This window comes from Aeromonas sp. (assembly GCF_051657805.1).
Lineage (GTDB): Bacteria > Pseudomonadota > Gammaproteobacteria > Enterobacterales > Aeromonadaceae > Aeromonas.
Genome location: NZ_JBOFLJ010000021.1, coordinates 115344 through 173014 on the forward strand (window position 1 = coordinate 115344; position 57671 = coordinate 173014).

Sequence of the window (57671 nt, forward strand, 5' to 3'; positions counted from 1 at the left end):
CAGCACCTATTCCCACAGACTCTGTGTCATCATGAGCTGAATCGCAGATGAACAGACTGTGTCCATGATGAGCCTATTCCTTCTATCAAGTTAATGTCCCTTCCAAGCACCTTGAATACCCTCCCGAACGACTGTCGGTGAACGTCCGATAGCGCGGGGCCCCTGCGCTGGCAGCTGCCAGCGACACTCTGACAAGACAATTTTATGAACTGCACTAACAAACCCGCCCTCTCCGGCGTGACGCTTGCGGCGATCGGCGTGGTCTATGGCGATATCGGCACCAGTCCGCTCTATACCCTGCGCGAGTGCCTCTCCGGCCAGTTTGGCTTCGGGGTCGAGCCCGCCTCCATCCTGGGCTTTCTCTCCCTGATCTTCTGGCTGTTGATCCTGGTGGTCTCACTCAAGTACCTCTCCTTCGTGATGCGAGCCGACAACGCAGGGGAAGGGGGCATCCTGACCCTGATGTCGCTGGCGACCCGCAACAGCTCGGAGAAATGGGCCCCGGCGCTCATCATCCTCGGGCTCATTGGCGGCAGCTTCTTCTACGGCGAGGTGGTGATCACCCCCGCCATGTCGGTGATGTCGGCCATCGAGGGGCTGAAAATTGTGGCGCCCTCCCTCGACGCCTACATAGTGCCGCTCTCGGTGCTGGTATTGACCCTGCTGTTTGCCATTCAAAAGCACGGCACCGCCACCGTGGGCAAGCTGTTTGCCCCCATCATGCTGCTCTGGTTTTTGACTCTGGCGGCGCTCGGCCTTCGCAGCATCTTCCAGAACCCGGAGGTGCTGGGGGCGCTCAACCCCATCTGGGCGCTGCGCTTCTTTATGGAGTATCAGCTCACCTCCTTCTTTGCCCTCGGCGCCGTGGTACTGGCCATCACAGGGGTGGAGGCGCTCTACGCCGACATGGGCCACTTTGGCAAGCTCCCCATCCAGCGCGCCTGGTTTATGGTGGTGCTGCCATCGCTCGTGCTCAACTACTTCGGCCAGGGCGCCCTGCTGCTGCGCGACCCCGAGGCCATCGCCAACCCCTTCTTCCTGCTCGCCCCCCAATGGGCTCTACTGCCGCTCTTGCTGCTGGCGACCCTGGCCACAGTCATTGCCTCCCAGGCGGTGATCTCCGGGGTCTTCTCCCTGACTCGCCAGGCGGTGCGCCTCGGTTATCTCTCACCCATCCGCATCGTGCACACCTCGGAGCAGGAGTCCGGCCAGATCTACATTCCGGTCATCAACTGGATGCTCTATGTGTCCGTGGTGATCGTGATTGTGAGCTTCGAGCACTCCAGCAATCTGGCGGCCGCCTATGGCATCGCCGTGACCGGCACCATGGTGCTGACCACCATCCTCTCGTGCTCGGTGGCCAGGAACAGCTGGCACTGGAACAAGTACCTGGTGGCCGGCCTGCTCGCCCTGCTGCTCGCCATCGACGTGCCGCTGTTTGCTGCTAACCTCGCCAAAATAGTCTCCGGCGGCTGGCTGCCGCTGACCCTGGGGGCCGTGATGTTCACCATCATGACCAGCTGGAAGAGCGAGCGTTTCCAGCTTATTCGGCGCCTCAACGAGCACGGCAACTCGCTGGATCCCATGATCGCATCCTTGGAAAAATCCCCGCCGACCCGGGTGGCGGGCACCGCCGTCTATATGTCGCGGGTGATCAATGTGATCCCCCATGCGCTTTTGCATAACCTCAAGCACAACAAGGTGCTGCACGAGCGCATCATACTGCTGACCCTGAAGGTGGAAGATGCGCCCTACGTCCACAACGTGCGCCGGGTCTGCATCGAGCAGCTCTCCCCCACCTTCTGGCGGGTGGTGGCGAGTTACGGCTGGCGCGAGACCCCGAACGTGGAGGAGATCTTCCATCGCTGCAACGCAGAAGGCCTGAGTTGCCGCATGATGGAGACCTCCTTCTTCATGGCCCACGAGTCCCTCATCATGCGAGAACGCCCCTGGTACCTATATCTGCGCGGCAAGCTGTTTATGCTGCTGCAGCGCAACGCCCTGCGCGCGCCGGATCAGTTCGAGATCCCGCCCAACCGGGTGATCGAGCTCGGCTCGCAAGTGGATATCTGATGGCGTGAATACCGCCAGATAGAAAGAGGGAGGCATAGGCCTCCCTCTTTTTTTTGCCGTTAACCATGGGCGAGGTCGATGCCGCCCCCTCATCCCCAACCTTTCTCCCGCGAGGGGAGAAGGGAGTAGAGCGCTGATGCTCGCAGCTCCGCTAGATCTAATAAGTGCAACGCATTACATGCAGATATTGTGTGCGCAGATATTGCATAAGTGGCGCAATTCACTGCGTATATTGCACCCGACCAATCCCCCGCCCCACACCGCTTTTCCTAGGTGACGAACTCTCTCCCGCCCCTCGTCACAAGTGACGAACGTCACGGTTCGACACCCAAGGGCGCCGTCGTCATCTCTTGCCACTCAAATTTAAACTCATTTAAAACAGCCACTTGAACGCATTCCCATAGCCCAACTCGATTTGGCCCACATTTTGCCAACCTGCCCCTACTTTCTCCGTTCGCGACACGACAAGGTAGGCTATGAACCGCTTCGTTATCGCTGATCCCAAACTTTGTATCGGTTGTGGCACCTGTATGGCCGCCTGCAGCACGGTTCACAAGGCCAAGGGTTTGCAACAGGCCCCCCGATTAACCGTCATGCGACACGAGCAGGCGACCATGCCGGTTCAGTGCCGTCACTGTGAAGACGCCCCCTGCATCAAGGTCTGCCCGGTCGAGGCCATCGCCCAGACCGAGGATACGGTGCAACTGAACGAATCCCTGTGCATTGGCTGCAACCTGTGCGCCGTGGCCTGCCCGTTTGGCGCAATCCAGAGCGGCGGCAGCCGGCCTGTGGCCATGTCCAACAGCTACGACACCTATATCCCCTGCACCATTCGCTCCAGCAACCCGTCCACCTCGGCGGGGCTCAGCACCTTTGGCTCGGATCTGCTGAGCTGGGAGCCCGGCGTGCGTGCCATCGCGGTCAAATGCGATCTCTGCGCCTTTCGCGAGGATGGCCCTGCCTGCATCGAGGCCTGCCCCTCCCAGGCGCTGACCCTGGTCAATGACAATGTCTGCGCGAGCGCCGCCCGCGAGCGCCGCCTGCAAGCGGCCAGCGCCCATCCCGAGCTGGCCTCAAGTTTTGCCACCTCTTGTTCGGCCAAGGCCGCCACGACCCGACAGGGAGAATGCTGATGTTGCCTTCATGGATCCCGGGCATCTTGCTGCTCTTCTTGCTGGGGGCCGCCGCCGGCCTCTTGCTGCACAAACAGGCGCCCCTCGCCAATCGCCTCAATAGCGGCTTCGCCCTGCTGGGATCGCTCGCCGGTGTCGTGGTCGCCGTGCAGGCCCTCGCCTCCGGTGAGACGCTTTACGGCCAGCTCTGGCTGCTGGGCTCGATGCACCTCGATATGCTGGCCGCCCTGATGCTCTTGGTGATAACCCTGGTTGGCACCGCCGTGTCCCTCTACTCCTTTGCCTATATCCGCGAATACCAAGGCAAGGGAGACGTTTCTATCGGCGTATTAATGAACCTCTTCCTGTTCGCCATGGTGGGCATGGTGCTGGCCGACAATGCGCTGGGCTTTTTGCTCTGCTACGAGCTGGTGACCCTCACCAGTTACTGGCTGGTCAAACGCAATCCTGACGCAGCCAAACAGAGCCGGCTGTATCTGGTCATGAACCATATCGGCATGGCGCTGGTGCTCGTTGCCTTCTGGCTGCTCTGCCGTGAGAGTGGCAGCCTGGAGTTCAGCGCTCTGCGTGAACAGCATCTGGCCGGGGCGCTGGCCTCCCTGGTGTTCCTGCTCTGCTTCTGCGGTTTTGGCCTGCGCGCCGGGTTCGTGCCCCTGCACGGCTGGTTGCCGGTGGCCGAGCCCGTCGCCCCCTCCCATATCTCGGCGCTGATGTCTGGCGTCATGGTGAAGCTCGGTCTATTCGGTATTCTGCGGGTCGCCATCGACTTTCTCGGTGCCAGCCAGCTCTGGTGGGGCTACATGGTGCTGATCTTCGGCGCCTGCTCGGCGGTACTCGGGGTGCTGTTTGCGCTCGCCGAGCACGATCTCAAGCGGCTGCTCGCCTACCACACGGTGGAGAACATCGGCATCATATTGATGGGGATGGGGATCGGCATGATAGGCCTTGCCAACCAGCAACCCACCCTGGTGGAGCTGGGGCTGCTCGGCGCCCTCTATCACCTGCTCAATCACGCCATCTTCAAGAGCCTGCTGTTTATGGGCACGGGCTCTGTGATGTTCCGCCTGCATACCCGCGACATGGACAAGATGGGGGGCCTCGCCAAGCTGATGCCCTGGACGGCGCTGGCGTTTCTCATCGGCGCCATGGCCATCTCGGCGCTGCCGCCGCTCAACGGCTTCGTCAGCGAATGGTTCATCTATCAGGCCCTGCTCAGCATGACCAGGCTCGGCACCTCGGTCGTCGCGCCGCTCGCCGTGGTGATGCTGGCGGTGACCGGCGCCATGGCGGTGATGTGCTTCGTCAAGGTCTACGGCATCTGCTTCTGCGGCGCCCCGCGCAGCGAGAAGGCGAGTCAGGCCCGCGAAGTGCCACACACCATGGTGGCAGGTACCCTACTGCTGGCCGCCGTCTGTCTGGTGCTGGGGCTCGGCGCCCCCTGGATTGCCCCCCTGGTCAACGGCTACGGTCAGGCCCTTGTCGCCGCTCACTTGGCAAGTTCCGTGACCAGCACAGTGGCAACCGGCGCAACCCTGCTGCCGCTCGATAGCAGCCAGGCAGTGCTCTCTCCGCCTGTGATTGCCATTACTTTGATTGGCCTCTTCCTGATCCCATTGCTCTTGCTCGCCCTGTTCAAGGGACCCAAGCTCGGTCGCCGCCACGCCGGCACCCCCTGGGCCTGCGGCTACGCCTATGAGGAGCGCATGAGCCTCACCTCAGGCGGCGTCACCCATACCTTGCGCCGGCTGTGCGCGCCGCTCTATCGGCAGCAACCGCGCCTCGACCTGGCAACCCCGCTGCACGGGGTGAGTGAGTCGCCGTCCATCGCTGGCTGGCTGCTTCACGGCCTGGTGCTGGCGCTCTTTATCCTGATGGCCGTAGGAGTCTGACCATGCCTGTTCTCGAAATGCCAAGCTGGGGCATGGTGGCCCTCGCCCTCACCCAGGCCCTCGCCATGCTGGCGCTGGCACCGCTCGCCACCGGTTTTAACCGTGTGCTGCGAGCCAAGATGCACTCACGCCAGGGGCCGGGCCTGCTGCAGGATTACCGGGATATCGGCAAACTGCTGCGCCGCCAGGAAGTGACGCCAGAGCCCGCTGGCATCTTCTTCAACCTGACGCCCTCCCTGCTCATCGCCACTCTGCTGTTGGTGGCCATGGCGCTGCCGACCCTGACTCACGAGTCCCCCTTCCCCATTGCCGGAGATCTCATCACCGACATCTATCTGTTCGCCATCTTCCGCTTCTTCTTCGCCCTCACCGGGCTCGACAGCGGCAGCATGTTTGCAGGCATAGGTGCTCGCCGGGAGCTCACCCTCGGCATCCTGGTCGAACCCATTCTGGTGCTGGCCTGCTTCATCATGGCGATGATGGTGGGCAGCTCGGATCTCGGCAACATCAGCACCTATGTGGCGACCCAGCCGCTGGCCGCCCCCGTCGCCACCCTGCTGGCGGGGGCCGCCTGCGCCTTCGCGGTCTTCGTGGAGATGGGCAAGCTGCCCTTTGACTGCGCCGAGGCAGAACAAGAGTTGCAGGAGGGGCCGCTCACCGAATACTCGGGCGCCGGCCTCGCCCTGTTCAAACTCGGCATCGGTCTCAAGCAGCTTGTTGTGGTGCAGCTGTTCCTCGTGATCTTCCTGCCCTTTGGCAAGGCGGCAAACTGGAGCCTGCCGGCGCTCGCCATGGCCGCGCTCATCCTGCTGTGCAAGCTGGTGGTGGCCTTTGCCCTGGCCGGCATCATCGAAAACGCCATGGCCCGCACCCAGTTCGTGCGCACCCACAGGCTGACCCGCTATGGCCTGGGGCTCGCCCTCTTGGCCCTGCTCGCCTATCTGGTCGGGGTATGAGTCATGCCCGCCTTCATCTTTCATTTTTCCGCTTTTAACGAGACCACAGCATGACCATCGCCATCTCAGATCGCATCGGCTGCGACTACATCCAGCAATTGCGACAGCAACTGCCCCACGCCATCACGGACGAGCAGTGGCAGACCGCCGATCAGGCCACCCTCACCGTCAAACCTACTGATCTGGTGGCTCTCACCAGCATCTTGTTCCACAAGCTCGGCGGCTGGCTGTCGGTCTCCTTTGCCAATGACGAGCGCAGCCTCAATGGCCACTTCGCCGTCTACCACGTCTTCTCCATGGAGGCCGAGACCAAGAGCTGGATCACAGTCCGGGTGCTGGTCAATGCCATAGAGCAGGAGTACCCCTCCATCACCCCCTCCATACCGGCGGCGGTCTGGGGAGAGCGGGAGATCCGCGACATGTATGGCCTCACAGCGGTCGGCCTGCCGGATGAGCGGCGGCTGGTGCTGCCGGACGACTGGCCCGAGGACCTTCACCCCCTTCGCAAGGACGCCATGGATTACCGCCAGCGTCCCGTGCCTACCACGGAGACCGAGACCTACCCCTTCGTCAATGAGCTGGGAAGCGATGCCAATCGCATCGTGCCGGTGGGCCCGCTGCACATCACCTCGGACGAGCCGGGCCACTTTCGGCTGTTCGTGGATGGCGAAGACATCATAGATGCCGACTACCGGCTGTTTTATGTCCACCGCGGCATGGAGAAGCTGGCCGAGACCCGCATGGGTTACAACGAGGTGGCCTTCCTGACCGATCGGGTGTGCGGCATCTGCGGCTTCACCCACAGCGTCGCCTACACCACCTCGGTGGAGAACGCCATGAGCATTCAGGTGCCGGAGCGGGCCAAGATGATCCGCGCCGTGCTGCTGGAGGTGGAGCGCCTGCACAGCCACATCCTCAACATCGGGCTGTCGAGCCACTTCACCGGTTTCGACACAGGCTTCATGCAGTTCTTCCGGGTGCGGGAGAAATCCATGACCCTGGCCGAGCTGCTCACCGGCGCCCGCAAGACCTACGGCCTCAACCTGATTGGCGGGGTGCGTCGGGACATCTTCAAGGAAGACCGCATCAAGGGCGCCCAGCTGGTGCGGGAACTGCGCGATGAGCTCAAGCCCCTGGTGGCCATGCTGCTCGATACCGCCAACATCTCCTCCCGCCTGGTGGGGATAGGTCGACTGGATCCGCAAATCGCCCGGGATTTCAGCTGCGTCGGCCCCATGGTGCGAGCGAGCGGCTTCAAGCGCGACGTACGCCGGGTGCACGACTTCGCCGCCTACCGCGAGCTCCCCATGGAGATCCAGAGCCTCGCCGGTTGCGATGTGCAATCCCGGGTGCTGGTGCGCATCCACGAGCTCTACGACTCCCTCGACATGATTGAGTTCGGCCTGGAGCACCTGCCCGAAGGCCCTTTGCTCACCGAAGGCTTCACCTATCAGCCGGGCAAGTTTGCCCTGGGCTTCACCGAGGCCCCCCGCGGCGAGAACGTGCACTGGAGCATGACAGGGGACAACCAGAAGCTGTTTCGCTGGCGCTGCCGCGCCGCCACCTACGCCAACTGGCCCGCCCTGCGCTACATGCTGCGGGGCAATACGGTGGCGGATGCGCCCCTCATCATCGGCAGCCTGGATCCCTGCTACTCCTGCACCGACCGGGTCACCCTGGTCGACCCCAAGAAGGGCAAGTCCACCGTGGTCTCCTACAAGGAGATCGAGCGCTACGGCATCGATCGCAAGCACTCTCCGCTCAAATAAGGGGCCATCATGATCAAGTTGTTCAAAACCATCCTGAAGGCCGGTACGCCAGCGGCCAGGTACCCCTTCGCCCCCTTCGAGGTGAACCGGGACTTTCGTGGCAAGCCCGAATACCAGGCTAGCCAGTGCATCGCCTGCGCCGCCTGCACCAAGGCCTGCCCGGCCAACGCCCTCATCATGGAAGTTGACATGGAAAGCGGCGAGCGGCGCTGGGAGCTCTCCATGGCGCGCTGCATCTTCTGCGGCCGCTGCGAGGAGGTGTGCCCGACCCACGCCATCTCGCTTTCCCCGAACTTCGAACTGGCGGTGACCAACAAGGCGGATCTCTACGAGGAGGCCCGCTTCCCGCTCGCCCCTTGCGAGCTCTGCGGCTGCTACTTCGCCCCCGCCAGACTGGTGGCACTGGTGGAAGACACGCTAGCGCAGGCGGCCAAGCCGCTGGCCCACCCGGAGCGGTTGCACCACTGCCCCGACTGCAAACGCAAACAGAGCATGTTGCACCAGCCCGCTCGGTCAACTGCCCAACAGGAGTGGATCTGATGAGCCAAATCAAAGGCATAGAACCCATTGTCGGCGATGCCCATAGCCGCGCCGTACCGCTGGCACAGGATCCGGAGATCAGCCGTCTGAAGAAGACACTGCTCAAGGACATTCGCCGCTCGGCCTATGTCTATCGAGTGGATTGCGGTGGCTGCAACGCCTGCGAGATCGAGATCTTCGCCACCATCACACCTGTATTCGACGCCGAGCGCTTCGGCATCAAGGTGGTCGCCTCTCCGCGCCACGCCGACATCCTGCTGTTCACCGGCGCCGTGACCCGGGCCATGCGGGTACCGGCCCTGCGCGCCTACGAGGCGGCCCCGGACCCCAAGATCTGCATCGCCTACGGCGCCTGTGGCTGCGACGGCGGCATCTTCCACGATCTCTACTGCGTCTGGGGCGGCACCGACAAGATAGTGCCGGTGGATGTCTATATCCCCGGCTGTCCCCCCACCCCGGCGGCCACCATCTACGGCTTCGCGGTGGCACTGGGTCTGCTGGAGCAAAAACTGAAGGCCACCAGCCACGAGGTGACTGCGGGCGAGCGGGTCGAGCTGCGCCACACCGGCATCCCGAATGAAATCCGGGTGATGATAGAGCGCGAAGCGCGCCGCATGGCGGGCTACCGCCAGGGTCGCATCATAGCGGACGAGTTTATGGCGCTGCTCGAGGGGGCAACTCAGCAGGACGTGGATTTGCGCATCCAGGGCTATCTGCAACAGCACGACGATCCGCGCCTTAGCGAAATCGTCAACAACCTGGCCAGCGCCTGCCTCAACCGGGGCGCAGGCAAGAAAGAGGTCACCCATGGCTGACCAGGTCTTCTTCTATCGCCTCTCCCGCAAGTTCGTGGACGAGCAGTTCGACGTGCCCGAAGAGGCCAAAGAGGTGATGTACTACAGCCTCGCCATCGGTCACCACCTCGGCATCGTCGATTGCCTGAGTGCGGATCTGGTCTGCCCCTTGGCAGGCTATCGGGACTGGGTGGAGAAGCTCCCGGCCGGCAGCGAGGCGCGCCGCAAGATGGAGGGCTTTCTCACCTTCGGCGAGATCACCGTCTATCGCGAGCACTGCCACATGCTGGCCTGCGCCTTCGACCGGCTGCGCAAGGCCGAGGGGCTACTCAGCGGATCGGAGCTGGGCTGGACCGACACCTTCATGGACCAGCTCACTGCGCTGTATAACGATCCCCATATGTACCTGATGATAAGGAGCCGCTGATGAGCCGCAATCTCGTGTTGACCGTGGGCAATGCCATGATGGGGGATGACGGTGCCGGCCCTTATCTCGCGGAAAAGTTGCAGGCGAGCCCCCTGCCCGATTGGCTACACATCGACGGCGGCATAGCGCCGGAGAATATGGTGTACAAGGTGCGGGAGCTGCAACCGGAGCGGGTGGTGCTGGTGGACGCCGCCGAGATCGGCGAGAAGGCGGGGACCCTCCAGCTGATCCCCCCTGAGACCATCGCCGAGATGTTTATCTTCTCGACCCACAACATGCCGCTCAATTTTCTCATCGACGAGCTCAAGACCTTCGTGCCCGAGGTGCTCTTCGTCGGGGTGCAGCCGGCCATAGTCGCGTTTTCCTTCCCCATGACGGAGATGGTGAGCGGCGCCATGGATTATCTGCACCAGCATCTGGCGGCGACCCAGGATACAGAACTGTTAATAGAGCGATTCGCCCAGTGGAATAATGCAAACAGCGCGAGATAAATATCCTGCGCACTATCAAAAACAATTCTCACTACATTCCAGCCAGGCCCGTTGCGGTAATAAAAACTTCGGGCTAACTGCGCCGTTTTTGATATAAAACAACGCTTGTGGAGATACGTGGAAAAATGGCTGGATAACGGGTTTTTATGACCAAAAAAGCGTTGCCAGTCACAAAAAAGTGCCACAAAATGGCGGTCTCAGTGGAAGTTGATGGGGTCTGGTGGCCCTCCCGGTCTTCAAAACCGACGTGAGCCGAGAAGGCTTTGGCAGGTTCGATTCCTGCCTCTTCCGCCACTTTTTATATATTGGATGAATAGACACCATACCGCTTGCCAATATAATCCGATGAATGAACACCTCAACCCGAGTCAATTATCCAGACTGGATTAATTATTGATTTTCGGCAAGAAGATTCATCGCGGAAATAACCGACTCATTCGGTCAAGTTATCGGTCAACCGGTGTGCCTCCGTCAGCACAATCCGGGTAACTCCATGCCGAACCAGTCTCAAGCATCAGCCACCGACCACCAGCCAGCTCAGCCCAATTTTCGCCTGCCCCAGGTGGAGCTGCTGCTGCAACAAGCCTTTCTCGCGCCTTATATCGACTCCTTGAGTCGCCCCCTGGTGACCCAGGCGGTGCGCGACACCCTGAGCGATCTGCGCCAGAGCGAGGGCTTTCGCACAACGGGCATAGACCCGGCCAGCCTGGAGGCGCAGATAGTCGCCCGCTGCCAGCGCCTGGTGCGCCAGCGCCAGACCCGGATCATCAACGCCACCGGCACGCTCGTTCATACCAATTTGGGACGCTCCCCCTTGAATGCCGAGCTGTGGGACGAGGTGCGGGAACTCAACACGGGTTACAACAACCTGGAGCTGGATCTCGCCACCGGCAAGCGCGGCGGGCGCAAGGGGCTGATTTCCCCCCTGCTCGCCAGCCTGACCCAGGCCGAAGACTCCCTGGTGGTGAACAACAACGCCGCCTCCCTCTTCCTGCTGCTGCAAGAGATTGCCAAGGGGCGCGAGGTGATCGTTTCCCGCGGCGAGCAGATCCAGATCGGCGGCGGCTTTCGCATCCCGGACATTTTGGCGCTCTCCGGCGCCACCCTGGTGGAGGTGGGCACCACCAACATCACCACGGCCAAGGATTACCTCGATGCCATCACCGACCGGACTGCCCTGGTGCTGATGGTGCACAGATCGAACTTCGCCATTCGTGGCTTCACCGAATCCCCCGACATCGGCGAGGTCGCCCGCGCCCTGCCGGATCACATAGTGCTGGCGGTGGATCAGGGCTCCGGTCTCACCACCGAGACCTTCGCACCGGATGAAACCTCGGTGCGCCAATACCTCAAGGCGGGGGCGGATCTGGTCTGCTACTCAGGCGACAAGCTGCTGGGGGGCCCCCAGTGCGGCATCATCAGCGGCCGCGCCGATCTCATCAAACGGCTGGAAAAGCACCCCATGATGCGCACCTTCCGCCCGAGCCGCATCGTCTACTCCTTGCTCGAACGCCTGCTCATCCACAAGCTCAACAAGTCTCCGGTCGGGGAAGGAATTGCCCAGCGCACCCTCTCGGATCCTGCCGCCATACAAGGAAGGGCCGAGCGGCTGATGCGCGCCCTGCCCGGCTGCTTCGTGCTGGTACCGGCCCAACTGGTGGTCGGCGGCGGCACCCTGCCGGACGAGTTCTACCCCGCCCCGGCGCTGGCCTGCCTGGACCCGCGCCCTGCTCAGCAGCTGCTCGATGCCCTGCGGGAACTGCCGGTGCCGGTGATAGCGACCGTGCGCCAGCAGCAGGTGCTGCTCAATATGGCCTCAGTGCTGGAGGAGGATATGCAAACCCTCATCTTGCAGTTGAAAACACTGCTCGTCCCGGACCAGGCACAGGGGTCAGCGGCTCCCCACGGCCACCACAAGGATTGCTGAGCCCATGATTGCCTCCTATCGCGCCGTTATCGGCCTCGCCGGTCACGTGGATCACGGCAAGACCCTGCTGATCCAGGCCCTCACCGGCATCATCACGGCCCGCGCCCACGAGCAGGCCATCGGCATGACCCAGGATCTCGGCTTCGCCCACTTCGACGACGGACAGGGCAATACCATAGGCGTCATCGACGTGCCCGGCCACGAGCGCTATGTGCGCAACATGGTGGCCGGGCTCTGGAGCCTGGATCTGGTGCTCTTGGTGATCGCCGCCGACGAGGGTTGGATGCCCATGACCGGCGATCACCTGCGCCTGCTCAAGGCCATGGGGGTGCCGCGCCTCTTGGTCTGCATCAACAAGTGCGATCTGGTGAGCCAGGAGGAACTGGCGCTGCTGGAAGAAGCCTTGCTGGAGCGGGTGATGGACGAGAGCGGCATGGTGCCGGACATCGTCAGCGTCAGCGCCAAGACGGGCGAGAACATCGACACGCTGCATGCTGCCATCGTCCACCAGCTGGCGGATGTGGCGGACGAGCAAGCCACTCGCGAGCAGCAGACCCCCCGCCTCTATGTGGACAGGGTCTTTACCGCCAGCGGTACCGGCACTGTGCTCACCGGCACATTGCAGCAGGGGCAACTACGGGTAGGGGACAAGCTGCGCCTCTACCCCGCCGACCGTGAGGTGCAGATACGCTCCCTGCAGGCCTATCATCGACAAGTCGATGAGATTGACGCCATCTGCCGGGTGGCGGTGGGGCTTAAAAAGGTGCCCCACAAGGAGGTGGCTCGCGGTCATTGTCTCGCCAGCGCCGCGGGGGACTGTCAGGCGATCAGCCACCTGATAGTGCGGTTGGAACCCACCAACCCGGCGCTGAACAACCAAGCCAGTCCGAGTCTTCGCAACCAGGAAGTGGAAGTGGCGCTCGGCAGCTGGCACGGCCGGGCCCGCTTTGTGCCTATCAAGGAGACCCGGTTGGCCCGGCTTATCTTCGCCAACCCCGTTCCCTGCTTCTTCGGCCAGCCGCTCGCCATCATTCGCCACGGCAGCAGCGAGCTGTTGCACGGCGCCCGCATCCTCTGGTGCGGCGACATCCATCCCGCCAAGCGCAAGGCGCTGCACGCCCTGCTCGAGGCTCTGCCGGGCGATCTCGCCGGCTTCAACCCCGCGACCCTACAGCTGGGACTCGATGGCTATGCCCCCGCCAACACCTTTACCGAGCCGCCGCCGGCCACGGTGCAAGATGGGGACTGGCTTTTGAACTCTACCTGGCTCGCAGATAGCCACGCCGCGCTGCTAACCGCGCTAACGCAGCAGCCACAGAGCGCTGCAGAGCTCGCCGACAGGCTGCGTATCCCGCCAACCCTCACCCAACGCTTGCTGCTGCGACTCAAAGAAGAGCAGCAGATCCGCCTGCACCACGACAAGTGGCAGCCGGGCAGTGGCGAGTCGGAAGATGAGCTGGGAGAAGAGGCGCGTCTGGTACTCAAACTAGTGCGAGATCAAGGCAAGGAGGGATATGAGCCCGGTAAACTGGGCCCCGGCGGCGTGGCCATAGACCCTGTGCTCCAGCTCACCTTGCCGCCAGGGTTGCGGCCAAAAGGGGCGCTGCAAAAGCAGCTGCGCATCCTGGCGAGGCTCAAGTACCTGGTACTGCTGGATGGGCCCATCTACTACGATGCCGAACTCTATGACCATATGGTACAGGCCGTGCTGGCGGGCCAGCAGGTGGGGGATCTGATCGACATGAGTGCATTCAAAGAGATCACCGGTCTGTCGCGCAAATACGCGATTCCGTTTTGCCTTCGCATGGAGATGGACGGCTGGCTGCGGCGAGAAGAGAACGACAGACGGGTGCTGCGCCTGCCTCCCCCGCAGCTGGCAGACAAACAGTTCGCAGAGAGCGAGGCGGTATGACAGCACAAGCGGCCCCGATGACGCACTCATCCCCAACCAACTCCGAGCCTGCCTCGCTGCGCCGCGAGTTTCACCTCGACGGCATAGTACAGGGGGTCGGCTTTCGCCCCTTCGTCTATGGGCTGGCGCTCTCCCATCGCCTCACCGGCTATGTGCTCAACGATGCCAACGGCGTCACCATAGGGGTGCAGGGCAGCGCGGCCCAGTTGGCAGACTTTGCCCGTGAGCTACGGGAGCTGGCGCCACCACTGAGTCGTGTCGACAGCTTTAGTGAATGGACGATCCCCCTTGATGACGACCCCGACTTCGATGGCGCCTTCCATATCAGGGCAAGTCAGCAGCAGAGCGCGGCCACGGTCGCCATCTCGCCGGATCAGGGGATGTGCGAGGCCTGCGCCCGGGACATAACCAACCCGGCGGATCGCCACCACAACTACCCCTTCACCAACTGCACCCACTGCGGCCCGCGCTACACCATCATCCGCCGCCTCCCCTACGACAGGCCCCACACCGCCATGGCGGGCTTTGCCATGTGCCCGCGCTGCGCTCGCGCCTATGAGGATCCGCTGGACAGGCGCTACCACGCCCAGCCGGTAAGCTGCCCGGATTGTGGGCCTCAGCTGACCTGGCGTTCAGGCAGTGGTGATGCTCAGGCCGAGCGAAAGGAGGCTCTGCAGGCCGCCGCCCGCGCCCTGCAGACTGGCGCACTTATCGCGGTCAAGGGGATGGGGGGCTATCACCTGATATGTGATGCTCGCAATGAGGAGACGGTTGCCCGGCTGCGCGTGCTCAAGCGCCGCGCCCGCAAGCCGCTGGCGGTGATGATGGGATCCTTTGAGGAGGCAAGGCTGCATGTGGAGGGCGGCGAGGCCGAGTGGGAACTGCTGCGCTCCCAGCCCAGACCCATCACTCTGCTTCGCAAGAAATCATCGGCCGAGCTGTCGGCCGAAACGGCGACCCTGGCCGAGGGCATAGCCCCCGGCATCCCCTATCTCGGCGTCATGCTGCCCTATACCCCGCTCCATCAACTGCTGCTGGAGGCCTGTACCATCCCTCTGGTGGCCACCAGCGCCAATGGCCGTGGCAGCCCCATTTTGATCGCGTGCGAGGCCGTAGTTGCCGAGCTGGGTGCCCAGATAGACGGCATCCTGGATCACGATCGCCCCATCTTGCACCCCTGCGACGACAGCCTGGTGCAGTGGGCGGGCAGACGGCGCCAGATCCTGCGCCTCGCCCGCGGCTATGCCCCCTGCACGCCCAGCCTGAAGAAAGCGGTCACGCAATCCGTGCTGGCGGTGGGCGCCCAGCAGAAGAATCAGCTGGCGCTCGCCTTCGGTCGCCAGCGGATCTACAGCCCCTATATCGGGGACCTGCACAGCCTGCCGATGCAGCAGCACTTCGAGCAGACCCTGGAGACTTTCCGTGGCCTCTACGATCTCAAGCCCGAGACGCTGGTGTCTGACCGCCATCCCGGTTATCTCAGCCATCGCTGGGCCAGGGAATACTGCACCGCAGAGGGGGCGACCCACCTCGAGGTGCAGCACCACCACGCCCATCTGCTAGGGGTGATGGCCGAACACGACATCACTGGCCCCGTGCTGGGATTTGCCTTCGATGGCACCGGCCTCGGCGATGACGGCACCCTCTGGGGCGGCGAGCTGCTGATCGCCGACGTACGGGGCTTCGAGCGGGTGGCGCACCTCAAGCCATTTCGTCTGATCGGCGGCGAGGCCGCCATCCGCGAGCCGGTGCGCCAGCTGCTGGGTCTGCTGTTTGAATCCCAGTCACCCGATGAGATAGGTGCCCTCGGCATTCCGGCGATCAATCAGCTGCCCATCGATCGTATCCACAACCTGCATCAACTGTGGCGCCTAGGTCGCAACGCCCCCCATACCAGCTCCATGGGCCGGCTGTTCGATGCGGTCGCCGCCTTGCTGGGCCTGGTCGACGAGCCCGACTACGAGGGGGAAGCCGGGCTCTTGCTGGAGGCGGCAGCCCTGCGACTCGCCCCCGGCAGCGATCCCTGGCCCCTGCATTTTGCAATCACAGAACCAGCCGGCGGCCCCCTGCTGATCGACTGGTCGCCGCTCATCGAGGAACTGCTGGCGCAGCAGGGGAAGGTCGAGATTTCTCACCTCGCCGCCGGCTTTATTCGCGCCATCTGTGAACTGATTGTCACCCTTGCCAAACGCTTTCCCGCCTATCCGGTGGCGCTGGGGGGCGGCGTCTTCCAAAACCGCGTGCTGATGGACCAGCTTATTCCCCGCCTCGAGAGTGCCGGGCGCGAAGTCTTGACCAGCGAGATCTTGCCGCTCAACGACGGCGGCATAGCCGCAGGCCAGCTCTGGTTTGCCATCCATCATCTTGCGGAGCCGGGGTATACCTCCCCACCCGCCGTGTCGGAGTCCTGATATGTGCCTTTCCATTCCCTCCCAGGTGGTGCAACTGCACCCCGAAGATAACTGTGTCACCGTCGATACCCTGGGGGTGCAGCGTCGTGTCAGCTGCATGCTGCTCGAAGAGCCGCTGGCGCTGGGGGACTATGTGCTGCTCCACATCGGCTTTGTGATGAGCAAGATTGACGAAGAAGAGGCCCAGGCGAGCCTGGAAAGCTTCCGCCAGATGGTGGCCCTGATGCCTGAGCAGGACATCTTGCCATGCTGAACCTGAGCGATCTGTTTCAGGGTTTTCGTGAGCCCCAGGTGATCCGCGCCCTCGCCGCCCAAATTCACGCACTGGCCGAACGTCTGCCCGAGCCCCTGCGAGTGATGGAGGTGTGCGGCGGCCATACCCACACCATCATGAAGTACGGCCTGCCCCAGCTGCTGCCGGACAGCATCGAATTCGTCCACGGCCCCGGCTGCCCGGTCTGCGTGATGCCGAAAGAACGCATCGATCAGGCCATGGAGCTGGCTCGCCAGCCAAGCGTCATCTTGGTGACCCTGGGTGACATGATACGGGTGCCTGGCTCCAAGGGCTCCCTGGCCCAGCAGCGGGCCAAGGGCAGCGACATTCGCCCCGTCTATGACCCCCTCGATGCCCTGCGCATCGCGAAGGAGAACCCCGATAAGACAGTGGTGTTCTTCGCCATCGGATTTGAGACCTCCACCCCCATGACGGCAGCGCTGCTGGCGGCCGCAGACGCCGTGGGTGTGAACAACCTGCTGTTTCATATCAACCATGTGCTGGTGCCCCCCGCCATTCACGCCGTGATGGCCGACGGGGTCGCCAAGGTTAACGCCTTTATCGGCCCCTCCCACGTCAGCGTCATCACAGGGGCTGACATCTATCTGCCGATCGTCGAGCGCTATCGGGTGCCGGTGGTGGTGAGCGGCTTCGAGCCGGTGGACGTGATGGAGGCGCTGCTGATGATGGTGCGCCAGAAGGTGGAGGGGCGCTGCGCGTTGGAGGTGCAATACAGCCGCGCCGTGACCGCCCACGGCAATCGCGCGGCCCAGCGCCTGGTCGACCAATATTTTGAGACCCGCGAGCACTTTCGCTGGCGCGGGCTCGGCGACATCAACGCCTCCGCCCTTCGCCTGCGAGACGCCTTTGCCGCGCGGGATGCGGAGCGCCATTTTTCGCTCAACCAGACCCCCATCGACGATCACAAGGCCTGCCAGTGCGCCGACATATTGCGCGGGCTCGCCAAGCCAAACCAGTGCAAGGTCTTTGGTCGGGGCTGCACCCCGACCCAGCCTATGGGCAGCTGCATGGTGAGCTCCGAGGGGGCCTGCAACGCCTACTACCGCTATATGGGGATCCAGGAGCAATGAGAGAAATTCAGTTAAGCCACGGCGGCGGCGGTGTCGAGATGAACCAGCTGATCAACCAGCTGTTCTTCCATCATTTTGGCAACGAGATCCTGCTGCGCGGTGAAGATGCCGCCCTGCTGCCGGTCACAAGCCCCATCGCCTTCACCACCGACAGCTTTACCGTCTCGCCGCTCTTCTTCGCCGGCGGTGACATCGGCAAGCTCGCCATCGCCGGCACCGTCAACGATCTCGCCATGATGGGGGCCAGGCCCGAGTATTTGAGCTGCAGCTTTATCATCGAGGAGGGTTTCCCCTACGCCGATCTCGTCCGCATCGTCGAGTCCATGGCCGCTGAATTGACCAAGAGCGGCGCCCACATCGTCTGTGGCGACACCAAGGTGGTACCGAGGGGCGCGGCAGACAAGATCTTCATCAACACCAGCGGGGTCGGCAGCTTCCCCCTGCCCGAGCAGAGCCGGGGCATCTCGGTGCGAAACCTCCAGGCCGGCGACGCCATCCTGGTGTCGCGGGATATCGGCAGTCACGGCGCCTGCATCCTGATGGCACGAGACGCCCTGCAGCTCGGCTCGGACCTCAAGAGCGACTGCACCACCCTCTGGCCCCAGGTGGAGGCCCTGCTTGGGGCAGACATTCACCCCCACGCCCTGCGCGATGCCACCCGGGGCGGGCTCGCCGCCGTGCTCAACGAATGGAGCACGGCCTCCGGCGTTGCCATCGAGCTGGAGGAGTCCGCCATCCCGGTGTGCGACCCGGTGCGCGGCCTGTGCGAGCTCTACGGCTTCGAGCCTTATGATCTCGCCAACGAGGGCACCATGGTGCTGGCCCTACCCGCGACGCAAGCGCAATCCGCACTGGAGCTGCTGCGAGCTTTCAACCCGACCGCCTGCCAGATCGGCGTGGTCAAAGAGAGCGCCCAACACAAGGTGGTCCTCAACAACCCCTGGGGCAGCCGTCGCTATCTGGAGCTGCCCCAGGGTGAACTGCTGCCCCGGATCTGCTGAGCCATGACCCATCACATAAAGGAGTGCTGAACATGCACGAAATGTCTCTGGCCATGGCGGCCATCGATCTGGCCGCCGAGCAGGCCAGCCAGCGCGGCTTTAGCAAGGTCACCGCCATCTGGTTGGAGGTCGGCAGCTTCTCCTGCGTCGACCCGGACACCATAGCGTTCTGTTTCGAGGCCGCCGCCAAGGGCACCGCCGTCGAGGGCGCCAGCCTGCATTTTCAGCACCAGAGTGCCGAGGGCTGGTGTTACGACTGCGGCAAGACGGTGGCCCTCACCGAGCGCGGCCAGGCCTGCCCCGAGTGTGGCGGATACAAATTACGAGTCGCGCAGGGGGATAGCCTGCGCATCACCGACATCGAGGTAAGTTGATATGTGTAGCGTATGCGGATGCGGCCAGGCGCGCGTCGCCGGCCAGGATCATCACCACGAGCATGATCACCATCACGATCATCTCCATAAACATGGGCATGACCCTCATCATGAGCATGAACACGGCCACCATCATGGTCATCATCACTCCCATGGCCCTGCACAGGAGCAGGGGGCTCCCAGGACGGTGATCATCCATCATCACCATCACTACCACCATCAGGGGGATGTGCATCACCACTACCACGGCATGGTTCCTGACGCCCAGGCCGCTCGGCCAGATGCCCACGGGCATGCTCATTCCCACGGCCACGAACATGGTCACCAGCATGACCATCAGCACGAGCATCATCACGCCACCGATCATGGCCATCATCATGCCCATTCCCATAACCACAGCCATGAGCATGAGCATGAGCATGAGCATGAGCATGAGCATGAGCAGGGTGATCTGCACTACGGCAAGGGGGAAGCTGGGCTGTCGGTGCCGGGCCTGGGTCAGCGTCAACTGATCGCCATCGAGATGGACGTGCTGGCCAAGAACAATGCGCTGGCCGTCCATAACCGCGATCACTTCGAGGCCACCTGCCAGCTGGTGTTGAACCTGGTGTCGAGCCCGGGCTCGGGCAAGACCACCCTGCTGTGCGAGACCCTGCGCCGACTCGAAGGCCAGCGCCCCTGCGCCGTCATCGAGGGGGATCAGCAGACAAGCAGCGATGCGGATCGCATCCGTGCCACCGGGGTGCCCGCCATCCAGATCAACACCGGCAAGGGCTGCCACCTGGATGCCAAGATGGTGCACGACGCCTACCACCAGCTGCCCGTGCAGGAAGGGGGCATCCTCTTTATCGAGAACGTGGGCAACCTGGTCTGCCCCGCCAGCTTCGATCTTGGCGAGAAGTACAAGGTCGCCATCCTCTCGGTCACCGAGGGGGAGGAGAAACCCCTGAAATACCCGGACATGTTCGCCGCCGCCCAGTTGATGATCATCAACAAGACGGACCTACTGCCCCATGTGCGCTTCGACGTCGAGCGCTGCATCGAGAACGCCAAGCGGGTCAATCCCTATATTCAGGTGATCCAGCTGAGCGCCACCACGGGAGAAGGGATGGACGCCTGGCTGAACTGGCTGGCGAGCGCCTGAGCATCAAGGCCCAATTTGACTGCACTAATCGAACCTACCCCACTCAAGGTGTTGGGTAGCTTGATGAAATAAGAGAGGGAGGCATCAGCCTCCCTCTTTTTTGTCTTCGCAGCCTTAGCAGTGCCATAAGCCCCAGAGCCAACCGCCATGATCCCCTCACCCTGGCCCTCTCCCCAGGGAGAGGGAACCAATTCGTGGATGCTGGCGACAATGGCACATTTCGCTCCCTTCTCCCCTCGCGGGAGAAGGGTTGAGGATGAGGGGGCAAGCCCCTGCCCTCAGGCCGCGCTGCTGGCCATCTGCTCCTGCTCCCCCTCGCCGAAGCGGATCACACGGTGACACACCTGATGCAGCAGCGCCTGCTGGTGACTGAATACCAATATGCCTAGCCCGCGGCTCTCGCATTCGCGCATCAGCTCCTGCCAGAGCTGGCGCTGGATGCGAGGATCGAGCTGGGCTGTCACCTCGTCGGCAATCAGCAATCGGGTTCTGGGATCCAGCGCCCGTAGCAGGGCGATGCGGGCCAGCTCGCCGCCGGAGAGCTGGCCCGGCTTGCGGCTGAGCCACTCCGGGTTCACCAGAAAGCGTGCCAGCATGGCCTCGTCCGGGCGCCAGACATCCCAGAGCGCCTGCCCCGTGCTGCGGCGTGGGTTGAAGCAGAGCTCAGGGTGCTGGGGGATCAGCTGCACCGGGTTATAGCCAGAGGTTGGCAGAGGCTTATCATCCAGCAGCACCTTGCCGCCATCAGACAATGGCCGCCAGCCCGCCAGTACCCGCCCCAGAGTGGTCTTGCCATAACCGCTCGGCGCCGAGAGGCCGAGCCGCTCCCCCGCCTTGATCTTCAGGCTCAAGCCCTGCCAGAGGGGCCGCTCTCCCTGATGGATGCTCAGATCCCTAACCTCGAACATCAGCACACCTCCGGCTTGGCAGGGAACAACGAGTGAAACTCCGGCAACGCCTGCCAGTGGGCTCTCAGGATCTCGCTGCCCTGCCCCGCCCTCAGCTGCTGGCAGCTCAAACTGTCGCTCACCCGACCCTGATGAAGCGCGACGATGCGATCGGCAAAGCGGGCCGCCAGCGCCAGATCGTGGGTGACCCAGAGGATGCCGCTGCCCTCGGCGGCCAGTTCCCGCAGCTGGGCCAACAGCTGGCAGGCCAGGCCTTCATCGAGCCAGGCGGTGATCTCGTCCGCTAGGATGAAGCGCGCCCCGCTGAGCGCCGCGGCGCAGGCCAGAATGCGTTTCGCCATGCCGCCGGAGAGTTGGCGCGGGTAGTGAGCCAGGGTGTGCACCGGCAGCTGGTATCTCAGCAATTGCCGGCTGAGCTGCTCGCGCGAACTGCTCTGGCCGCAGAGGCGGGCGGCGCGACCGAGCTGGCGCTCCACCGTCAACAAGGGATTCAGCGCACTGACCCCCTGGGGCACATGGCAGAGGGTATGACCACGCAGCCGGGCCCGGCTCTCGTCACAGAGCGGCGCGCCGTCGAGGCTGATGGTGCCGCCCATGCGCAGGTTGCCTGGCAGCAGGCTGAGGGCGCTTTGCAGCAGCAGGCTCTTGCCCTCACCGCTGCCCCCCACCAGCGCGACTATCTCGCCGGGAGCCAGTTGCAGATCGATGTCGCGAAGCAGAGGCTGCCAGCGACGGCGGCCCAGCCAGTTGTAGCGGGCGGCCTCTATGGTGACCTTATCGAAGCTCAGCATGGCTCCCCCCCAAACCAGAGCCGTTGCAGGGCTCGGGTGGCCAGATCGAACAGCAATACCAGCAACAGCAGCATCAGCCCGGGGAAAAGGGCCAACCACCAGCCGCCCCCCGCCAGATAGCGCAGGGCATCGGCCAGCAAGAGCCCGAGCGACGCCTCGTGAGCCGCGAGACCAAAGCCCAGAAAACTCAAGGCGGCGCTGTGCAGCACCGCATGGGGAAACATCAGGAGCGTGCCGATAAACCATTGGGGCAAGAGTCCGGGCAGCAGATGGATGCGCCAACGCCCTAGTCCCCCCATCCCCTGACAACGGGCCAGCACCACATAGTCGCTGCTGGCGATGCGTCTGGCCTCGGCGCGCAGGATCAGCGCGAGTTTCGGCCAGTGGGTGAGCGCCACCGCCAGGATCACCCCGTGCAGGCCCCCGCCCACCGTGAAGCAGATGAGGATCAGCAGCAGCATGTGGGGCAGCGCCAGCATGGCGTCGATCACCAGACGCACGGCGGCGTCACATCTGGGGTGCACCAGACAGAGGCTGGCGGCCAGCATGGCCAGCAGGCCGCTGCACAGGGCCGTGCTGATGCCGAGCTCCAGACTGGTGAGGGTGCCCTGGAAGGCGCGCAGCCAGAGATCCCGCCCCATCTGATCGGTACCAAACCAGTGGGCCATCGACGGCCTCTGCTGGCGAGCCAGCAAGTCCATGGGCACCTCCTGCCCCGCCAGGTGCCAGCCATAACCGGCAAGAAGCAGCAGGCAGCTCAGGGCAAAGGCGAGGCGCAGCAGTGAGGGCAGCGGATTAAACAGCATGGCGTTCTCCCCAGCCCAGGTTGATGCGAGCGAGCAGCAGACGCGCCACAGTGTTGCCGAGAAACACCAGCAGGGTGCAAAACAGCACGATTCCCATCAGCAGGGGAATGTCACCCCGCAGCCCCGCATCCACGGTCGCCTGACCGAGTCCCGGGTAGGAGAACACCTTCTCTGCCAGGAGCGACCCACCGATCAACTCGCCAAGGGAGGCAAACTGCAGGCAGAGGGCCGGGGTCAGGGCGTGGCGCAGCACGTGAAAACGCAACATGGGCCAGCCGCCGTCCCCCTGGGCGCGGGCGTAGCGGATGAAGTCGCTCTCCAGCACCTCGGCCACCCGCCCCCGGGTATGCAGGGCAATGTTGCCCATCCCGAGCAGCGCCAGGGTCGTCACCGGCAACACCAGATGGCGCGCCCGCATGGCCCAATCCACCTGGTCAGCACCCAGGCCCGGCTCCCAGGCGCAGCAGACCGGCAGCAAGGGCCAGTGCACCGCAAACAGGGCCAGCAACAAGAGGCCTACCCAGAAGGTGGGCAGGGAGGCGAGCAGGTAAGCGAGGCGGCAGATGAGCCGGTCCGGCCAGCGGTTGAGATAGCGACCGGCGCAGAGCCCCAGCAAGACACCTAGGGTGCCGGAGAGCAGCCAGGCCCCCGCCAGCAGCGCAAAGGAGGCAGCAAAGCGCTGCCCTATCACCTGGGCTACGGGTGCGTTGTAGAGCATGGAGTAGCCGAGATCCCCCTGCAGCACCCGGCCGAACCAGTGCCAGTAGCGTAGCCACAGGGGCTGATCCAGCCCCCAGCGGGCGGCAATCTTGGCGTATTGCGCGGGCGGCACGTGCAGCAGATCGTTGCCGATATAGGCCTTGATGGGATCGATAGGAGAGTGACTCAGCAGCACGAAACAGGCGAGCGACACCAGCACGAGCAGCCCGGCCAGTCGCAGCAGGGTCTTGCCCGTCCTCTTGGCAAGCACCCAGCGGTTGGAGCTTAACGGCACGTCCACCGCCATTCCTGCAGGTTGTTCAGCAGAGACCAGCTACCGTGGATCTCGGGCGCCCCCTTGCCAAGATCGACGCAAGCGTTGGCCAGGTAGGTGTGCTGCACATTGAGCAGCCAGGCCCAGGCGGCATCCCCCAGTACCCCGGCCCCTGTCTTGCCGTCCCACTCCACCTGTTGCCAGAAGGGCAGGGCCGCCTGCCAGTTCGGGGCATCCAGCGCCTGCTTGAGGTGAGCATCCACGGCGGCATTGCGGTAGTAACCCGGGTTGTAGAACTCCACCCCGGCGGCGCCGCTCTGATAGTGGTGATAGAGCTCCATGGGATCCAGGCTCCCCCACCCCATCATCACAGGGTTGGCGTGCATGGCCCGCTCCACCTGCTCCCAGCTGCCAGATTTGAGGCTCACGTCCAGGCCAATGGGTTTGAGCATGGCGCGCACCGCTTCGGCCAGATCCCGCCGGGTGCTGTCCCCGCTGGTGTACCAGAGGGTGAAGGCGGCGCGCAGATCGCCCTTGTGGCGCACCCCGTCGCTGTCCCTCTTCCAGCCCGCCTCATCGAGCAAGGCATTGGCATGGGCCAGATCCCCATCCTTGAAGGCGATATCCTTGCCCTGCCACGGCAGCCCCTGCACCGCGCTGTAGGCGGGAATGGCATGGCCTTCGAGCAGTTGATCCGCCAGCAGCTTGCGGTCGATGGCGTAGTTGATGGCCCGGCGCACCGCCACATCCGAGGTGACATCATTGCCGATGGGGTTGCCCTTGGCATCATCTTTGCCCGCCGTGGGAATGGGGAAGACGATGCCCCGGTTCTCCACGCTCGGGCGTACCCAGAGTTTCACCGACGCAGGCACGGTAGGCGCCAGGGAGGGGGGAATGCGCACCACGTCGAGCTGGCCGCTTTGGGCGGCGGCATAGGCGCTCTCCTCGTCGATAAAGACGAACACCAGCCGCTTGAAGTCGTTGCTGCCACCGGCGTAATAGGGGTTAGCTTCCACCACCAGCTGCTGCCCCGGCAGATAGCTCACCAGCCGATAGGGACCGGCGCCGATAGGCTGCTGGGCATAGCGCTTGGGATCGTAATCCCGCGCCGAGACTACACCTAAGGAGCCCAGCACATTGACGAAGGTGCTCTGGGGGGCGCTTAACGTGATGGCCACCTGCAGCGGGGAGTTCACCTTGGCCGCTACGAAGTTGCCCATGTCTATCTTGCCCCCCTCCTTGGCCGCGCGATTGTAGGTAAAGGCCACATCTTCGGCGGTGAGCGGCGCGCCGTTTGAGAACTTCAGGTTTGGCTTGAGGGTGATGAGCCAGCCCTTGCCATCCTTGCTCGGCACCACGGACTCGGCCAGCAGGTTCTGCCAGCCGAGATCGGCACCCTCGCCAGCAATCTGCTTGAGCAGCGGGCTGTGCAGCAGCAGGTAACTGCCGTGACTCCAGCCGAGCAGAGGGTCAAACCCCTCGGCGGGTTCGGCGCCGATGGCGAGCTTGAGCTCGGCGGGGACGGGCTGGGCCGAGGCGCTCTGCACGCCAGCGCCCAGCGACAGGGCCAGCCACACGGCAGCCCCCGGGGGTCGGATCATCATCTTGCCTATCCTTTTGCGTCTCTCACCCCTTGGCAAGAAACGCCGCCTGATTAAACCAAACAAGGGGCCGATAGGCCCCATTCCTGATATGACGGTACCGGCGGGCTAGCCCTGCCGGGCACCCAGCAGTCGTCTGCGCCCCAGATCCACGGTCCCGGCCCCGTCCTGCTGCACGGGCAGGGATAGCAGCATCTTGTGCACGCTGCCCACCAGGGCCGCCCCTTCCTTCGCACTCAGGTGCGGGTCCAGCGGCGACATCAGGGAGCAGGAGAGCAGTTGTCCCAGCTCGGGCAGCTCCCCCACCATAAAGGTCAGGTTGCCACAGGGCAGTTGCAGGGCGATGCGGGACGCCAGTGGGCGCACGGGCCAGCACTGATCCGGTCCCGGCAGCACCACCACGCTCAGCATCCAGGGGGTGAGCACCACCCCGAGCCACTGCCCCTCATAGAGGGCACACTCCGCCAGGATGGGCATGGCCGGGTGATAGAAGGGCAGTGCCTGCATCTCTTCCCGGGCGATGCGCTCATATTGGGCCATCAGGATTGGCGAGGGATCGACGGCAAAGCCGACGCACTCCTCCACCGTCTCCTGCACGTCGGTCAGATAGGATTGCGCCATGCGACCTCCCGCTCCGTTTCGGTGAGGGGAATGGCCGGACAGCCGAGCTCGGCCAGCAGGGCCAGGATCCGCGCCTTGGCCTCCATCATCCCTGCGGCCACCACGGGGGTGAGGCCGATGCGGGGCTCGAGGGACAGGGGCTCGACCCCGACCAGGGTGAGCCGTCTTGGGGATTCCCCGGTCAGTTGCAAAGCCGAGAGCACGTCCGCCAGCCCGAGCTGATGGGGAGAGATCTTGCGACCAAACAGCGCCGGGATCTCCTCGTCCTCCAAGGTCACGACGGTGCCGGGCGGATTGGAACTCAGCACCGCATCCGCCACTATGATGTGATCGCGGCTCGCCATGGCTTCGAGCAGCTCCATGCCGGCGGTGCCGCCGTCCAGCAGCTCGATGCCGGGGGCGAAGCGGTATTCGCGCTCCAGCGCCTCGACGATACGCACGCCGACCGCCTCGTCGCTCAGCAACAGGTTGCCGACCCCCAGGATCAGGGTGTTCATCACAGCACCTTCACCTGGGTCACATCGCCGCTTTGGGTATCCACCACGTGGACCGCGCAGGACATGCAGGGGTCGAACGAGTGGATGGTGCGCACCACTTCCAGGGGCTTGGCCGGGTCGGCCACCGGGGTACCCACCAGCGACTGCTCGTAGGGGCCGGGCTCGTCGTTGAAGTTGCGCGGACCCGAGTTCCAAGTCGAAGGCACCACCGCCTGGTAGTTCTCAATCTTGCCGCCCTTGATGACCACCCAGTGGGAGAGCATGCCCCGCGGCGCCTCCTCGAAGCCCACCCCGCGAAATTCCTTGTCAGCCGGGATCTCGGCCTTGATGTAGGCGGTCACGTCCCCCTTGCCGATGTTGTCGATGAGCGCCTGCCACTGGTGGGAAAGCGTATCCTTGAGCACACAGCAGCGCACCGAGCGACCTATGATTCGGCCCAGGGTGGAGTGCAGCTGTTCCGTCTTGATGGCCGAACCCGTCAGGGTCTGATAGATGCCGTTCAACTGATCGAAGTGCGCCACCGTGCCCGGGTGCTTGGCCGCGAGCTTCACCAGCAGGTCGGCGAGCGGGCCTACTTCCACCACCTTGCCGTAGAAGGTGGGAGATTTGACCCAGGAGTACTTGCCGTCATCCTGCCAGCCGGTGTAGTTCGGCTCTGTCTTGCCTTCCCAGGGTTTGAGTGGCTCATCGTCCTTGTACCAGGCGTGCTTGTTGCTCTCGGCGATGCCGTCCATCAGCCAGGCATCCTGATGACTGTCGATGGGGCGATAATTCGCCAGATCCCCGTTCTCGATATAGCCCCCCGGCAGCAGGAAGCTGCCGCCCTCCCCGTCGGTGGGGAGCTCGGGAGCGCAGAGGTAGTGCTTGGCCCCCTGCCCCAGGCTCAGCCACTCGGGGTAGTGGGCGGCTATGATGGCGGCATCCACCTTGTAGACCTGCTCGATGAACTCGCCGAGCCGGTCGATGAAGCTCTTCACGTAGAGCAGGCGCTCCAGGTTCAGCACGCTCGGGGCGTCCAGGTTGATGGGGTTCGCCACCCCGCCCACCGCCAGGTTCTGGATATGCGGCGACTTGCCCCCCAGGATGGCGACGATGCGGTTTGCATCCCGCTGGCACTCCAGGGCCTGCAGGTAGTGGGCCACGGCGATGAGATTCACCTCTGGGCTCAGCTTCATGGCCTTGTGGCCCCAGTAGCCGTTGGCGAAGATGCCGAGCTGGCCGCTCGCCACCAGGGCGCGGATCTTCTCCTGCACCTTGGTCAGCTCGGCGGCGCTGTTGAGGGACCAGGTCGATACCCCCTTGAGCATGTCTGACGCCTTTTGCGGGTTGGCCTCGAGGGCCGCCGTGATGTCCACCCAGTCCAGCGCCGAGAGCTGGTAGAAGTGGACGATGTGATCGTGGATGTTGTGGGCCGCGACGATGAGGTTGCGGATGTATTGGGCATTGACCGGCACCTTGGCGCCGATGGCGTTCTCCACCGCCCGCACCGAGGCGATGGCGTGGATGGAGGTGCAGACCCCGCAGATGCGCTGCACTATCATCCAGGCATCGCGCGGGTCGTTGCCCTTGACGATCTCCTCCATGCCGCGCCACATGGTGCCGGATGACCAGGCCTTGGTGACGACGCCGCCTTCGATCTCACAGTCGATACGCAGGTGCCCCTCGATGCGGGTGATGGGGTCTATGGTGATACGTTGGCTCATACGTTGGCTTTCCCTCGGGCCTGATAATCTTGGTGAACACGTTCAAGCGATGGCAACACCGGCAGCAGCCGGATCAGCAGCAGATAGGCGCAGACCTCGATGGCGACGAAGCCAAGGGAGATGAGCACCTCTTCGGTACTGGGGAAGTAGTGGTAGCCATTGCCGGGGTTGAAGGCGAGCAGGGAGTAATCCAGTCGCCAGAGGGCGGCGCCCAGCAGCATGCTGAGGGCCCCCAGGAACAACATGCGGGAATCCCGGCGGCTCTTGTCCCAGTGGAACACCAGCAGCGGGAATATCATCAGCGCTATCTCGCTCCAGAACATGATGGCGTAGCGGTTGAAGTCCGACAGGTATTCCGACTTGTCGTTGATGACGATCTCCGCGAAGCGCAGGGCCACGAACAGGATCAGGAAGATGTCGATCACCTGGGTCAACTTGTAGAACAGCGGCTTCTCGTTGGGGCCGCGCCCCGCGAGCCCCGCCTGCACGAGCGACCCTTCAAACACCACTATGGAGAAACCCATGATGAAGGCGGTCAGCAGGGAGAAGACAGGCAGCAGCTCGTAGCTCTGCCAGAGCGGATGTATCTTCTCTCCCGCCACTATCATCAGGGATCCCATGGAGGACTGGTGCATGGTGGGCAACAGGGCGCCGAGGGCCAGGATGAAGAACATGATCTTGTTGAGCCGCGCCATGGTGGTCTTCCAGCCGAATTTCTCCAGCAGCACGGGGGCGAACTCCAGCACCATGACCCCGATGTAGATGGTCATGCAGACCGCCGTCTCGAACAGTACGGATGAGGTGTTGAAGTGACCCGGCAGGTAGAAGTAAGGCAGGTTCCAGTAGCGCCCCACGTCTATGGTGATGGAGAGGCCGCCCAGCGAATAGCCAAACAGGCTGGCCAAGAGCGCCGGTCGTACCAGGGGGTGATACTCACCCCGGTTGAAGACGTAGACGGCCCAGGCCAGGGCCCAGCCACCGCAGGCGAAACCGGTGCCGATCAAGAGATCAAAGGAGATCCAGAGCCCCCAGGGGTAGCCCCCGTTCAAGTCCGTGACCGACCCCAGGCCGAAGATGAGGCGCTTGAGAATAAGCATGCCGCACAACACGGCGAAGGGGGCCAGCACCAGCACGGGCCAACTGACCAGCTTACCGCCCAGCGGACGGGCCTTGTGTTCACTCATGATCCTTGCCTCCCGTCTGTTTGCCCTGATCCTGCGGCTTGCCCTGGTCGTGCTCATCCCCCCGATCGTGGCGCTTGGCATTGCGACGAATCAGCACGGACAGACCAGTCAGCACCACCATGGGCAGCACCATCCCCTTGTAGAGGGTGTGCTGGATATGTTCCGAGCGGGCGCCGGAGGAGAGCTCGGGCAGGTCAGGCATGTCCAGCTTGGTGTAAGGCACACCGGCCAGCACCAGCACCTGGGTGCCGCCCCCCTCCTTCTCGCCATAGACGTAAGGCTGGTAGTTGGGCACTTCATGCAGATAGGGATCGTTGGCTCTGAGGGTCTGGCGCGGGTAGGCGTATTCGCTGCCCGGGGTCGCCAGCAGGCGACGTTTCGCCTCGGCCATCAGATCCTCGCGGGTGCCGAAGATGACGGCACCTGTGGGGCACACCTCGACACAGCCGGGCAGCTTGCCCTGATCGATGCGTTCAAGCCCCTTCTGGTTGCACAGCTCGCACTTGTGGATGGCTCCTAGCGGGTTGTCGTACTCGTATTTGGGCACGTCGAACGGACAACCCACCATGCAGTAACGGCAACCGGTGCAGACGTCCGGGTTGTAGTGGACTATGCCGGTCTTGGGATCCTTGCGCAGGGCCTGCACCGGGCAGACGGAGACACAGTTGGGATCCACGCAGTGCATGCACTGCTTCTTGATGTAGGCGTAGCCATCCACCAGCTGGTCCTTGTGTTCGCCGCTGCCGCTTCGCCACACCTGGATGATATTGTTGGTGTAGGGGGTCAGCTTGTCGTTGTTGGACCAGGTCCGGGCGCCGGCCGGGTTGGCCGGATTGCCGTTGAGGCGCTGACACTCCGCCACGCAGGCCTGGCAGCCGACGCAGAGGGTGGAGTCGTAGAGCATGCCGAGCGCCCCGGGGATGGGCGGCTTGTTCTTGGCCGCCGCCATGGCGCTGCCAGGCATGACCGCCCCCGCCGCCATGGCACCCACTGAGGCGAATTTGAGGAAGTTGCGTCTGTTCACGGTCATTCCCCCCGTGAGGTGTGCTGCTCGGCTTCGTGGCGCTTCTGCTGGCGACCGAGTTCACGCACCGTCATCAGGCTCACCCCGACCAGCACCCCGAGGGCACCACCGATGAGGCCGGTGGCCGTGGGCGACATGTGCCCCCCCTCCTGGATGGCCACATCGGGTTTTTCGACCCGCGGGGTGGGATTCTCCACCTTGGCGAGCTGGAAGATCCCCTTGCTGAAACCGATCCCCTGTTCGTTGCAGCCATAGCAGGGGTGACCTATGCCCACGGGCCAGATGCCACCGCCTATATCGCAGAACTCCAGGGTCGAGCAGTTGCCGTAGGTCTCGGGCCCCTTGCAGCCGAGGTGATAGAGGCACCAGCCCTGGCGGTGGCCCTCGTCACCGAACTCCTTGGCGAAGCGGCCGGCATCGAAGTGCGGGCGGCGCTCGCAGTTCTCGTGGATGAGGCGCTCATAGGCGAACAGCGGCCGCTTCTTGGCATCGAGCACCGGCAGCTTGCCGTAGGTGATGTAGTAGGCGACCGTGGTGAGAAAGTTGTGGGGGTTGGGCGGACAGCCCGGGATATTGATGATGGGGGTGCCGATATTGCCGAGGGCCGCTTCCAGGCTGACGGCGCCGGTGGGGTTGCCACCACTGGCGGGCACCCCGCCCCAGGCGGAGCAGGATCCGATGGCGATGACGGCGGCCGCATCGCTGGCGGCGCGGCGAATATGGTCGACGATGGGTTCCCCCGCCACCATGCAGTAGACGCCTCCGTCCTTGAGGGGGATGGAGCCATCCACCACCAGCACATACTTGCCCTTATAGCGTTCCATGGCGTTGTGCTTGTTCTCTTCCGCCTGATGGCCGAAGGCCGCCGAGAGCACCTCGTGATACTCCAGCGAAATGGTGTTGAGGATCAGGTTCTCTATGGTGGGGTGGGTGGCACGCAGCAGCGACTCGGTACAACCGGTACACTCCTGCGCCCCTATCCAGATCACCGGAGGCCGCTGTGGGCTGGTGAGCGCTGTAGCCATCTTGGCCACTGCATTCTGGCTTAACCCCAGGGTTGCGGCCATCCCGGCGCACAATTTCATAAAATCACGGCGATTAATTCCATGAGCCGATAAAAAATTATCCGCGACCATTCGTCTTATTCCCGTCAGTGAGCATTCTTTGACAAATGCTTAATTGCGGAAATGCTATGCCTCCTCCCCCACCCTTATGTTGATCTCCATCAAGTCAGGGGACATTAGTCGACTAGAAAACTCATCACGAAAAATAAAAAATCCATATACAGCAATGAGTTATCGAAAATCATTCTCAACTAACCAATACCCATTATGGGTTATTTATTGATCGCTTGGAATTAAAAACATTTAAACTTCGAGTTATTCGAAGGATCCATTGCTCAAAATGAAAGCGTTGTCACAGAATCATTCTCCCGCGGCTGATATTGGACATTCTCGAGACTGGGGCCGCAATTTCGTTAAGTGGAGCACGCAAAGAAAGCTTGGAAAAAGCAGTACAATACCGATTAATTAATCAAGCCTGGGTTGCTCGTCATCAGTCGTAGGCCATCGCTCTGACAACCCCACTTCCTAACCCCCTACCCAGCATAGGCCTCAAACAATCCTCTACTCGTAAGTCCTCTACAAACACGAAACAGCCGAGGACGGCTCCCTGACTCAGAGAGAAAAACCAAGTAAGAGAGTGATACCGCCGCTGTTGCATGATCTTGGATATAAAAACACCGGCTAAAAGCCGGTGTCGGGAATTTTATAGGGAAGTAAGGCATCACCAATGAATTTAAATGGGTGTATTATATGGGGCATTAATTTCAATCTGGAAAACTATTTATTTCTATATTGACTATATTACCATTTTCTTTAAAGCTAACTTGTGTTCCCCCCCCTTCCATGGAACTAAGCAATTTAATATAGTTCTTTGTCAGTACTGTATATGTAATAGATATTTCACCCGATTTACCAGTATCTTTTGAAGACAGAATGGTAAACTCATTCGATTTTTCACTCTGACTACGAGAAAGCACATCTTTATAGTTAGGAAGAAGAGAACTCCACCCATTATTATTTCCTGAACTATTTACATAAAATTGTTCGTATGCAGAATATATTGCCCCATTATATACACAGTGATCATTTCTTTCATAATCCCCCCCCCTAACAACAGTACAAACTATATCACCAATATTGTATTTTTCTTTATCAGAGCCAGCTGTGGATGAGTGTTTATTACTGGATGTATAAATAACACTCCATCCATTATTATAAAAAATAAGATCGGTCCCTATTTTTATGGCAAAGTGATATAAGAAATCACACTCACTCTCGCCACTGGAGAGTGAGTCAGCTCGTGTAATAAAATCAATCTCGCTATCCTTTATTTTTTTATATTCTCCATCATCTCCTGTATTTTCTTTTACATGGTGAATACTATCTAAATCAGACTGTCCTCTTTTCTTAGGAAGATCAGAGCGCACATTAACTTTGCATACACCAGGAATAGAAAGAACACCATCATCCAGCATGATCTTGCTATGTAGCATAGCTTCCTTTAAAGCAATATCTTTACTATCAGATAGAGTCAAGTTACCGGTTTCTTCTGGCGTAATATTTTTATCTGCAACCTTCTTAAAAAAATATTCATCTGCATGACCAGCAGATGAAAGAAACATTAATAATGAGACCACGCCTATATAAAAGCGCATTAAACATCCCTCTTAAATACTACAGTGTGCAGGATTAAATACATCATTTTAAATATGATGTTATTATATCTTAGATCGCTTTACTATCAACAATTTATTTAGCAATTACTTTGTGTAGCCTACGAATAGCTTGAAACTCTTACTAAGAGTAGAGAGGCAATGCTATCAACAGTATTGTTTGTAACCATGTAAAATAAATAAAACAAGCAGTCTTACACATTTCCATTACATACGCTTTCATTAAGGTGTTTACGAAAAGAGCTTTCCAAAATGCAAAAATGAACCATTAGACAATGGTTCATTTTAAAAAATATATTAAATCAGCGCACCTCTTTCTGTGCATATGTATTACATATGAATGGCGCTATATTTATATATCTTAATCCTACTATATTCATGTTAAAAATGACTATAAGGGTTTTATTTCAACTTCTATTGTATTTACGGCATCAGAACCAGTAAACCTAATAGATTTATTATAATACATATATGAATATACCCCAACCTCATTACCAACAGGTTTACCATATATACTTAAAACATCAGACATTTTACTTCCTATATATATCCCTCGACTACTGAATCCATTGTGCTTATTTAGTATAATTTTACTAATTCGATAATCATCAAAGTCTCTCTTAGTCTTATCATAGTTAAGGTTTGATGATTCCATATATATGGAGCTAAAATCATGTATAAAAAATTTATAGTCAACACCATTTATAGTTCTGAATACATTCATGAACTTTATTACATCACCAGCTTCAGTATTATTCTTAAGTTCTGGATATAGTTTCTCATAATTAGTATCAATATTTACCTCGAAGCCATCATAGTATATAAAAAAATCATTTTTATTTACATCAATGTTTTTAATTTTTATATCGCTAACGTCAATGCGTGATGACTTTACCCATCCCGCATGTACTGCGCCATTTTTATCCACGTAATTTATATATTGGAATCCATTGTATGATGCATATGATACAGCTTTATCACCCTTTATAATAAATACATTCTTTGATTCACACTCATCTAGCGGATAGATGTAGAATGATGTTCTACCCTGTGACGTCACAGTAACATCGAATGTATCATATTCTACATGCTTATTTTCAAATTTCTTCCAAAGTGAAATTATATTTTCACACGCTGCATACGAGCTAGAAGCAAAGAATAAAAAGACAATAACAATTTTATTTATCATTTCCATCCCTTATAAAGGAGTCTATCCATACAAGACGACATCATGAAATATATCAAACTTTTTGTATTCGGGGTCAATACTTACCCCATAACGCATGACTACAATACGGATATTCTGCAGCTGGCGCCAGATTCTACACGTCATATATTATGTATTTTTGGTGGTTGACAACATTATTATAGATCTTGTTGGATATCAATAATAAATGGTTTTATCAAAATATTACATGACCAAAAATAATGACGAGCAGAAGACTTCCAATGCCACTTACTGGGGTGTCTGACGATGAGCTTGTTTAGGTGTGCTCTTTTCGTTGCTTAGCTCACAACACTTGTCGGTATCGACACTGGTAACTAGGTCGCTGAAGTGCATAAACGGAATATTTCACCTAGATAGTCATCAGCGCTGGCGCAATAATTATCGCCCTGCTTTATTGGATAAAGCATCCTCTACATCTGGTTCCTAAGTAAATACCGCAGATAAATTTGATTTTTCTCTGCATGCCACCAACTAGAGAATCAGTATTTCTGCTAGTTCGAGATAGCCAATGCTTTCACCAGTATTGAATTGTCCCCGTGTTGGCGCTGGCAACAGATAAAGCTTAGCTTGTCCAACGGAAAGTAACTTTACTTGCAGCATCCTCACCGATTACCTAGACCATAACTATTTCCTTTTATACTTTCAGATTTCACCCACCCTTCGGTTGTCACCCCATTCTTCCCCAAATGCATTATATAATGAAATCTATTATACTCCATATAAGCATCAAGTTGATCTTTAAATATAATGAACTTATTAGTTTTACATTTATCATATGGGGCTGAATAAAAATAACTTCTTCCCTTTACTGAAACAATATAACCAGACTCTGCACTGCTTATCCTTTCTGCTTTCACTTTACCATTAGTGTCCTTTTCTGCACAAAACATATCTATTTCATTAGACGACACGGCTCCACAAAAAAATAAAAAACAAAAATGCAGTTTTTCATTCTACCTACCCATTAGACTTCATAATACGGGGCAACTTATATTCATATTTAAGGCCTGTATCTTGAAGGCCCAAAACCCACTTCAGATGTGCCGCATCTTTCTCTACCGTGGGAGATTCGACCAATTCCTCCTGACTCTTGCCCTCCATCGCCACCCACAGATCCTTACCATCCTGCTTGCTTTTTCTTCTCATGCAAGACGAGCTCTGTTGGCACCTTGGCATAGATAGTCCCCCCTGATGCCCGCTTTGTTGGCCAGCACGTCGTCAAGGCGAGGCTCCTGGGTAAAGAGTTCGAGATACACCTGATCTTTGCTCTCTTTCCCCCAATAAGGGAACCCGGCGTTTCCACCAGGCCGAGGTATCCTATTGTCTCGCCTGCGGCGATGGCGACGGGGGATGGCAACCGTCCTCTGCGCACCAATGAAGCGAAGCTACCAATGTGCAGCTATCAAAACAGTGGACATTCCAGATTTTTATTGTATTAGCGAACAAAATAATCATAGCAGGCCGACTTTAATTTTTTCAGCCTTCCTCTTAACTAAAAATAACTTCTTAGATAAACTTTTTAATTCTGGTTGAATTTATTTAAATAATCAATTCTGTCAATAATTTTTTCAAGCTGACAGGTTAGATATTCGACACCAAAGCCTTCTCCTCCAGACCCCATGCCTTGTGGGTTCTCAAAGTTACAACTAGAATCACGAAACTTAATCCAGTCACGCTGAGCTAATTTTAAATATTTCGTTCTAGGTTCACCAACTCCCTCATAATCATTCTGTAAGTATGAAAAAATATCTTTATAAACTTTATTAAGTTCTGCATCTGACTCTTTATACAATGAGTCAACACACTTAAATCGAGCTATCAAGTCAAATTTATCGCATTGCCTTACATCAAACATTGCTATCGATGACGCAAAGAAACATCCTAGTATAATCATAAATAGTTACACCTTCTTTAAGGTCTATCGAGTGGGATGCTAATACGTTCATCTCGACTATTGCTATATACGTAACTTTTGGAAATAGAGCTAGATTAGGAGGGTGACAGTCCCTCAACGATAATAAATGACCTCTAAGATGTGGTGACACCTAGATGTATAAGGTACTTCAGCATTTCATAACTTTCACAATAAAAAACAATCTTCATAATTTTCTGACGCTTGATAAAAATTAAATTTCTTTCCTTTTGAATTTATGTAAAATATGTCGTAAAAATTAGCACCTTGATAGCAAAAGTGATACCTTCCGTTTACCTTACTATTAATTATTTCAATCCAGTCACTATTGGCAGTATATGGCGGCCCTTCATCTGTCGCCTCTTCTTCATAGTTTGTCTGGACTATAGTTATTTTATCTTTATTATTCCCATATTGAACATATCCTCCAACCCAACCTGTAGTTGAGGCCCACATCATTCGCATTTTAATTTTACCATCAGTGCTCACAAAGCACCGAGAATCCACACCGACATCTTCAGCATGGCAGGCCGAAGAGAGTATAACAAACATTAAGACTAAATATTTTTTCATGTCAGTTACTCTAGAATCACCATACACTGTTCAACAAATTCCCGCCAGTCCTGGCAGAACCGTCTATACCACTTTTTATCAGCTTCCTGCTGAGTTAATGGTTGTGCATCTAATAGAGTTTAAAAACGTCTATATCCTGTTAGAGCTTTGAGGACTATTATTCGCACCGACTTTATTATTCCGCCCCCACCACGCCAAAGCTCCTTTCCTCATATTATAAATTTCACTATCTTCAAACCTATACCCTCCATTTATATTCTTAACAAATACATTTTAATTCGCGAAGTTATCAATGGTCAGATTGATTTTAAGCTGCCTGTTTATATAGTGAGTCAAGCCACCATTTACTAATAAGCTACTATACAACAGGTCGTCTTTTTCAAATGTCCTTTGACATGCAGAACGGCCGAAATATATATACCAATATGCTGGTTTTACAACATGGGGAGCAACACTCAATTTCTCTCTGCATTCATCAGAGCTGGTAAAGTCTTCACCTACATAATCACCATATGCTTGATAATTGTCTCTGAACGTAATTTGTATAAGTCCTCTACCATACCAAGGACTATAGGATTTTGCATTCCATCCGATCTCTTTGGTGTAATAAAGATTGCCATTTTCATAAACGACTTGCGCTAAAAAGTGTGCTTTCCCCACGCAAGTAGTTACAGAGTGGTCGCTAGATAATTTATTAAACGTATCCAGATAAGTCTGCAATCTCTCATCTGAAACACCTCTGGCGAGTTTAAGTGACTTAAGTTCTTCCAATGTTAAATCACGATTACATGCACAACCAGTATGTTTATCCTCGAAAAGGGCCATCATCCCAGCTGGATGAATATATCAGGGTTTGACATCACCCACCACAGCAGCAACCTCTTCTATCCAAGCCATTTTATTGGTGGCATCCAGCACATATTTGTACAGGTTGGGTATGCTTTCATGCTCTTACCCTAGGTTTTACTCTTAAAATAATTAACATGCAATTTAACATCCAGTCATCATTTTAAAATTACTTGGTAACTGATATATCAAAAAACTCCGGCAAGGAGATCACTTTAAGTAAGCCAGCAAGCGGCTTGATATTTATCACACAATTAAATTTGTTTGCCCACCCTTGTAGCCGACCCTCTTCTTTTCGGATAGAGTTATACAAAATTATGACATTGACTTACATCAAAAATAGAAAACCATGGTGCGGAAAAATAGTTTATAATAATAAATGGCTATCGCTTACTGAATACTAAAGAGGGTACTAGATCAGGATCTAGCCCCCCTATTTAAAGTCAGCATCCATCAACAGTGTATGACAGCGCTATATATTGACCATCAACACCTAATGGTGAAATCAACATTGGCTGAACAGCATTATATGTCCCAGCTTTCGATTTATCCGAAAAACATATGGTGTAATCAGTTACCCCATCTCTATTTTTATCCTTTTTTTCTATAACGGTAAATGTATACACCCAGTCCTTATTATCTATCAAAAAACCATCACTAAAATAACTAGGTTTAGAAAACCCCATTTGACTTAAATAAATTTTATCCTTTGTTCTCTTTGGCATCAAAGAGCTTCGGAAAGTTGATATATTCAACCTTTCATATATAACTTGCAATTCTGAATGCGTAAATGCCTGAACATTAGCCACGACAGAAAATGAAAAAGACAAAAAAACAATAGTCAAAAATTTCATAGTATACCCTTTAAATATGCAGCCTCTTTGCGTCTTCTTGTAATATAAGCATCCCCAAAGTCCAGGAGATTTTCATAAGCACCCTGCCATTCTTGATTTACAACTTGTTCCCAAAGTGCTGGTGTACTAGCTTTTAGAGAGCCGTACTGATACTCGACAGAGGCAATAACTGTCTGAGCTTCCTTAGGTAAGGACTCAAAATCAATTAAGCTTTCAGAATTATATTTTCTAATTAACTCCTCTGTACTTTGTTTTTTAACGGCCAAATAGATTTCATTTGCTTCATCTAAGGTAACTGCTAATGGATTGTTTCTAACATAACGATCTGCCTCGGATTTTTTTCTCCCTAAATAAGGTGCCAACTTAGATACTAAAGAAGCATTTAAGCCAAGTCGATTAAGGTCAGACAAGTTTCTAGCACCTAAGTCAAAACCAACAGATATTGTCACACCACTTTGGCTAGTTTCTGGCTCAGGTACATAGCCATTTAAAATCATCCCCCCCTCTAAGCTATGAATGAAGTCATAATCGATTTTTAGTGATGACTCATTCTCGCTCTTCCCTATCAACCCCATCATCCCTGCCGTATGAATAAACCAGGGTTTGGTATCACCTACCACATCAACAGCCTCTTCTATCCAAGCCATTTTATTGGTGACGTCCAGCACGTATTTGTACAGGTTTGGCATATTTTTCAGCTCTTGCTCTAGCCTTGGCCACGTATCGCGCTTTACCCATTCACTTTCATGCTTGATAAAGAGGTTACGCACTTTGTCTGCGACCATTTTTTCGGCCATCGCAGCCTTGATTTCATCGGCACCGATACTGCCATCACCATCCCGATCTGTCACCAGCTCTTCGTAGACTGCGCTGAAAAAGTCCCCTCCTTCCTTGCCGTCAGTGTCAGCTTTGTCAAGGAATCCATCGGGATCCGAGCCACCATCCACCAATGTCACACCCAGCATGGCCCACTCATGCTGGTTCACCAATCGGATATCACCACTAATAAGTACATGCTGATCCTCGGCCACTTTCACAAATTTGTCGGCACCATGGAGAACTATGTCCTGAGTTTTTATCGGTTTAGGGGCATCTAATGGACCAAATGCTCCTACCTTGCTGTAACTGGTTTGATTGTTCTCCTTGGTCAACTTGTAGGTATCTATCTGCTCCCCCTCTTTGAGCAGCAGATACTCTTGTCCTTTGACCAAATTACCTTCGTTACTGATACATTTACTCAGAGCCTCCTTGTCATTCTCTGCGACAAATATCTCCATATGTATGGCTTTACGATCTTCATTGAGAACATAGCCATTGGCCGTTGGTTTCGGTGTTTCATGCTCGCCCCAATGCCCGACCACTTCACCGGCCTTGACCGAAATGGGATCGTTATGCCGCAGCGCCACTTTGTCATAAACAATGGGAGTATGCCGAACGGCATCGCTGGGTTGGCCCAACATCTCTTTGGCAACCCAGTAACGCTCACCTTTCGAGGCATTCGGCACAACTCTCCCTGTACCATCGGTCAGTTTGCCTTGGGCAACCTCCCAGACCTCAATCTCGAGATACTCTTTCATATTGGAAAATACGACTGGCTGAGCGGTGGTTCGTGCTATTTTGCTCATTTTTGGCAATCCCGTAGCCACAGCCTCCCCCTGTTCTTTGCTCTTACGCAGATAGCTATTGCGGCTGACCGGGTAGAGACAAGGAATATCTTGCTTAGACATCATCCAGTCGGGCTCAACCTTGCGTACTTCCTTGATAAATTGTGAGGCCACATAAAACTCTGACGGATCATCGCCCTTTGGGGTTGCATAGCTGACTAGCTGGTAAGAATAAGGCTCATTCTTCAGATTCATCCGCTCTGATGGAGCCCCAATCAAGGTAACTTCGGCCCCCTTGCGAGCCGTGCCCAGCCTGTCCTCTTTCTGAAATTGCAGATTCGCTGTGGCCTTGTATATAGCGACACCGCTCCCTGTCAGCACATGATGCTCTGGCTCACCCTGATAAGCATTTTTGCAAGCAATATGCATATAGAGGCTGTAGAAGGTAAGGGTATTTCGCTTTGGCTGCTGCTGTCCGGAAACCTCTTCTGTGGCTTCATAGTGATGACGGATCAGGCAAAATGAAGGGGATGTTCGCAAGGTGATCCCCTCACCAGGTTTCCCCTCTTCCGGCTCAAGCTGCACAGCTGCTGGCTCGGAGGCAATGCGGTAGGCCACTATCTCTCCATCGGCGATCGCTCGCACAGCCCCCTCTGGGTGCCAACCTCCCTTATCGCTAAAATGAATGCCGCCATGCCAGATACGGTTGCCGCCCAATAGGAAAGTGCCACCCGGTTCACCATTGAGCTTTCCGATAAACTCTTCAAGCGAGGCAATTTCTTTGGGGGTATCACCACTGCCCACTTGCATTGGATATAGAATTTTCATTTTCGTCTTTTTACTCGTGATCGCACGACACTATCGCTCTTAACGGGATGGTACAAAGAAGGTTTGTGCAGGCTCCTGCTCTTTGAGCAGCGCCTCAATCGCTTTTTCGGTGGGGACGGCCTTGGCCAACTCCAGCGCCTCGGGGGCCTTGACCACTTCCACGGCCTTGGGCACCACGGGAGCCTTGCCTGCCCAGCCGGAGCCTGAGCCAGCGCTGCCGCCGGCGTTGAGTTTGATGGCTGGGCCCACCAACTTGATGCCGCTCGGATCCACTTTCACGAAGCTGCCGCCCCCCTTGAGGGTGATCTCGGCTCCCGCCTCCAGCACCAGCTTGTCCCCCACCTTGATGTGCACCTCCTGCCCGGCCTGCACCAGCAGGGACTGGCCCAGCTTCTGGTGCATGGACGCATCCACGGTGAGGGAATAGTCACCCTTGATCTGATCCCGTTTCTCGCCGTTCACGGTGAGATGGTCATTGGCCTTGATCCGGGTCACCCGCTCATTGTCGATGTCCCTGTGCTCGTCGTGCTTGATGTGCCAGGCCGCGTCGTTCTCGATCAGCAGGTTCAGGTCTTTCTGACCGTGGATGTAGATCTCTTCCTTACCCGCCTGATCCTCGAATCTCAGCTCATTGAACCCTTCCCCCTGATGGGTCTCGGTGCGCAGCACGGTGCGGGTCTTGTTCGCTGGCAACTCGTAGGGCGGCCGGTTGGTGGCGTGATAGGTGCGGCCAGTGATGATGGGCTGGTCCGGATCCCCTTCGAGGAAGCTCACTATGACCTCGTGGCCGATACGCGGGATCGCCATCATGCCGTACTGGCCGCCAGCCCAACCCTGACTCACCCGCACCCAGCAGGAGCTCTGATCGTTGCTCGAACCGTAGCGGTCCCAGGGGAATTGCAGCTTCACCCGGCCGTGCTCGTCGCAGTAGATCTCCTCCCCTTCTGGCCCGACCACGGTCGCGATTTGCGGGCCGTCCACCATGGGTTTGTGGGGCGCCTGTGGGCTGCCGATGCGGGCCCGCCAGGTGCTGCTGGCTTTTACTACCCCGAACTCGTTGTGGTAGACGGTCGGGCCGCTACCCCCCTCCTCCTCCAGCGCCTGGGGCTGCTGGCCGGTGTGGCTGATACGCACGACTTGCCAGTCGGCGTTGAGCGCCCCGTTCGGGTGTTCGGTGAGGGAAAACGTCTGGCCCGGCAGCAGGGCCGCGCAGTTGGACTTGCCCTGACCGGTGACGGCGTCATTGCGCAGGGCGTCGAGCCTGTGCTGGGCAAACGCCTTGCCACTCGGGTCCAGCTTGTAGCGGCCCGGGTAGTCGAAGTGCTGGTAGCTGTCCCGCTGATGGGAGAGTTCCGCTTCTACCTTCTTGTGGGACAAGCCATAGGCCGGGGTCTTGAAGCTGTAGTCCCTGAGCTCCACATCCGAAGGGCGCACCGCCTCCCGGTAGTGGAACTGACGCACATAGGGGCCCTGCTCCAAGGAGCGATTACCCAGGTTGAAGAAGAGCTCGGGGCCCGCGGTCAATGCGGCGGCATCGTCGGCAAACACCACCCGGTGCTTGCCCTGCTCAAATTCGTGGAAGTAGAAGAGCCCCTCTTCGGCGGCGAGCCGGTTCAGGAATGCGAGGTCCGTTTCCTGGTACTGGACGCAGTACTCCCGCTTCGCGTGTTCGTTCTTGAGCGCGAAGGCGTAGTCGGTGATGCCGTGCTCCTGCAGCAGGATGCTGAGGATCTCGTCCGGCTTCTGGGCCTGGAAGATACGGGAATTCTGGCGAAGCGACAGCCGCCACAGGGCCGGCTGCACCAGCAACTGGTAGCGGGTGCGGCGAAAACCGCTGTCCCCTTGCGCAAAGTCGCTCACCACCCCGCACACCCGCCGTTGCAACTCGCCGTTGTACCAAATGAGTAGCTCGCAGGGCTGGTCCAGCACGGCGCCGAAGTCCACGTCCGGCTGGGGGCTGGCCAGCTCCAGCCTCAGCTGGAAGGGTGCGTTCAGCGCCTCTTCCAGCGCGAACTCTGCCACCACGAAGGTACTCTCGGGCAAGGCCCCCACCTTGACGGTGAATTGTAATCCTGTGCTGTCTGCCATGATCGGCTCCTTATCCTGCCTGTCCGCTGCCCGATCCAATCACCACGCCACCGCAGCCGATGGCGGTACCGGTGACGGCGATGGGCTTGCCGTTCACCAGCACTGAGCCAACTCCCCCCGAGATGCTGCGAGGATGGGGGGGATTGTTCGGTTTATCGTGGGGAGCCAGGGGATCCCCCTGGCGGGCCACCGGCTTGCCGTCGAGGAAGACATCCGGGCTGGCGGCGATCACCGGGGATGGGTGGAAGCCGTCGTGGTCGGTGCCTATGTCACCGAGCAATGCAATCGTGGGACACATCTGAATTCTCCGTGTGGGCGAAGGGGTTGCCTTGGCGCATCCCCTGCCATGGCCCAACCCCACCAAGGTGAGCCTCGGCCGAGGAACAGCTGGAGAGGCTGCTCAGCAGCCTCCATGCCAACGCCATGATTTAATAAACTGCTTTTAAATCATCGCGTTACAAGCTGGCTTTCGAGCCTTGGCAGATCAGACTGCAACAACTTGCCCGTAGCAGCACAAACACCATAAAAACCCTGTGATAGCCAGTTGATCTAGCTGCAATTTGCGCAACTTATTGCGCGAGCCGGAAGATTAAACGCCTTAATTGCTCTGTTGCAGCTGATAGAGGCGGACATTGAGCGCCTTGAGGTCATTTTCCAGCCCCTTGAGATCCGCCGCCGTGATGGGTTCCTGGGCTGCCTTGCGCGCCTCCAGTTCGTTGAGGCGCAGGCTGAACGGGATGTTCTGCATCAGGTTCTTCTGCACCTCGTAGAGCTGGGACTTGAGGTAGGAGATGGTCACCGTCTTGCGCTGGCGCTCCAGCTCCAGCAGCTGATCGAGCAGGGCATCCACCCCGGCGCGGGCATCCAGATAGGTCGGCACGCTGATAGGATCCCCTTGCTGACCGGCAAGGGCGTTCTGCCACTGTTTGTCCAGCGCCTTCACCGCCAGGGAGTCGGGGTAGAGCATCAACAGCGAGCTGCGCAGCCCCTCCCCATAGCGATAGCCATCGAGGGGGGAGGCCTGTTCGAGGCGGGCGAGCTGGGACTGGTAACGGGCCACCAGCTCGCTCTCCATCCCCTGCAGGGCCTGCTCACCCAATACGATGCGCGCCTGACGGATGTCGTCATAGCTGAGCACCCGCGGCAGCTCGGCGGCCGGCTGTTGCAGGCGCTGGGCGGCCAATACTTTCGCCTCCTGCTGATGCTGCCAGCCAAACCAGGCCATCACCGGCAGGGCGCAGCTGAGCAGGCCGCAGCCAAACCAGAACCAGGCGGGGCGCTGCTTGCGATGCTGCTCTATCTTGAGCACGGTGGGCTTGACCTGACCCTTCTCCCGCCCCACCAAGATGCTGCCCTGGGGCAGATGGGGGCTCGTCTGGGCGGAGGATGAGGTACTGCCCTGATCCATGTCCCCCTTGAAATAGACCATGGGGGGGATCTGCAGCTCATCCTTGAGGCCGGGCTCGTCGGAGACGATGACGATCTCAGCCTCATCGAACAGATGAGTGTAACCCTCGATGAAGTGCACCAGGTTCTCGACCCGGGGAATGCGGCTGAGACCGGCGTTGTGCAACTTCTCGCTGATGAGCTGCAACGCCCGCTCACAGCGATAGACCAGCCGCTTGTCCTCGTGGCTTATCTGGTACTGGCGAATGACGTCGCTGATGCGGGCGATGAACCAGTCCAGCATCTCGATGCGGGCCCGCTCCTGCTGCACCGGCGGCCAGAAACTGTCCCACTGGGTCACGATGAGGTTGGCCAGAAACTCGCATCCCTCGGTAAAACCGCTCAACCCCTGCAAGCGCGAGCGTGCCAGGGTGAAGTAGATGGCGGTCTGCAGATCCACCCCGTGTTTTTCGAAGATCTGGCTCGCGAGCTGATGGATCCGAAGCCAGTCCACCTCGGGGCGCGAGGCGTGGCTGAGCTTGTTGATCTCGGCGCGCAGCGCTTCGTATTCCGGCAACATCCTGGGGTCGCGCCCCACGTTCAGTGCCTGCTGGCCTTGCTGGTTATGTGTCATATGAGCGTCCAACGCGGTGGGGCCTGGGGCCCCACCGGATCATCAATAGAGGGATTCGGGCAACTTGAACTGACTGAACAGGCCGCCGGTGAAGGGGTTCTGCGCGCTGTCTGTGTAGACGCGATAGGTCATGGATCCCTGATCCACCGGGAAACGCACATCGAAGGTCGCCTCGTTGACCTGGGTCAGCTCCCCCTTGTCCATCAGGCGGAACATGGCCCAGGGCCCGACGAAGCCTTCGCTGCGCGGGGAGCGCTCGCGGGCCGCCGGCACCAGGGTTATCTTGCTCTCGGCCCCGTCACGCATGGTGTTGGGCCACACCAATGGGATCTTGGTGCGCCGGCCGTGGGCGTATTCCAGCAACTGACCGTCCAGATTCAGCACGCTGCGCCGCTTGTTGGCGGTGAGCTCGATGGGCTCGAGGGCAAATTGCACCTCCAGGTTGCCCTGCTGGCTGAAGAAGATCTGGCGGATGCGGGCGGCGCGATCCAGCTGTTTTACCAGCTCCGCCTGCACCGGAGAGCCGAGCTCCCCTTCCATCAGGCCGCTCTCCACCATGGGCTTGAGGTTGACCTGATAGAAGCTGTCCAGGGTCCCATTGGGTGCGAAGAAGCGCTCCATCTCGGACAGGGGTACGTCCTTGGACGACCCCGGTTCGAACGGATAGCGCCCCGCCAGCTGGCTATTGAAGGGAGCCAACACCTTGTCCTGCCACTCCTGGTTAAGAGAAGACATGGCGAGATCCACCACCAGCCGCGAGCTCTGCTCGGAGAGTTGCCCCACCCAGCGATCCAGCGGCGCCGGCAGGCCGCGGGCATACTGCTGCAGCGCAAACACGGGGTCGGCGTACTTGTTGGTCAGACGCAGTTGCACCGCTTTCAAGGCAGACTGGCCCGGCTCGGTGGCGTTGACGATGAGCTCCAGATAGTGCTGCAGCTCCACCAGCTTCTGGTTCACCTCCTGGATGAGGGGGCCCTGCTCACCGCGACCCGCCAAGGCGGCGTTGGTGGCCATGAAGGGGCGACCGATGCGGGCCGTGATGGCTTGGGCCGGATCCCCTTCCACATCGGACAGTTTGCGAATGCGGGTATTGTCATCCAGCGCCGCCAGGACGCGCTGGAACGGCTGATCGTTGCCCGTGATGGCGGTCAGCACGTCCAGCGCCTGCTCCGGGCTCTCCAGGTTCTGCACGTCCAGGTTGGTCAGCAGGTTCTGCCACTGGTTGACGTAGTCGGTGACGTAACGCTCGTTGACCTGGCGGGTGATCTCCTTGCGATCCGCCTCGCTCAGTTGACTCAGCTTGCGCTGACCCAGCACCCAGGCATCCATGGCAGTGAGATCGATCAGTGCCTTGTCCTGTTTGAGGAAGAAGTCGCTGAAACCTGGCCAGGTCAGCAGGCGCGGCACCTGCCCCGCCTGATCGTTGCGCAGGGCGAAGACGGTATCGAAGGTGGGCCCCACCTCATCGCGCACGTTGAGATCCGGCGGCAACTGATCCCCCGCCTTCACCACCAGGTTCTGGTAGACCCTCTGATACATGGGCAGCTTGCCAAGCTCGCGCTGGGCGCCGTACACCGGCTCCTTGAAGGGGACGAAGGCGGTGATGGCGGCCTGATCCTTGGCCACTCTGGCGCCATACCAGTCGGTGTGATCCAGGGCGTAGTCCAGGTGCCCCATCAGCTGCTCCTGCACCGGCCCCTGGCCCGGGAAGGCCCGTTGCCAGCGGCTCGCCATGTACTGCGCCACCAGCTCCTTGTTGCGGCCGGAGGCGTCATCCAGCATCCGCATCACCCGCAGGATGGAGAGCTTCTCCTCGCTGCCGGCGGGTGCCAGCTCGAGATCATCCATCAGCCCCTGCATCTGGGCCGGCAGGAAGCGCAGGCTCAGCAGTTGCAGGTAGGAGCCTTCCACATAGGGGCCGATCTCGTCCCCCTGATAGAGGCCAAGGTCGGCCACCAGCGGGGTGCGCTCGCGGTAGTTGCCAAAGGAGAGGGTCGCCTCGCGAATGAGGTTCAGGCGTGGCAGCTGGCTCACCCCGAAGGCGTGATCGTCGGTCAGCTCGCGGGTACTGGTGAAGGCCTGGGCCTTGGTCAGCACGTTGCGCCCGGCCTCTTCATTCACCCGATAGAAGTAGTGCCAGCCGCCGATGAGGGCCGCCGAGAACAAGGAGAGGCAACCTATGCCGATGGCCATGCGGCGACGGCGATAGAGGGTATGCAACCGGTTCTCCCCGGCCAGATGGGCCTCGGGGAAGATGATGCCGGAGAAGAGTTCTCGCACGAAATAGGTGTTGGACTCCCCACGCAGGGCCGAGTGAATGGGCTCCGGCAGGTTGTAGCGGCGGGAGGCCGCCTGAGCGAACGCATCGAACGGCACCCCTTGCTGATAGACGGAGCTGATGTAGACACCGCGCACCAACAGCGGCTTGCTCTCTTCTATTGCCAGGGTTTCGTCCAGCAGGCTGGTCACATAGTCCTTGAGCCCCGCCAGCTGGCGCACGAAAGAGAACAGCGCGCTGCGCTGACCGGCATCCAGCCTCGCCAGCATCAGCTCGGGCAGGTTCTGGTTGAGGTTGTCCACCCACTGATCCCAGAACTGGGTCAGCTCCTGCTGCCAGTCGTGATTACCGCTCGGGTTGAAGGTCACCCCCAGCACGGCCTCGCGGGCCTCCTTGTCCAGCTGCTCGTACACAACATCGAAGCCGCGCAGCAGATCCAGCTTGGTGAAGGTGACGTAGAGGGGCAGCCGGGTGTTCATGGTGGCCGACACCTCCTGCAGGCGCGAGCGCATCAGCTGAGCATAGGCCTTGCGCTCGGCCACGCTGGCGTGGGAGAGCCAGGCCAGGTCCACCGTCAGCACCAGGCCGTTGAGGGGCTGGCGACGACGATGCTCGCACAGCCAGTTCAGCAGATGCAGCCAGAGCCGCTCGTGCTTGCGCGCCAGCGGATCCAGCTCGGGTTCGGATTGGGACAGGAGCTCGCCGGCGGGATCCAGCATCACCGCCTGCTCCCCCAGCCAGCAGTCGATCAGCTGATCCTGGGCGACGTCCCTCAGCTCGGTATCGAGTCTCGGGTTGAGCTTGTTGGCCGGGTTGGCCCTGTGAATGAGGCTGCTCTTGCCGCTGCCGGGCAGCCCCAGCACCAGGTACCAGGGCATGGCGTAGCGGGCCCCCTTGCCAAGGTGCTCATCGAGGGCCTGCAACCAGCGTCCCAGGAATAGCCCCTGGCGATCCAGCAGACCCTGCACAGGATCTTGCTCCAGTACCGTCTCCTGCTGGCGCTCGGCCTTGAGCTGCTGCATCTTGCGCCACATCCGCCAGGAGAGTACCCCCAGCAGCAACCAAAGCCAGAGCAAAGTGAACACCACCCGTCCCCACAGGGGCTCGAGTGGCTTCGCATCGCGGATCTCGAGGCGGGGGCCGAGCCACCACGCTAGGATCAGGGCGACAACCCAGAGCACTGCGCCGAGCAGAGGCCAGGAGGGTTTCAATTTCGGCAGCTGTTGCCGCAGAAAGGTAAAAATGGTCTTGAACATAAAATGTGATCCAACTCCGACTCAGCGACTCATTTCGCCATGCATGTCATTTACCCAGCTGCCTGCTGTTCCAGGCGACTGACCAATCCGGGTTCCCATTGCGCCAATCCCAGGCGGCTCGCCTCTTGCCACAGATGCTGATAGTGCTGACGCGCCAGCGCCCCCATGCCCTCCTGCGCCAGCAGCTCCGCCTGCACCAGTTGGGCGTGAAAGCGGGCGCGAGGCTCCTGCAACTGCTGCATGCGCTCATCGAGCAGGGACAGCGCCGCGGCCATGCCCTGCTCCCCATGGCGCTGGGCGACCTCTTCCCCTAGGCTCCCGCCCGCCTCCCCCGCACCGCGATTCACCGGTTGCAGCCAGCGCTCGCATTCGGGGGACAGGAAGGGACTGGCGTCGCTGAAACCAAGCTCCCGCAGGGCCGGCAGGCGCTGCAGGAAGCCGCCCAGCTCCTCCCTGATGGCCTGGGCCACGGCGCCAAATCCCAGCTTGTCCGCTACCTGGGCCGAGAGGCGGTGCCCCTCGAACCAGTAGGGGGCCAGGGTCAGGCTCTGCTCGATGCGCTGCCAGAGCGCCAGATCCGCCGATCCCAGGGCGGCGCGATACTCGTCCACCATGTCCGCCGACATGGGGGCCAGCTGGGTTTTGTTGTCCCGGGTCGCCATGGGGGGGGCCGTGATCCCGGCCCAGATGGCGTGACGACGCAGGCGATAGCCCACGGCCGCCTCCGGCTGGCGCTCGATGAGCAACTCCGCCACCTTGAGCTGGGTCTGGCGCCAGGCGCGGTCATTGGAGCTGTCTATCTCGATGCCCGGCTCCTTGCTGGCACCGCTCAGCACCATGGCTGCACCCTGGCTGGCATGGGTAGTCGTATTCCCACTGCCCGTCGCCGGGGCCAGAGCCCCGTCCGCCTCGGCCTGGGCGGCCTGCTGGCGCTGGGCCCGTCTCAGCCCCATCAGCAGCGGATCCAGCAATTCTCCCTTGTCCGGACACTGCACCAACCAGCAGGCGCCGAGCTGCTCGGCCTGAGTCAGCAACTGGGCCAACTCGGCCGCCGAGGCGCTCTCGCAGACCCGCGGCAGGGCCCCCTCGAAGCGCTTGACGATCTGCACCATCAGCCGCTGTTTCTGGCTGGCATTGCCGGGCCAGGCCAGCAGCCAGTAAGCACGGATCCAGGACTCCAGCAGGCTGAGGGCCGCCCCCATGGGGGTTGCCTTGGCGGGGTGTTGCAGGCAGCGCAGCAGCTGGGCCAGCACCCGCATGTCCTTGGTGCGCGTCTCCAGGAGGCCCAGGCAGGCTTCCGCCACCGCATTAAGATCCACCTGGGCATGAGCCAGGGAGCCGAGCTTGACCAGCTCGGTCTCCACATAGTCCCAACGTGGCTCGTCCGCCAGGACGGCCCCCTTCATCTGTTCATCCGGCAGGCTGGCGAGCAGGCGGCCACACCAGGGGTGTTGATAGCTCATCTCCCCTCCTACCAGCGACACTGCTGGCGCAGGGGCGCCAGGGCGGTTTTCAGGCCGCTCAAGTCGACCCGTATCAGGGCGCCGTTGTCGGCCCGCACCTGCAACTCGCGATGGCCCAGCCAGCGCTTGAGCTCCTCGATGGCGGGTAGGCCGCGGCCATATTCCAGCAGCAGCCCCTGATCCCGGATAAACCAGCTATGGGTACCGGCACTTGGCTGACCATCCAGCTCGACCTGCACCTTCTCCCCGGCCCAGGGGTTGTCCAGTCGCAGCCGGATGTGGGTGATGCTGTCGACGCAGCCGATGGAGAGCGTTGCCCCCCGCAGGGCCGGACGGGTCAGGATCTCGCTGCCACGGCCCGGATCGCTTTGCAGCAGGAAGGGGGGACTGTCCGGGGTTCGGCTCTGCTCCTGATCCCAGATGGCCTGCCAGGCGGGGGACTTGGCCGCCCCGCTCACTTCGGCGGGCTCGCCCGCGCTGCCGAGGGCGTCATAGCAGGCGAGGCGCACCAGGGGGGAGGCCTCGCGCCGGCACTGCTGCCAGCCGGCCATATCCAGCTGGGGAGCGGCGGTACTCGCCAGCAAGAGGGGCAACAGGGTGAGGACGCTCATCAGTTCACCTCCAGCTTCTGGCACTTGTGATCCAGGGTGCGCTTGGGAATGTTCAGGCTCTCGGCCACCAGCATGCGGTTGCCCTGGAAGTAGCGCAGCCGCGCCTCGATGACGGAGGCCTCATACAACTGCATGGCCCGGCGCAGGTCGCGAATGTGGTTGTAATTGTCCATCGAGCCGGGCAGCTCCACGCAGACCCGTTCCCGCAGCTCGGGAGGCAACGCCTCCAGCACCACCTCTTCCCCGTGGCGGGTGTGGGCGCAGGCCACCTCCAGCAGGTTGCGCAGTTCGCGCACGTTGCCGGGGAAGTCGTAGCTCTGCAGCTGCTTCTGGAACTGGCGGTGCAGGCCACCGAGGGCCTTGCCATCCTGCTCGGCAAACTGGGTCATGAAGTGCTGGCACAGCATGGGTACGTCGTCCATGTGCTCGCGCAGCGGGGCGATGAGCAGCAGGCACTGGCAGAGGCGGTGATAGAGATCGGCCCGGAACTGGCCATCCTCCACCTGACGAGTGAGGGGCTGATGGGTGGCGGCGATGAGGCGAAAATCGGAGTGGAGCTCCTGCTCGGCCCCGAGGGGCCGGTAGCTGCGCGTCTCCAGCACCCGCAGCAGCTTGGCCTGCATGGCGGCAGGCATGTCCCCCACCTCGTCCAGGAACAGGGTGCCGCCGTTGGCCTGGGCCACCAGCCCGGCCTTGTTGCTAAGCGCCCCGGAGAAGGCCCCCTTCTGGTAGCCAAACAGCTCGCTCTCGATGAGGTTTTCCGGGATGGCGGCGCAGTTGATGGCCACGAACGGCTTGCCAGCGCGATCCGAGCATTGGTGCACCAGGCGGGCGACCACCTCCTTGCCGCTGCCGGTCTCCCCCTGAATGAGCACGGTCAGCTTGTGCTGAGCCGCCTGATGGACCTGCTCGCGCAGCCCGCAGATCACCGCGGATTGACCCACCAACTGGTCAGCCAGCAGCTTCTCGTGCTGCTTCTTGACCTGATCTTCCCCTTTTATCTGGCGAAGAGAGTCTCTCAGCACGCTCTGATCCCGGCGGCTGCGCCCCAGATCCCGGATGAGGGTGAGCTGGTTGCAAAACACCTGAGAGAGCTGGGCCAGCTCGGGGCCGTCGGTCCACTCCTGCAACTGCTCGGCGCTGTCCATCATGGCCAGCACGGCGAACGGCTTGCCGTTGCCATCCAGCAGGGGGAAGGCGTGCAGGCCGCACTGCTGGCCGAGGTTGGAGAGCAGGGCGCGAAACTCCTTGTGCTCGATGCGCGCACCCCCGTGCAGGGAGTCCCAGGTGCGGGACTGGGCCTTGTGCAGCACATAGGCAAGGGGGTGGGAGAAGTCATCCACCGCCAGGGAGAGGCTCACCGCCTGCTCCTTGACCCAACCGCTGCACGCCAGCTGGCGACCGCTCACCTCCAGCATGCCGAGCAGCATGCCCTTCGGCTGGAAGCTCGCGTGCAGCACCTGTGACCACCATTGGCACAGGTGCGGCTCGTCGCGCTGCTCGGTCAGCTCGAGGGCAAAGGCGAGGGCTTGCTCCATACTCAAGCCCCCACCTCGGCCACGAACTGCTGATCCGCCACATAGAAGCGCACCCGGTTGATGGGTTCACCGGCGGCAAGGCGCTGCAGCAGCTGCAGGGAGACCGGCGGCAGCAGGGCACCGTCGATGACGGATTCCAGCATGCGGGCCCCGTTCTCGCTGCGATTGGCCCGGCGCAGTATCTCTTCGGCCACCTCGGAATCCAGCTCCACCTCGGCGCCGAAGCGCTCCTTGAGCAGCTTGACCAGCCGGTTGAGCTTGCCGCCCACGATCTGCACGAGCGTCTCGTGACCGAGCGGCAGATAGGGGATCACCTCCATGCGCGCCAGCAGCGCCGGCTTGAAGAAGGCGGCGAGCTCGGGGTAGAGCGCATCCAGCAGGACGTCCGGCTGCTCGGCGTGATCGACTATGGTCTGGAAGCCCAGGTTGGAGGTGAGGAAGAAGACCACATTCTTGCAGTCGATGATGCGCCCCTCCCCGTCCGCCAGCTCGCCCTTGTCGAACGCCTGGTAGAAGAGGTTGAGCACATCCGGGTGGGCCTTCTCCACCTCATCCAGCAGCACCACGGAATAGGGCTTCTGGCGAATGGCCTCGGTCAGCACGCCACCCTCGCCAAAGCCCACGTAACCGGGGGGCGAGCCGATGAGACGCGATACCGTGTGCTTCTCCTGATACTCTGACATGTTGATGGTGGTGAGGTACTGGCGACCGCCGAACATCAGCTCGGCGATCTGCAGCACGGTTTCTGTCTTGCCGACCCCGCTCGGCCCCACCAGCAGGAAGGCACCGAGGGGGCGACCCGGGCGGCGCAAGTCGGCGCGGGCGGTCAGCAGATGTTTGTGCAGATGGGCCACAGCCACATCCTGCCCCTTGATGAGATCCCCCAGGTACTCAGGCAACCGGGTGACCACGTCGAGCTCCCCCTGGGAGATGCGATTGAGCGGCACCCCGGTCCACTCGGCGATCACCGCCGCGATCTGGGTCTTGTCCACGTGGGCGGAGACCAGCACGGATTCTTGCTGCAAGTCGGCAAGCTCAGCCTCGAGCGCCGCCAGCTGCTCGGCGGCGGCTTGCGGGTCCAAGGGCGCATCCGCCAGATCCAGCGCCTCTCTTCTTAACAACTCATCCTGTTCGTCTGCCAGCAGGGCGGCGCGCAGGGCCACTATCTGCTGCACCAGCCCCTGCTGTTGCTGCCAACTGGCCTCCTGCTCCACCAGGGCCTCACGGCTGGCAGACTGGGCGGCCTGCAACTCGGCGAGACGCTCCTCGTTGTCACCCAGGCCAATGAGGCGCTGACGCTCCAGCTGGCGGATCTCCAGCTCACGCTGGCGCAGCTCGTTTTGCAGGTGGCTGACGGCGCGCGGCGGCGTGGTGAGGTTGATGGCCACCCGGGCACAGGCGGTGTCCAGCACGTCGATGGCCTTGTCCGGCAGCTGACGACCGGAGATGTAACGGGCTGAGAGCTGGGCGGCGGCTTGCAGCGCCTCCTCGTCGATGAGCACCCCGTGGGCCCGCTCATAGATGCTGCGCAGGCCCCGCAGGATGACGGTGGCCTCCTCCGCATTGGGTTCCCCCACCTTCACCAGCTGGAAGCGGCGGGACAGGGCCGCGTCTTTTTCCACGTATTTCTTGTACTCGCCCCAGGTGGTGGCGGCTATGGTGCGCAGCTCACCCCTAGCCAGGGCGGGTTTGATCAGATTGGAAACGTCCAGACCACCGGCCTGGTTGCCCGCCCCTATCAGGGTGTGGGCCTCGTCGATAAAGAGGATGACGGGGCGCACCGCGTCCTTGACCTCCTGCATCACTCCCTTGAAGCGCTTCTCGAACTCCCCCTTGACCGAGGCCCCGGCCTGCATGGCGCCGAGATCCAGGGTCATCAGCTCCACTTCACGCAATTTTTCAGGCACCTGACCCGCCACCATGCGCAGGGCCAGCCCCTCGATGAGGGCGCTCTTGCCCACACCGGCCTCCCCCACAACGATGGGGTTGTTCTTGCGACGACGGGAGAGGATGTCGATCATCAGATCGATCTCGTGATCCCGGCAGAGCACGGGGTCCAGGGTGCCCTGACGGGCCTGCTCGGTCACGTTGACGGTGAAGCGGGCCAGCAGGCTGGCATCGGCAGGCAGGACCGCCCCGGTCGCACCTTGGGCGGCGTTGCCGTTGCTGGAGACGGTCACTTGCGTCTCGGCCGATTCCTTCACCCACTCGTCGAACTGCTGGCGCAGCAGCTCCCGATTGACATTGGCCAGGAGGCGAGTCACCGACCCCGGCAGGTAGCGCTGGGGGGTCATCAGGAGCACCAGCAGCATGACGCCGCTGCGCAATTGGCCGTGCTGCAGCTCGGCGGACGCCAGCAGCCAGCTGTCTTGCAGCCACTCCACCAGGAGCGGCGAGAAGGAAGGATAGCCCTGCCCATAGCCGCTGTCGGCGGATGAGGGTTGCAGCAGGGTGCGCAGCTCCTCCACTTCCACCTCGGCCCTTTTGAGGATCTGCCGCACATCGGACAGCGGGGTGTCCAGCATCTTCAGCAGCAGGTGCTCGATGCGGATCTCGGCCCCCTGGTGGTTGACACAGAGGGCCGCAGCCTCCTCCAGCATGTGACGACAGATGGGATTGAGTCTTTCCACCAGTACCGGTAGCTCTATACGAATCAAGGCGTGCTCTCCTCAGGATATTATTTTAGTAATTCGCCCAGTTGACGCAGAACGTCCTGGGTCTGGTTATTGAGTTGGTGATGATAGAGGCCAAAGATGATGGCCAGGATCAGGGCCCCGCCCATGAACAGGCTGCGCAGGGAAACCTGCTTGCGCAGCTGATAGCGGGAGGCCTGCTGACCCAGATCCAGGTGAAACACGCTGGGCGCCTCACCGCTCGCCTCGGGGGACAACTGCTTGTGCAGCTGTTTGACGATGCGCTCGAACTCCCCCTGCCCCTTGCTCATCACCTTGTAGCGCCCCTCGAAACCGAGGCACAGGCACAGGTAGATGAACTCCAGGATGTCCCGATAGCGCACCGGGTCTTCCTGCAGGCGAGCGAGCAGCACGAACACCTTCTCCCCGCCCCAGGTCTCGTTGTGGAAGCGGGTAAGCAAGGAGTGTTCAGACCATTCGCTCTGGCTACCCCAATCGCGGCCCATCACGGCCTCGTCGATGAAGGTGCAGAGGATGTAGCGAAACGAGAGCACGACGCCGTTCTCGTAACCCTGGGCCATCAGCTCCTGCTCGATGGCCTGGATCTCGGTCACCACCCGCTGGTAGAGCTCGGGCACCCGGTCGTAGCGCGACAGCAGGCGCACCCGCTGCACCAGACCGAGCAAGGGAGTCACGGCGTCGATCATGGGGTTGATGCTCTGGCCCCGCAGGCGGAACCAGTAGTCCGAGTCCATGTCCAGCTGCTCGGCATGATCGAACAGCAGGTCGCTGAGTTGCTCGTTCTTGAGAATGTCCGTGGTCATCTGTGCTTATTCCTTGTGGGATCACTGGCTGCGAATGGCCCAGAGCTGCATGTCGAGCTCCGGGAAATCGCCGGCAATGTGGAAGGCGAGCGTGTTGCCCACCGCCAGCATCTGCCAGGCCGGGCTCTGCCTGTCGAGCTGGAAGTAGCTGTAACCGGCGTGATAGGGCAGCTGGCGCGGTGCCACCGGCAGCGGCAGCAACGGGATGCCGGGCAGTTGCAGGCTGATGAGCTCGCGGATCTTGTCGCTCGACGCCACCTTGGTCTGTTGCAGCAGTTGCTTGCGCAGCTGCTCCTGGGGCATGCGGGCACGCACCGCCAGCACGAAATCGGCGCTTTGCATCAGCTCGCTCTCCCCCACCACGGCCACCATGACGCCGTACTGGTGCTTGCGCAGCTGGATGGAGACGGCCCGCGGCGACAGCACAGTACTGAGGGCCTGGCGCAGGGCCAGCATCACGGGTTCGAAGCTCTGCTGCTGATCGTCGTGCCGATAGGCGGCAAACTCAGGCGGCAGGCGGGACTCGTCGGTAAAGGTCATCAGTTCACCGCAGATCTGCACCAGGGCCTCGTGCAGCCGCTCCGGGTGCAGGGTGCCGAGGCGCGCGAGATGAGCCAACTGGGGCTGGGCCCGGTTGAGCAGTTGCAACATCATGAACTCCGCCACGTCGGCAACCCCCTGCTGCCCCGGCGCCGCGATGCGCTGGGAGAGGCTGCGGGCCCGCTCGGCCACTAGGCCGGCGGACTCGCCGAGGAAGCGCTTGAGGGTCGGGATGGCGGAGACGCTGATGCTGCAGGGCATGAAGTTGGGATCCAGCACCAGGCCGCCGTCCGGACGCTTGTCCAGGATGCGGGCAATGGCCAGCGACGCGTAGGCGCTGCGATCGTCGCGCTCCAGCATCAGCCGCAGGCTGACCCGGCCCACCTCGAGGGAGACCACATCTCCCCCTTCGCTGTGCAGGTCTCGCACATCGTGGCGATGGGCCTGCAGCCGGGTGGCCACCTGGCCCCCCTGATTGACCTCGTTGACCCCGCTCACCGAGAGGGGCAGCGCCAGATAGACCTTCTGGTTCGCCACCGAGGCATCGGTGATCTCCAGCGGGGTCGGCAGCACATCGTCGTTCGGAATGTTGAAGACGGTGCCGTCCGGCAGTATGCCGGTGGCCCCCACCAGGGCGATGCGACCAAAGCCGAGGTAGTCCTCGTTGATGGCGAGGGACTGGAGCCCGTAGAAATAGTCGGACAAGGCGCTCAGCCGAGCGTGCAGCGCGTAATCCGAATGCCTTTGCTGTTGCTGGAAGTGCTGGGGCTTGATGAAGAGCCCCTCACGCCAGATAACCCGATTTCGACTCGACATGGTTATTCTTCTTCTTGTTGTAGTTCCACTTCATCCAGACGCAGATGAACCAGAATTTGATAGGCACTGCCCGTGCTCTTGACCTTGATGACCTTGCGCCATTCGGCGCTGTCCGGATCGGCGTAGCGGGCGATCACCCCGATGTAACGGGTCTTCTCGTCGAGCTTGATAGGGGGCAGATATTTGAACTGCCCCGGCAGCAAGGTGTAGTCCTGATGGTCCAGGTAGTTCTTGCCAAGCGCCTTCTCCACATCCTCGGTCACCTGGTCGTAGTCGGTGGCGAGCAGCTTGGAGTCTTCCGCCAGCAGCAGCACCTGGAACTCGACGGGGGCCGCCTCCCCACTTTCGTTGGGGTTGACGTCCGGCTCCGCCACCAGGCTCAGGCCCAGGGTGGAGGGCTGATCATCCTTGCTGCCCACCTGGATGTCCGGGTTCATGGCCACATCGGCCATCTTGCCCATGGTGGTACAACCCGCCAGGGCCAGCAGAGCAGCCCCCAGCATCAGCGCACGTGTCATCAGATCAGTCCCTGTTGCTGACGCACGGCCTGGTCATAGGCCTGGGCATACACCTGATGGAACAGCTTGTCGAAGCCCTGCTGGCGAGCGGAGGTCAGCTCGCGGTAGTAGTGCTGGTACATGTTCCAGGCCCAGCCCTCGTCCGCGGCCCCCGGGGTACCGGTACGGCGGTAGTGCTCGAAGCGGCCGA

Annotated in this window: 49 protein-coding genes and 1 tRNA gene (1 of these 50 only partly in view); 18 read left to right on the forward strand and 32 right to left on the reverse strand. The window is 59.9% G+C overall.

What is annotated here, in order from left to right:
• Positions 1-204 precede the first annotated feature (204 nt).
• From kup to hypA, 17 genes are all read left to right on the forward strand, one after another.
• Positions 205-2073, forward strand: coding sequence for a low affinity potassium transporter Kup (gene kup / locus ACRCYW_RS07795; protein ID WP_438549554.1), 1869 nt, complete (start codon positions 205-207; stop codon positions 2071-2073).
• Between the two features lie 476 nt (positions 2074-2549).
• Entirely contained in the window at positions 2550-3206 is a 657-nt protein-coding gene (locus ACRCYW_RS07800) for a 4Fe-4S dicluster domain-containing protein (protein WP_438549555.1), read from the forward strand.
• Positions 3206-5095 carry a hydrogenase 4 subunit B gene (hyfB, locus tag ACRCYW_RS07805; RefSeq protein WP_438549556.1) on the forward strand — a complete coding sequence of 630 codons (1890 nt, stop codon included), beginning with the start codon at positions 3206-3208 and terminating at the stop codon, positions 5093-5095. The genes ACRCYW_RS07800 and hyfB overlap by 1 nt, the downstream gene beginning before the upstream one ends.
• 2 nt (positions 5096-5097) lie before the next feature.
• Positions 5098-6051, forward strand: a complete 954-nt coding sequence (locus ACRCYW_RS07810; protein ID WP_438549557.1) for a respiratory chain complex I subunit 1 family protein — start codon at positions 5098-5100, stop codon at positions 6049-6051.
• 50 nt (positions 6052-6101) lie between these two features.
• Positions 6102-7820: a hydrogenase large subunit gene (locus ACRCYW_RS07815; RefSeq protein WP_438549558.1), complete on the forward strand. Its 1719-nt coding sequence runs from the start codon at positions 6102-6104 to the stop codon at positions 7818-7820.
• Positions 7821-7829: 9 nt separating this feature from the next.
• Entirely contained in the window at positions 7830-8360 is a 531-nt protein-coding gene (locus ACRCYW_RS07820) for a formate hydrogenlyase complex iron-sulfur subunit (RefSeq protein ID WP_438549559.1), read from the forward strand.
• Positions 8360-9175: an NADH-quinone oxidoreductase subunit B family protein gene (locus ACRCYW_RS07825; RefSeq protein ID WP_438549560.1), complete on the forward strand. Its 816-nt coding sequence runs from the start codon at positions 8360-8362 to the stop codon at positions 9173-9175. Before ACRCYW_RS07820 ends, ACRCYW_RS07825 begins: the two co-directional genes overlap by 1 nt.
• Positions 9168-9581, forward strand: a complete 414-nt coding sequence (locus ACRCYW_RS07830; protein ID WP_438549561.1) for a formate hydrogenlyase maturation HycH family protein — start codon at positions 9168-9170, stop codon at positions 9579-9581. The genes ACRCYW_RS07825 and ACRCYW_RS07830 overlap by 8 nt, the downstream gene beginning before the upstream one ends.
• Positions 9581-10072, forward strand: a complete 492-nt coding sequence (gene hycI / locus ACRCYW_RS07835; protein WP_438549562.1) for a hydrogenase maturation peptidase HycI — start codon at positions 9581-9583, stop codon at positions 10070-10072. The genes ACRCYW_RS07830 and hycI overlap by 1 nt, the downstream gene beginning before the upstream one ends.
• A gap of 202 nt (positions 10073-10274) precedes the next feature.
• Positions 10275-10366, forward strand: a tRNA-Sec gene (locus ACRCYW_RS07840).
• A gap of 199 nt (positions 10367-10565) precedes the next feature.
• Positions 10566-11999, forward strand: a complete 1434-nt coding sequence (gene selA, locus ACRCYW_RS07845; RefSeq protein WP_438549563.1) for an L-seryl-tRNA(Sec) selenium transferase — start codon at positions 10566-10568, stop codon at positions 11997-11999.
• Between the two features lie 7 nt (positions 12000-12006).
• On the forward strand, positions 12007-13911 hold the full coding sequence (gene selB / locus ACRCYW_RS07850) for a selenocysteine-specific translation elongation factor (protein WP_438549756.1): 1905 nt from the start codon (positions 12007-12009) through the stop codon (positions 13909-13911).
• Complete coding sequence (gene hypF, locus ACRCYW_RS07855; protein ID WP_438549564.1) at positions 13908-16322, forward strand: carbamoyltransferase HypF; 2415 nt, start codon at positions 13908-13910, stop codon at positions 16320-16322. Before selB ends, hypF begins: the two co-directional genes overlap by 4 nt.
• A gap of 1 nt (position 16323) precedes the next feature.
• A complete protein-coding gene (locus tag ACRCYW_RS07860) occupies positions 16324-16575 on the forward strand; it encodes a HypC/HybG/HupF family hydrogenase formation chaperone (protein ID WP_438549565.1) in 252 nt (83 codons plus the stop codon).
• Positions 16569-17687 carry a hydrogenase formation protein HypD gene (gene hypD, locus ACRCYW_RS07865; RefSeq protein ID WP_438549566.1) on the forward strand — a complete coding sequence of 373 codons (1119 nt, stop codon included), beginning with the start codon at positions 16569-16571 and terminating at the stop codon, positions 17685-17687. The genes ACRCYW_RS07860 and hypD overlap by 7 nt, the downstream gene beginning before the upstream one ends.
• Positions 17684-18688 carry a hydrogenase expression/formation protein HypE gene (gene hypE / locus ACRCYW_RS07870; protein ID WP_438549567.1) on the forward strand — a complete coding sequence of 335 codons (1005 nt, stop codon included), beginning with the start codon at positions 17684-17686 and terminating at the stop codon, positions 18686-18688. The genes hypD and hypE overlap by 4 nt, the downstream gene beginning before the upstream one ends.
• Positions 18689-18720: 32 nt before the next feature.
• Positions 18721-19062, forward strand: coding sequence for a hydrogenase maturation nickel metallochaperone HypA (gene hypA / locus ACRCYW_RS07875; protein ID WP_438549568.1), 342 nt, complete (start codon positions 18721-18723; stop codon positions 19060-19062).
• On the opposite strand, the gene ACRCYW_RS07880 is transcribed toward hypA, so the two are convergent.
• Positions 19040-19204 carry a hypothetical protein gene (locus tag ACRCYW_RS07880; protein WP_438549569.1) on the reverse strand — a complete coding sequence of 55 codons (165 nt, stop codon included), beginning with the start codon at positions 19202-19204 and terminating at the stop codon, positions 19040-19042. The two genes, hypA and ACRCYW_RS07880, sit on opposite strands and share 23 nt — an antisense overlap.
• Positions 19205-19312: 108 nt before the next feature.
• Between ACRCYW_RS07880 and hypB the strand changes: the two genes are divergently transcribed.
• Positions 19313-20206 carry a hydrogenase nickel incorporation protein HypB gene (gene hypB, locus ACRCYW_RS07885; RefSeq protein WP_438549757.1) on the forward strand — a complete coding sequence of 298 codons (894 nt, stop codon included), beginning with the start codon at positions 19313-19315 and terminating at the stop codon, positions 20204-20206.
• A gap of 278 nt (positions 20207-20484) precedes the next feature.
• On the opposite strand, the gene ACRCYW_RS07890 is transcribed toward hypB, so the two are convergent.
• The 31 genes from ACRCYW_RS07890 to tagH form a co-directional block, all read right to left on the reverse strand.
• A complete protein-coding gene (locus ACRCYW_RS07890; RefSeq protein ID WP_438549570.1) occupies positions 20485-21114 on the reverse strand; it encodes an ATP-binding cassette domain-containing protein in 630 nt (209 codons plus the stop codon).
• Entirely contained in the window at positions 21114-21905 is a 792-nt protein-coding gene (locus ACRCYW_RS07895; protein ID WP_438549571.1) for an ATP-binding cassette domain-containing protein, read from the reverse strand. The genes ACRCYW_RS07890 and ACRCYW_RS07895 overlap by 1 nt, the downstream gene beginning before the upstream one ends.
• Positions 21899-22711 (reverse strand): ABC transporter permease, encoded by an 813-nt coding sequence (locus ACRCYW_RS07900; protein WP_438549572.1) that lies wholly within the window; start codon positions 22709-22711, stop codon positions 21899-21901. Before ACRCYW_RS07900 ends, ACRCYW_RS07895 begins: the two co-directional genes overlap by 7 nt.
• Positions 22701-23711, reverse strand: coding sequence for an ABC transporter permease (locus ACRCYW_RS07905; RefSeq protein WP_438549573.1), 1011 nt, complete (start codon positions 23709-23711; stop codon positions 22701-22703). The genes ACRCYW_RS07900 and ACRCYW_RS07905 overlap by 11 nt, the downstream gene beginning before the upstream one ends.
• The gene (locus ACRCYW_RS07910) at positions 23696-25288 is read right to left on the reverse strand and encodes an ABC transporter substrate-binding protein (RefSeq protein ID WP_438549574.1); all 1593 of its coding nucleotides are present in this window, start codon (positions 25286-25288) and stop codon (positions 23696-23698) included. The genes ACRCYW_RS07905 and ACRCYW_RS07910 overlap by 16 nt, the downstream gene beginning before the upstream one ends.
• 105 nt (positions 25289-25393) lie before the next feature.
• A complete protein-coding gene (gene hybE, locus ACRCYW_RS07915) occupies positions 25394-25906 on the reverse strand; it encodes a hydrogenase-2 assembly chaperone (protein WP_438549575.1) in 513 nt (170 codons plus the stop codon).
• Positions 25888-26403 carry a HyaD/HybD family hydrogenase maturation endopeptidase gene (locus tag ACRCYW_RS07920; protein WP_438549576.1) on the reverse strand — a complete coding sequence of 172 codons (516 nt, stop codon included), beginning with the start codon at positions 26401-26403 and terminating at the stop codon, positions 25888-25890. Before ACRCYW_RS07920 ends, hybE begins: the two co-directional genes overlap by 19 nt.
• Positions 26403-28106, reverse strand: a complete 1704-nt coding sequence (hybC, locus tag ACRCYW_RS07925; RefSeq protein WP_438549577.1) for a hydrogenase 2 large subunit — start codon at positions 28104-28106, stop codon at positions 26403-26405. Before hybC ends, ACRCYW_RS07920 begins: the two co-directional genes overlap by 1 nt.
• A complete protein-coding gene (hybB, locus tag ACRCYW_RS07930; RefSeq protein WP_438549578.1) occupies positions 28103-29290 on the reverse strand; it encodes a Ni/Fe-hydrogenase cytochrome b subunit in 1188 nt (395 codons plus the stop codon). The genes hybC and hybB overlap by 4 nt, the downstream gene beginning before the upstream one ends.
• Entirely contained in the window at positions 29283-30320 is a 1038-nt protein-coding gene (gene hybA, locus ACRCYW_RS07935) for a hydrogenase 2 operon protein HybA (RefSeq protein WP_438549579.1), read from the reverse strand. Before hybA ends, hybB begins: the two co-directional genes overlap by 8 nt.
• On the reverse strand, positions 30317-31450 hold the full coding sequence (gene hybO / locus ACRCYW_RS07940) for a hydrogenase 2 small subunit (protein ID WP_438549580.1): 1134 nt from the start codon (positions 31448-31450) through the stop codon (positions 30317-30319). Before hybO ends, hybA begins: the two co-directional genes overlap by 4 nt.
• A 692-nt stretch (positions 31451-32142) precedes the next feature.
• Positions 32143-33033, reverse strand: coding sequence for a hypothetical protein (locus tag ACRCYW_RS07945; RefSeq protein WP_438549581.1), 891 nt, complete (start codon positions 33031-33033; stop codon positions 32143-32145).
• A gap of 409 nt (positions 33034-33442) precedes the next feature.
• Complete coding sequence (locus ACRCYW_RS07950) at positions 33443-34240, reverse strand: hypothetical protein (RefSeq protein WP_438549582.1); 798 nt, start codon at positions 34238-34240, stop codon at positions 33443-33445.
• Positions 34241-34881: 641 nt separating this feature from the next.
• Entirely contained in the window at positions 34882-35169 is a 288-nt protein-coding gene (locus ACRCYW_RS07955) for a hypothetical protein (RefSeq protein ID WP_438549583.1), read from the reverse strand.
• 629 nt (positions 35170-35798) lie between these two features.
• A complete protein-coding gene (locus ACRCYW_RS07960) occupies positions 35799-36173 on the reverse strand; it encodes a lysozyme inhibitor LprI family protein (protein ID WP_438549584.1) in 375 nt (124 codons plus the stop codon).
• A gap of 186 nt (positions 36174-36359) precedes the next feature.
• Positions 36360-36764, reverse strand: a complete 405-nt coding sequence (locus ACRCYW_RS07965; RefSeq protein WP_438549585.1) for a hypothetical protein — start codon at positions 36762-36764, stop codon at positions 36360-36362.
• A gap of 273 nt (positions 36765-37037) precedes the next feature.
• Complete coding sequence (locus ACRCYW_RS07970) at positions 37038-37592, reverse strand: hypothetical protein (RefSeq protein WP_438549586.1); 555 nt, start codon at positions 37590-37592, stop codon at positions 37038-37040.
• A 461-nt stretch (positions 37593-38053) separates the two neighbouring features.
• Positions 38054-38464, reverse strand: coding sequence for a hypothetical protein (locus ACRCYW_RS07975; RefSeq protein ID WP_438549587.1), 411 nt, complete (start codon positions 38462-38464; stop codon positions 38054-38056).
• On the reverse strand, positions 38461-40896 hold the full coding sequence (locus tag ACRCYW_RS07980) for a pesticin C-terminus-like muramidase (RefSeq protein ID WP_438549588.1): 2436 nt from the start codon (positions 40894-40896) through the stop codon (positions 38461-38463). The genes ACRCYW_RS07975 and ACRCYW_RS07980 overlap by 4 nt, the downstream gene beginning before the upstream one ends.
• A gap of 39 nt (positions 40897-40935) precedes the next feature.
• Positions 40936-42984, reverse strand: a complete 2049-nt coding sequence (tssI, locus tag ACRCYW_RS07985) for a type VI secretion system tip protein TssI/VgrG (RefSeq protein WP_438549589.1) — start codon at positions 42982-42984, stop codon at positions 40936-40938.
• Positions 42985-42994: 10 nt separating this feature from the next.
• Positions 42995-43282 (reverse strand): type VI secretion system PAAR protein, encoded by a 288-nt coding sequence (locus ACRCYW_RS07990; RefSeq protein ID WP_438549590.1) that lies wholly within the window; start codon positions 43280-43282, stop codon positions 42995-42997.
• A 300-nt stretch (positions 43283-43582) separates the two neighbouring features.
• The gene (locus ACRCYW_RS07995) at positions 43583-45004 is read right to left on the reverse strand and encodes a VasL domain-containing protein (protein WP_438549591.1); all 1422 of its coding nucleotides are present in this window, start codon (positions 45002-45004) and stop codon (positions 43583-43585) included.
• Between the two features lie 42 nt (positions 45005-45046).
• On the reverse strand, positions 45047-48538 hold the full coding sequence (tssM, locus tag ACRCYW_RS08000; protein WP_438549592.1) for a type VI secretion system membrane subunit TssM: 3492 nt from the start codon (positions 48536-48538) through the stop codon (positions 45047-45049).
• 50 nt (positions 48539-48588) lie between these two features.
• Positions 48589-50001: a type VI secretion system protein TssA gene (tssA, locus tag ACRCYW_RS08005; RefSeq protein ID WP_438549593.1), complete on the reverse strand. Its 1413-nt coding sequence runs from the start codon at positions 49999-50001 to the stop codon at positions 48589-48591.
• A gap of 8 nt (positions 50002-50009) precedes the next feature.
• The gene (gene vasI, locus ACRCYW_RS08010) at positions 50010-50612 is read right to left on the reverse strand and encodes a type VI secretion system-associated protein VasI (protein ID WP_438549594.1); all 603 of its coding nucleotides are present in this window, start codon (positions 50610-50612) and stop codon (positions 50010-50012) included.
• Positions 50612-52150 carry a sigma-54 interaction domain-containing protein gene (locus tag ACRCYW_RS08015; RefSeq protein ID WP_438549758.1) on the reverse strand — a complete coding sequence of 513 codons (1539 nt, stop codon included), beginning with the start codon at positions 52148-52150 and terminating at the stop codon, positions 50612-50614. Before ACRCYW_RS08015 ends, vasI begins: the two co-directional genes overlap by 1 nt.
• A 2-nt stretch (positions 52151-52152) precedes the next feature.
• Positions 52153-54807, reverse strand: a complete 2655-nt coding sequence (gene tssH, locus ACRCYW_RS08020) for a type VI secretion system ATPase TssH (RefSeq protein ID WP_438549595.1) — start codon at positions 54805-54807, stop codon at positions 52153-52155.
• A gap of 20 nt (positions 54808-54827) precedes the next feature.
• A complete protein-coding gene (icmH, locus tag ACRCYW_RS08025) occupies positions 54828-55607 on the reverse strand; it encodes a type IVB secretion system protein IcmH/DotU (RefSeq protein WP_438549596.1) in 780 nt (259 codons plus the stop codon).
• A 21-nt stretch (positions 55608-55628) separates the two neighbouring features.
• Entirely contained in the window at positions 55629-56963 is a 1335-nt protein-coding gene (gene tssK, locus ACRCYW_RS08030; protein ID WP_438549597.1) for a type VI secretion system baseplate subunit TssK, read from the reverse strand.
• Positions 56964-56965: 2 nt separating this feature from the next.
• Entirely contained in the window at positions 56966-57481 is a 516-nt protein-coding gene (gene tssJ / locus ACRCYW_RS08035) for a type VI secretion system lipoprotein TssJ (RefSeq protein ID WP_100861738.1), read from the reverse strand.
• On the reverse strand, positions 57481-57671 hold the 3' portion of the coding sequence (tagH, locus tag ACRCYW_RS08040; protein ID WP_438549598.1) for a type VI secretion system-associated FHA domain protein TagH. The gene runs 1045 nt beyond the window's last position; only the last 191 of its 1236 coding nucleotides appear in the window; its start codon lies beyond the right edge, outside the window; its stop codon occupies positions 57481-57483. Before tagH ends, tssJ begins: the two co-directional genes overlap by 1 nt.

Coding starts and splice junctions, on each gene's coding strand:
- ACRCYW_RS07965 (WP_438549585.1), bottom strand. CDS start 36,764: ATGAAAAAATATTTAGTCTTAATGTTTGTTATACTCTCTTCGGCCTGC.
- ACRCYW_RS07860 (WP_438549565.1), top strand. CDS start 16,324: ATGTGCCTTTCCATTCCCTCCCAGGTGGTGCAACTGCACCCCGAAGAT.
- hybE (WP_438549575.1), bottom strand. CDS start 25,906: ATGGCGCAATCCTATCTGACCGACGTGCAGGAGACGGTGGAGGAGTGC.
- hypD (WP_438549566.1), top strand. CDS start 16,569: ATGCTGAACCTGAGCGATCTGTTTCAGGGTTTTCGTGAGCCCCAGGTG.
- ACRCYW_RS08015 (WP_438549758.1), bottom strand. CDS start 52,150: ATGGAGCAAGCCCTCGCCTTTGCCCTCGAGCTGACCGAGCAGCGCGAC.
- hycI (WP_438549562.1), top strand. CDS start 9,581: ATGAGCCGCAATCTCGTGTTGACCGTGGGCAATGCCATGATGGGGGAT.
- ACRCYW_RS07990 (WP_438549590.1), bottom strand. CDS start 43,282: ATGTGTCCCACGATTGCATTGCTCGGTGACATAGGCACCGACCACGAC.
- ACRCYW_RS07955 (WP_438549583.1), bottom strand. CDS start 35,169: ATGTTTTGTGCAGAAAAGGACACTAATGGTAAAGTGAAAGCAGAAAGG.
- ACRCYW_RS07810 (WP_438549557.1), top strand. CDS start 5,098: ATGCCTGTTCTCGAAATGCCAAGCTGGGGCATGGTGGCCCTCGCCCTC.
- ACRCYW_RS07980 (WP_438549588.1), bottom strand. CDS start 40,896: ATGAAAATTCTATATCCAATGCAAGTGGGCAGTGGTGATACCCCCAAA.
- vasI (WP_438549594.1), bottom strand. CDS start 50,612: ATGAGCGTCCTCACCCTGTTGCCCCTCTTGCTGGCGAGTACCGCCGCT.
- hybA (WP_438549579.1), bottom strand. CDS start 30,320: ATGACCGTGAACAGACGCAACTTCCTCAAATTCGCCTCAGTGGGTGCC.
- kup (WP_438549554.1), top strand. CDS start 205: ATGAACTGCACTAACAAACCCGCCCTCTCCGGCGTGACGCTTGCGGCG.
- tssK (WP_438549597.1), bottom strand. CDS start 56,963: ATGTCGAGTCGAAATCGGGTTATCTGGCGTGAGGGGCTCTTCATCAAG.
- hypE (WP_438549567.1), top strand. CDS start 17,684: ATGAGAGAAATTCAGTTAAGCCACGGCGGCGGCGGTGTCGAGATGAAC.
- ACRCYW_RS07890 (WP_438549570.1), bottom strand. CDS start 21,114: ATGTTCGAGGTTAGGGATCTGAGCATCCATCAGGGAGAGCGGCCCCTC.
- selA (WP_438549563.1), top strand. CDS start 10,566: ATGCCGAACCAGTCTCAAGCATCAGCCACCGACCACCAGCCAGCTCAG.
- hybO (WP_438549580.1), bottom strand. CDS start 31,450: ATGGTCGCGGATAATTTTTTATCGGCTCATGGAATTAATCGCCGTGAT.
- ACRCYW_RS07815 (WP_438549558.1), top strand. CDS start 6,102: ATGACCATCGCCATCTCAGATCGCATCGGCTGCGACTACATCCAGCAA.
- tssA (WP_438549593.1), bottom strand. CDS start 50,001: ATGAGCTATCAACACCCCTGGTGTGGCCGCCTGCTCGCCAGCCTGCCG.
- ACRCYW_RS07995 (WP_438549591.1), bottom strand. CDS start 45,004: ATGACACATAACCAGCAAGGCCAGCAGGCACTGAACGTGGGGCGCGAC.
- ACRCYW_RS07950 (WP_438549582.1), bottom strand. CDS start 34,240: ATGATAAATAAAATTGTTATTGTCTTTTTATTCTTTGCTTCTAGCTCG.
- ACRCYW_RS07910 (WP_438549574.1), bottom strand. CDS start 25,288: ATGATGATCCGACCCCCGGGGGCTGCCGTGTGGCTGGCCCTGTCGCTG.
- hyfB (WP_438549556.1), top strand. CDS start 3,206: ATGTTGCCTTCATGGATCCCGGGCATCTTGCTGCTCTTCTTGCTGGGG.
- ACRCYW_RS07900 (WP_438549572.1), bottom strand. CDS start 22,711: ATGCTGTTTAATCCGCTGCCCTCACTGCTGCGCCTCGCCTTTGCCCTG.
- ACRCYW_RS07895 (WP_438549571.1), bottom strand. CDS start 21,905: ATGCTGAGCTTCGATAAGGTCACCATAGAGGCCGCCCGCTACAACTGG.
- ACRCYW_RS07880 (WP_438549569.1), bottom strand. CDS start 19,204: ATGACCATGATGGTGGCCGTGTTCATGCTCATGATGAGGGTCATGCCC.
- hypF (WP_438549564.1), top strand. CDS start 13,908: ATGACAGCACAAGCGGCCCCGATGACGCACTCATCCCCAACCAACTCC.
- ACRCYW_RS07825 (WP_438549560.1), top strand. CDS start 8,360: ATGAGCCAAATCAAAGGCATAGAACCCATTGTCGGCGATGCCCATAGC.
- ACRCYW_RS07960 (WP_438549584.1), bottom strand. CDS start 36,173: ATGATTATACTAGGATGTTTCTTTGCGTCATCGATAGCAATGTTTGAT.
- ACRCYW_RS07820 (WP_438549559.1), top strand. CDS start 7,830: ATGATCAAGTTGTTCAAAACCATCCTGAAGGCCGGTACGCCAGCGGCC.
- icmH (WP_438549596.1), bottom strand. CDS start 55,607: ATGACCACGGACATTCTCAAGAACGAGCAACTCAGCGACCTGCTGTTC.
- ACRCYW_RS07975 (WP_438549587.1), bottom strand. CDS start 38,464: ATGAAATTTTTGACTATTGTTTTTTTGTCTTTTTCATTTTCTGTCGTG.
- tssI (WP_438549589.1), bottom strand. CDS start 42,984: ATGGCAGACAGCACAGGATTACAATTCACCGTCAAGGTGGGGGCCTTG.
- hypA (WP_438549568.1), top strand. CDS start 18,721: ATGCACGAAATGTCTCTGGCCATGGCGGCCATCGATCTGGCCGCCGAG.
- ACRCYW_RS07970 (WP_438549586.1), bottom strand. CDS start 37,592: ATGATGGCCCTTTTCGAGGATAAACATACTGGTTGTGCATGTAATCGT.
- ACRCYW_RS07920 (WP_438549576.1), bottom strand. CDS start 26,403: ATGAACACCCTGATCCTGGGGGTCGGCAACCTGTTGCTGAGCGACGAG.
- tssM (WP_438549592.1), bottom strand. CDS start 48,538: ATGTTCAAGACCATTTTTACCTTTCTGCGGCAACAGCTGCCGAAATTG.
- ACRCYW_RS07945 (WP_438549581.1), bottom strand. CDS start 33,033: ATGCGCTTTTATATAGGCGTGGTCTCATTATTAATGTTTCTTTCATCT.
- hybB (WP_438549578.1), bottom strand. CDS start 29,290: ATGAGTGAACACAAGGCCCGTCCGCTGGGCGGTAAGCTGGTCAGTTGG.
- hybC (WP_438549577.1), bottom strand. CDS start 28,106: ATGAGCCAACGTATCACCATAGACCCCATCACCCGCATCGAGGGGCAC.
- hypB (WP_438549757.1), top strand. CDS start 19,313: ATGGTTCCTGACGCCCAGGCCGCTCGGCCAGATGCCCACGGGCATGCT.
- tssJ (WP_100861738.1), bottom strand. CDS start 57,481: ATGACACGTGCGCTGATGCTGGGGGCTGCTCTGCTGGCCCTGGCGGGT.
- ACRCYW_RS07800 (WP_438549555.1), top strand. CDS start 2,550: ATGAACCGCTTCGTTATCGCTGATCCCAAACTTTGTATCGGTTGTGGC.
- ACRCYW_RS07830 (WP_438549561.1), top strand. CDS start 9,168: ATGGCTGACCAGGTCTTCTTCTATCGCCTCTCCCGCAAGTTCGTGGAC.